The sequence below is a fragment of the Vibrio galatheae genome (assembly GCF_000967545.1).
Lineage (GTDB): Bacteria > Pseudomonadota > Gammaproteobacteria > Enterobacterales > Vibrionaceae > Vibrio > Vibrio galatheae.
In genome coordinates, this window is record NZ_JXXV01000007.1 from 229,555 (window position 1) to 272,832 (window position 43,278).

35 protein-coding genes and 5 tRNA genes are annotated in these 43,278 nt (G+C 44.5%); 21 read left to right on the top strand and 19 right to left on the bottom strand.

Annotated features, from left to right (window positions below):
• Window positions 1–172: 172 nt before the first annotated feature.
• Window positions 173–424, top strand: a complete 252-nt coding sequence (locus tag TW81_RS03780) for a hypothetical protein (RefSeq protein WP_045954395.1) — start codon at window positions 173–175, stop codon at window positions 422–424.
• 91 nt (window positions 425–515) lie between these two features.
• On the opposite strand, the gene TW81_RS03785 is transcribed toward TW81_RS03780, so the two are convergent.
• The 6 genes from TW81_RS03785 to TW81_RS03810 are packed head-to-tail and all read right to left on the bottom strand — an operon-like array spanning window position 516 to window position 9,371.
• On the bottom strand, window positions 516–2,144 hold the full coding sequence (locus tag TW81_RS03785; RefSeq protein WP_045954396.1) for a response regulator: 1,629 nt from the start codon (window positions 2,142–2,144) through the stop codon (window positions 516–518).
• Window positions 2,141–2,524 carry an Hpt domain-containing protein gene (locus tag TW81_RS03790; RefSeq protein ID WP_045954397.1) on the bottom strand — a complete coding sequence of 128 codons (384 nt, stop codon included), beginning with the start codon at window positions 2,522–2,524 and terminating at the stop codon, window positions 2,141–2,143. Before TW81_RS03790 ends, TW81_RS03785 begins: the two co-directional genes overlap by 4 nt.
• A complete protein-coding gene (locus TW81_RS03795; RefSeq protein ID WP_045954398.1) occupies window positions 2,524–3,915 on the bottom strand; it encodes a GGDEF domain-containing protein in 1,392 nt (463 codons plus the stop codon). The genes TW81_RS03790 and TW81_RS03795 overlap by 1 nt, the downstream gene beginning before the upstream one ends.
• Complete coding sequence (locus tag TW81_RS03800; RefSeq protein WP_045954399.1) at window positions 3,912–4,508, bottom strand: response regulator transcription factor; 597 nt, start codon at window positions 4,506–4,508, stop codon at window positions 3,912–3,914. The genes TW81_RS03795 and TW81_RS03800 overlap by 4 nt, the downstream gene beginning before the upstream one ends.
• Window position 4,509: 1 nt before the next feature.
• Entirely contained in the window at window positions 4,510–5,667 is a 1,158-nt protein-coding gene (locus TW81_RS03805; RefSeq protein ID WP_045954400.1) for an EAL domain-containing response regulator, read from the bottom strand.
• Window positions 5,664–9,371 carry an ATP-binding protein gene (locus TW81_RS03810; protein ID WP_045954401.1) on the bottom strand — a complete coding sequence of 1,236 codons (3,708 nt, stop codon included), beginning with the start codon at window positions 9,369–9,371 and terminating at the stop codon, window positions 5,664–5,666. Before TW81_RS03810 ends, TW81_RS03805 begins: the two co-directional genes overlap by 4 nt.
• A gap of 298 nt (window positions 9,372–9,669) precedes the next feature.
• Here TW81_RS03810 and TW81_RS03815 point away from each other — a divergent pair, with 298 nt between their 5' ends.
• The gene (locus TW81_RS03815) at window positions 9,670–10,560 is read left to right on the top strand and encodes a LysR family transcriptional regulator (RefSeq protein ID WP_045954402.1); all 891 of its coding nucleotides are present in this window, start codon (window positions 9,670–9,672) and stop codon (window positions 10,558–10,560) included.
• A gap of 35 nt (window positions 10,561–10,595) precedes the next feature.
• Here TW81_RS03815 and TW81_RS03820 read toward each other — a convergent pair whose 3' ends face one another.
• Window positions 10,596–11,198, bottom strand: coding sequence for a response regulator transcription factor (locus TW81_RS03820; protein ID WP_045954403.1), 603 nt, complete (start codon window positions 11,196–11,198; stop codon window positions 10,596–10,598).
• Between the two features lie 559 nt (window positions 11,199–11,757).
• Between TW81_RS03820 and TW81_RS18815 the strand changes: the two genes are divergently transcribed.
• From TW81_RS18815 to TW81_RS03850, 6 genes are all read left to right on the top strand, one after another.
• Window positions 11,758–12,390 (top strand): outer membrane beta-barrel protein, encoded by a 633-nt coding sequence (locus TW81_RS18815; protein ID WP_052706140.1) that lies wholly within the window; start codon window positions 11,758–11,760, stop codon window positions 12,388–12,390.
• A gap of 75 nt (window positions 12,391–12,465) precedes the next feature.
• Window positions 12,466–14,466 (top strand): HAMP domain-containing methyl-accepting chemotaxis protein, encoded by a 2,001-nt coding sequence (locus tag TW81_RS03830; RefSeq protein ID WP_045954404.1) that lies wholly within the window; start codon window positions 12,466–12,468, stop codon window positions 14,464–14,466.
• Between the two features lie 108 nt (window positions 14,467–14,574).
• Window positions 14,575–15,939 carry a transporter substrate-binding domain-containing diguanylate cyclase gene (locus TW81_RS03835; RefSeq protein ID WP_052706142.1) on the top strand — a complete coding sequence of 455 codons (1,365 nt, stop codon included), beginning with the start codon at window positions 14,575–14,577 and terminating at the stop codon, window positions 15,937–15,939.
• 120 nt (window positions 15,940–16,059) lie between these two features.
• Window positions 16,060–16,134 (top strand) — tRNA-Gly (locus tag TW81_RS03840).
• 26 nt (window positions 16,135–16,160) lie between these two features.
• Window positions 16,161–16,235, top strand: a tRNA-Gly gene (locus TW81_RS03845).
• Window positions 16,236–16,779: 544 nt separating this feature from the next.
• Window positions 16,780–18,837, top strand: coding sequence for an FG-GAP repeat protein (locus tag TW81_RS03850; protein WP_045954405.1), 2,058 nt, complete (start codon window positions 16,780–16,782; stop codon window positions 18,835–18,837).
• Between the two features lie 279 nt (window positions 18,838–19,116).
• Here the strand turns inward: TW81_RS03850 and TW81_RS03855 are convergent, their stop codons facing one another.
• The 12 genes from TW81_RS03855 to TW81_RS03910 form a co-directional block, all read right to left on the bottom strand.
• Window positions 19,117–20,301: a hypothetical protein gene (locus tag TW81_RS03855; protein ID WP_045954406.1), complete on the bottom strand. Its 1,185-nt coding sequence runs from the start codon at window positions 20,299–20,301 to the stop codon at window positions 19,117–19,119.
• Window positions 20,301–21,047: an ABC transporter ATP-binding protein gene (locus tag TW81_RS03860; protein WP_084715798.1), complete on the bottom strand. Its 747-nt coding sequence runs from the start codon at window positions 21,045–21,047 to the stop codon at window positions 20,301–20,303. The genes TW81_RS03855 and TW81_RS03860 overlap by 1 nt, the downstream gene beginning before the upstream one ends.
• The gene (locus tag TW81_RS03865; protein WP_045954407.1) at window positions 21,047–22,282 is read right to left on the bottom strand and encodes an ABC transporter permease; all 1,236 of its coding nucleotides are present in this window, start codon (window positions 22,280–22,282) and stop codon (window positions 21,047–21,049) included. Before TW81_RS03865 ends, TW81_RS03860 begins: the two co-directional genes overlap by 1 nt.
• On the bottom strand, window positions 22,272–23,501 hold the full coding sequence (locus TW81_RS03870; RefSeq protein ID WP_045954408.1) for an ABC transporter permease: 1,230 nt from the start codon (window positions 23,499–23,501) through the stop codon (window positions 22,272–22,274). The genes TW81_RS03865 and TW81_RS03870 overlap by 11 nt, the downstream gene beginning before the upstream one ends.
• 2 nt (window positions 23,502–23,503) lie before the next feature.
• Window positions 23,504–24,271, bottom strand: a complete 768-nt coding sequence (locus TW81_RS03875) for an outer membrane lipoprotein-sorting protein (protein ID WP_045954409.1) — start codon at window positions 24,269–24,271, stop codon at window positions 23,504–23,506.
• A 181-nt stretch (window positions 24,272–24,452) separates the two neighbouring features.
• Window positions 24,453–25,421: a sensor domain-containing diguanylate cyclase gene (locus TW81_RS03880; RefSeq protein ID WP_045954410.1), complete on the bottom strand. Its 969-nt coding sequence runs from the start codon at window positions 25,419–25,421 to the stop codon at window positions 24,453–24,455.
• Window positions 25,418–26,401, bottom strand: a complete 984-nt coding sequence (locus tag TW81_RS03885; protein ID WP_045954411.1) for a response regulator — start codon at window positions 26,399–26,401, stop codon at window positions 25,418–25,420. Before TW81_RS03885 ends, TW81_RS03880 begins: the two co-directional genes overlap by 4 nt.
• Before the next feature lie 166 nt (window positions 26,402–26,567).
• On the bottom strand, window positions 26,568–27,488 hold the full coding sequence (locus TW81_RS03890) for a hydroxymethylglutaryl-CoA lyase (RefSeq protein WP_204243983.1): 921 nt from the start codon (window positions 27,486–27,488) through the stop codon (window positions 26,568–26,570).
• A 3-nt stretch (window positions 27,489–27,491) separates the two neighbouring features.
• A complete protein-coding gene (locus TW81_RS03895; RefSeq protein ID WP_045954413.1) occupies window positions 27,492–28,313 on the bottom strand; it encodes an enoyl-CoA hydratase-related protein in 822 nt (273 codons plus the stop codon).
• Between the two features lie 8 nt (window positions 28,314–28,321).
• A complete protein-coding gene (locus tag TW81_RS03900; protein ID WP_045954414.1) occupies window positions 28,322–29,935 on the bottom strand; it encodes a carboxyl transferase domain-containing protein in 1,614 nt (537 codons plus the stop codon).
• 10 nt (window positions 29,936–29,945) lie between these two features.
• Window positions 29,946–31,115: an isovaleryl-CoA dehydrogenase gene (locus tag TW81_RS03905; RefSeq protein ID WP_045954415.1), complete on the bottom strand. Its 1,170-nt coding sequence runs from the start codon at window positions 31,113–31,115 to the stop codon at window positions 29,946–29,948.
• A gap of 63 nt (window positions 31,116–31,178) precedes the next feature.
• The gene (locus TW81_RS03910; protein WP_045954416.1) at window positions 31,179–31,556 is read right to left on the bottom strand and encodes a MerR family transcriptional regulator; all 378 of its coding nucleotides are present in this window, start codon (window positions 31,554–31,556) and stop codon (window positions 31,179–31,181) included.
• Window positions 31,557–31,805: 249 nt separating this feature from the next.
• Between TW81_RS03910 and TW81_RS03915 the strand changes: the two genes are divergently transcribed.
• The 13 genes from TW81_RS03915 (at window position 31,806) to TW81_RS03975 (ending at window position 43,272) form a co-directional block, all read left to right on the top strand.
• Window positions 31,806–33,017, top strand: coding sequence for a thiolase family protein (locus TW81_RS03915; RefSeq protein WP_045954417.1), 1,212 nt, complete (start codon window positions 31,806–31,808; stop codon window positions 33,015–33,017).
• Window positions 33,018–33,039: 22 nt separating this feature from the next.
• Window positions 33,040–34,533, top strand: coding sequence for a CoA-acylating methylmalonate-semialdehyde dehydrogenase (locus TW81_RS03920; RefSeq protein WP_045954418.1), 1,494 nt, complete (start codon window positions 33,040–33,042; stop codon window positions 34,531–34,533).
• A 9-nt stretch (window positions 34,534–34,542) separates the two neighbouring features.
• Window positions 34,543–35,697, top strand: a complete 1,155-nt coding sequence (locus TW81_RS03925; RefSeq protein WP_045954419.1) for an acyl-CoA dehydrogenase family protein — start codon at window positions 34,543–34,545, stop codon at window positions 35,695–35,697.
• Window positions 35,698–35,710: 13 nt separating this feature from the next.
• Window positions 35,711–36,499, top strand: coding sequence for an enoyl-CoA hydratase (locus TW81_RS03930; RefSeq protein WP_045954420.1), 789 nt, complete (start codon window positions 35,711–35,713; stop codon window positions 36,497–36,499).
• 17 nt (window positions 36,500–36,516) lie between these two features.
• Window positions 36,517–37,647: an enoyl-CoA hydratase/isomerase family protein gene (locus TW81_RS03935; protein WP_045954421.1), complete on the top strand. Its 1,131-nt coding sequence runs from the start codon at window positions 36,517–36,519 to the stop codon at window positions 37,645–37,647.
• 12 nt (window positions 37,648–37,659) lie between these two features.
• Window positions 37,660–38,565 carry a 3-hydroxyisobutyrate dehydrogenase gene (gene mmsB / locus TW81_RS03940; RefSeq protein WP_045954422.1) on the top strand — a complete coding sequence of 302 codons (906 nt, stop codon included), beginning with the start codon at window positions 37,660–37,662 and terminating at the stop codon, window positions 38,563–38,565.
• A 13-nt stretch (window positions 38,566–38,578) separates the two neighbouring features.
• Window positions 38,579–39,337, top strand: a complete 759-nt coding sequence (locus tag TW81_RS03945; RefSeq protein ID WP_045954423.1) for an SDR family oxidoreductase — start codon at window positions 38,579–38,581, stop codon at window positions 39,335–39,337.
• A gap of 229 nt (window positions 39,338–39,566) precedes the next feature.
• Window positions 39,567–41,876, top strand: coding sequence for a methyl-accepting chemotaxis protein (locus tag TW81_RS03950; protein WP_045954424.1), 2,310 nt, complete (start codon window positions 39,567–39,569; stop codon window positions 41,874–41,876).
• Between the two features lie 172 nt (window positions 41,877–42,048).
• Window positions 42,049–42,393 (top strand): HopJ type III effector protein, encoded by a 345-nt coding sequence (locus TW81_RS03955; protein WP_045954425.1) that lies wholly within the window; start codon window positions 42,049–42,051, stop codon window positions 42,391–42,393.
• Window positions 42,394–42,437: 44 nt separating this feature from the next.
• Window positions 42,438–42,794, top strand: coding sequence for an MmcQ/YjbR family DNA-binding protein (locus tag TW81_RS03960; RefSeq protein WP_045954426.1), 357 nt, complete (start codon window positions 42,438–42,440; stop codon window positions 42,792–42,794).
• Between the two features lie 153 nt (window positions 42,795–42,947).
• Window positions 42,948–43,021: transfer RNA gene (locus TW81_RS03965), tRNA-Cys, on the top strand.
• Window positions 43,022–43,024: 3 nt separating this feature from the next.
• Window positions 43,025–43,100: transfer RNA gene (locus TW81_RS03970), tRNA-Gly, on the top strand.
• 85 nt (window positions 43,101–43,185) lie between these two features.
• Window positions 43,186–43,272 (top strand) — tRNA-Leu (locus TW81_RS03975).
• Window positions 43,273–43,278: the final 6 nt, after the last annotated feature.

Sequence of the window (43,278 nt, forward strand, 5' to 3'; positions counted from 1 at the left end):
TTATTTGTTCAACGCAAATATTTATACACACTAAAGAAGTCTGATTTTTGTTCATCTGCTGCTGATGTCACTTGTCTGTCATAATCGGCCATTAAGTTATGCGACCAGAAATGCCATTTGATTGATATAAGTCGAATGGTTGAGTTGCCTAGCAAAAGCAGAACAGACGAAAATGACAAGAAAAGCCCACAACTTAGATGAAGTGATCATTAGTGAGTTGCAAAGCAACGGCTATATAAAAAGCGAAGCGGAAGCCTTCTTAAAAAAGAATGTCTACAAACTCAACAAGCAGGAAATCGAAACCATTAAAAATTACGCCGAGCATTTTGGTTTGAATGCCAAAGAGAGAATCATTGAAGATATCTTAGAATTGCGCCGAGAAGCGCTGATGTTGAAGCTGGTGTCAGAGGCTCCAATAGCGTAGTGGGAGTGCTCTGATTTACTTCTAAAATTATAGCGACAGTTCATTCTCTGTTATCTCGGTTTGACATCATTGCAAGCGGAGCCTCCATACTCTAGATAAAGGCAGATACGTTCTCTTTTGCTTTGTTGTATAGAGTTTTGTAATTTTTAATGTTTTTTTCATGCTCTGACATTTGTGCATCCACTACATGGTGGCAATTTGTGAGTAAGTTAAACATTTCACGGTAGTTCTCAATATCAATTTTATTGGCAGCTAGAAATTTTATGATTGCTAAGCTAACTTTCGAAGAGTTTGGCATCAACTTTTTTAAATTTGTATACTGTTCTAAGTAAAGATTGTGCTTTTTAGCATTATCGGTATTATAATTTTTTATTATAGATTTTGCTTTATTTATTTTGTTTTTCTTTTCTATGATGTAATAATTGAAATTAGTTAACATTATTTCTTGAATTTTTCTTATATATAAATCACTTTCATTTTCTATGGCTGATTTTGCTTTGTTTATGATGGTCGGTATTTCTTTGAATATAGATAATTCATCTAGTAGAAACGCCCAGTGGAAGTAATCATAATAGTGTAATCCTTCAGTGTTATCTAAATTTGTTATTAAACCAGTAGCACCTGATATATCCTTGGTAAGTAACTTTATATGTGCCTGAATTAGTGTGTTTTGGATGTTCATGTTTTTGCAGTTTTCAAGTAGGTTCATTTGTTTATCAATTAGATGAAGCTTAGACTTAAAAACTTTTGGGTTGATATTGTAGTCAAACTGTAAAAGAAAATGTCGTATGTAATTTAAGTTATTGTATTCATTATTTCTAAATGTATATTCATTTTTATCAGAATATATTTTCATATATTCAAATGCTGACTCGTAATCATGTATAACTAAATACAACTTTGATATCAGTAACTCTCTATCAGTACCTATTTCAAGTAATCTTGTGGCTTGTTTTAGATGGTAAATAGAGTTTTCTATATCATTTTTATTTATATAATATGCTGCCATTCCGTCGTGAAAATAAGGATTGTTATTTTTGTTGGAAATTGTATTTAGTATTTCTTTAGCTTCTGTGCTTTTGTCTTGTTCAATTAGTACTTTATATAAAGATAGTTTTAAAACATCGTTATCATAATTTTCAATAAGATGTTTGTATTGATTTTCTGACGAATGAAATTCTTTCATTGCCGCTAAACATTGCGCCTTAAGGGTTCCAATTAAACGTGTGTATTGTGAGTGAAAAGGTAATAGTTCATCGCATTCCTGTATCGCCTTAGTATAGTCCTCCGAACGTATAGAAGAGTATATCGTAGACAATGATTTTTTACGTTTTAGTCCAGATGTTAGCCGTTTTGACAAGAATGGTTTGTTGAAAGGTTTTAACCAATAATCATCAGGATTGCTGTCTATAATAGTTCTAACTATTTGAGGCTGGTTCTCTCCAGTCAGAAACACAAAAAAAGCGTCACTCTTTAATAATTTTAAGTGTTTTAGTTCCTCAAGCAGCTGGTAGCCATTAATTTGGCTGTTGAAGTTAACATCGCAGATAACAATATCAAACGAAGTCTGTTTACACTGATTTATAACCTCTTTAGGCCGATATACGCATGTAATATCGTTGAAGCCAATTTCCCTCAATATCAGTACAATAGAGCTACAAACTAGCCTAGAGTCATCTGCGACTAGAACTTTAAGTTCTGAACATTTTAAAGTGTTCATGCATTGACCTCGTTATGATCTTTTAGCCAAGCTTTCATCACTCGAATACTCTCTTCGATTATCTTGGACAATTGAATGCACTCATGCCTATGCCTTGGCCAGTTGGTACGACAAAGCTCTGAATCAATAGCACCTATCATTTGATTGACTGCGTCGGCTAACGCCATGTGGCCGATCATAGCCAGTCCACCTTTTATTTTATGCAATTGATTGCGAGTTGAGTCTGGTGTTTGATGTGCAATGGCGGTGATTAAAGTATCGAGGTCTTCTTCCATTGAATCTACGTAACAGTTGGCTATCATTTTCTGAGATGCAGAGTCATAGTTTTCTAACCAGAATAAATGGTCGAGTGAGCTGATGTCATCTATGTAACTTGTCATTAGTCATACCTATTATTCTTATCTAAATAAAGATTCTCATCGGCTAAAATGAGGGCTTGTTCTAGGTCGTCAGACGGAGATTTAAATGCGACACCAACACTTACGTTGACTTCTATATTGGCGTATTTAAGCTTTTTGCTTGGTACATGGTTTTTAAGCTGCTCTTTTAACTCAAATGCACGTGACGAAGTGCAGTCGGGTAAAATTGCGACAAACTCATCCCCCCCCAAACGCACCAGAAAATCATTTTCTCGGAAAGTGACTTTCATCGAATTGGCAATATGTTTGATGGCTTCATCACCAATGTGATGCCCGTACTCATCATTTATTTTTTTTAGTTTGTTCCCATCAATTGCTATTATCGCTAATGTTTTATCATGAGTTCTTTTCAGGAATTTAGAAGAATTAAACACTTTGCGATTATATAATCCTGTAACATCGTCACGCTGAGAATCTTCATAGATTTTATGGAAGTTAACTTTGGTGTGGCGCAATCTTTGATAGTGATTCATAAGTAGGAAACATACAATCCATACAAAATAAAATACCCAGATTGTTTCCAATAAAGGTTTGCTAATTGGGTAGTTATATACCAAAATAGTTTTATTATCGATAACGTAATTAGATCGAAACCCTAATTCTGATAGAGGGTATTGTGGATAATTTATTGAGATATAGTTCATATCTCCTATATCACCCGATCTAAATGTAGCCTTGTTGTCAAAATAATTCCCCGATATATATAAATCTGAGCTTAGGTCTCCGATTATATTATAGCTATCAAAGATTGGACTTGAAAGAGTAACGGTTGGTAACTCAGATATCATATCTGTATATACTCTTGATACGACGACTCCATCAGAAATCTGGTCTTTTGTGGAGAATTTTGAGCATAATTTATATTTCAAACAGCGTTCGTCGTGGTGTGCTTCGTCAGCTAATGTTACATTTCCAACATCATTGAAAAAGATAAGTTTTCTATTATCTGAATACGACTGCAAATATATAGATGAGTCAGTATTAAACAAGTATCTATTTGACTGTCTAAATGAATACATAGTTGACAGGGTGATTAGTTTTTCAGTCGGATTTAGTTCTTTTTCTTTTCCCTTTATAGGGTATATATACGTGTTTAGTTTTGGTTTTTCTGTATCTGAAAACATGTGGTTTAAATTGCTTCTATCCACTTTTAAGATGGTATTTATAAACAAAGTGGTATAGGTTAAAAGTTGTTTCTGGCTCTCTACTTTGTCCGTTACCATTTTGAATTGTGATTTGTTTTTTTCTAATTCTAGGTAAGAGTATGAAAATAATATTGCCCAGTATGTAAAAAACGCAATCATCAATGATTTTATTATCAAGTTGGCACGATTTAATTTTATTTTTTTCATAATGTTGATGCTTTATTTAACTCTATTATATTATTGACGCCATATTTATCCAAAAGACGTCTTTTATAGGTGCTCACAGTTTTGTCGCTAATAGATAAAATATGAGCAATCTCTTTGTTTGTTTTTCCTTGCAATAAATAGTTCATCACCATTGCCTCTCGATTTGAAAGCTCGACTTTTTCTCGATCAAGGTTTGGGGATGGTTTAAATTTGAAAAAGGTATAGCCGTTTGAAATCCCTTCTACAGCATCGCGTAGTATTCGCGGATGTTCCGACTTGCACACATAACCGTCTGCACCCGCTTTAAAAGCCATATCACTATATAAAGGGCTTTCTTCCGCGGAGTAGAATAGAACCTTACCTGAATAATCATGAGATCTAATTCTTCGATAAAAATCATACCCATCGACATCATTAAGATTGATGTCCAAAATGAGCAAGTTAATCACTCCTGACCTAATAGCTTGTAGTGCCTGTTTGGTGTTGTGTGCTACCGATATGCTTTGGATACAATCTACTTTGGATAAAGTTTCACGGATTGCGATACCGACTAAGGGGTGGTCGTCAAAAACTAAACAATGTAAGTTACTCATTTTATTGGCCTAGAAACGTTTTCATTTCCGACACAGGAATGGGTTTGCTAATCAAATAACCTTGGAGTACGTTCACGTTAAGTTGATGTAATATGTCTTTACTCGCTTCTGTCTCTATCCCCTCTGCGACTACGTTAATGCTAAAATCTCGTGCTAAATTGCAGATTAAAGTGACGATACGCTGTTTCTTCTCATCATCTTCAATTCCATATACAAAACTTCGGTCAATTTTTATTTCGTTAAACGGAAATGCATAGAGGTTCTCTAACGACGAATAGCCAGTACCAAAATCATCAATTGATACATTGATATGGTTGACTCTAAGCTTCGCGAGATTTTTATAGAGCGAACGACTTTTCCTATATGAGTATTCTTCGGTAATCTCGATAGTGAGTCTATTTGGGTCAATACTATATTGACGGCACATTTTCATTACTTGGTCAGCAAAGTCAGGGTTTTCTAAGTTTGCTTGGTCTGCATTGACTGACACTTTGTACGGTAATAGTCCTTTTTGCATGTCTGATAACGCATTTTCCAAGACGGTTTCAAATAGCTCATTGGAGAGCTGACAGCTCTGGACTATAGGTAAAAACGAGTTCGGAAACAGGACGCCATGTGAAGGATGTAGCCAGCGAACCAAAGCTTCTACTCCGATCACTTCTCCGGTTTTAATGCAGATTTGAGGCTGATAATAGTTACAAATTTGCCCATCCGCTAAAGCGTATAAAAATGCTGCATCATTAACCTTAAATGCGGGAGCTGCGGTTTTATGGCTTTTTACCTGCTGAGGCGTAAACAGTGAATTGATCTCATCCACCACAAATGGTTTGTTAATTTGTGCTATCAAGTTGAAGCTAAAGCCACGACACATCTCCCTCACCGTCGACAAAACGGGTTGATCTAGTCCACTGATGATCGCGACATTCCCATTAAAATCTTTCTCATTTAACAATTCCAGCATATCAATGCCGTCGTGTTCTGGCATGCTTAGGTCACAAAGAATAAGATGATATTGGTTCTTATCAAGTGCTTGCGTAGCTTCATTCACAGAAGTAAAACTGTGTACTTCTGTCACGCCTAATTCACGTAGCGTGCACTCAAGCATTCTCAAATGTAGGGGATGATCGTCAATGAGCATCACGTTGATATTTTTATTCATTGATAAGCTCTCCAATGTTTTACGGCATCTATTTCTTTAGTGAGTTGTTCGATTAAAAATTGCACCTTTTCTGGAAAAGTTTTAGGTGTAGCCTTCTCGATGCTTTGGCAATCATTAACGAGTGATGTTAGCCCGACTGCTGCTAATCCTCCTTTTATGTAATGAATGGCTTGCCGCTGGTCGTTGTCGTCGCTACTCGCTCTGAGCTTGTTTAGATCTTGGCTCATCGTAGATATAAACAACTCCGAAAACTCTAGTCTCTGCTCATTTGTAAAAGGTTCTAGCCAGCCCGGTACTACGGGGGTGGCGGTGTTAAATTTAGCCGGCGTTAAGTAGTTACTAAGCACTGCATACAGATCAAGCATGCTATATGGTTTACACAACACTTTGTCTAAACCACTACGGCTCGCTAGATCATGAGCGACTCGCGAGTCTTCCGCCGTAAGGCCGATGACAGGCAAGCTAGATAGTGATTCGTCTTGGCGAATATGCCGTGTCAGCTCAAACCCATCCATGATTGGCATATGGAAGTCAGTGAGTAGAGCATTAAAGTCAGTGTTGCTACGTAAGTAGTTCAATGCCTGCTGGCCGTTATCGACAATTGTTGCCTCAACGCCCAGTTCGGAGAGTTGCATAGCAATTATGTTCTGGTTGATGAGGTTGTCTTCAGCGACCAGAACCTTTCCACGTAAGGGAAGTGTTTGGGGTGTTCCTGCATGATTTTTATCAACACTTATAACTGCGACCTCTTCGCTTGCTCTATTTGAAGAGCCAAGTTTTGACAAGGCACTATGAACCAAGTGAGGGTAGCGGTATTGCACTGCGCTCATCTCATATAAATTGTCTTTGGAAGTTCGGATCGCGAGCGTTTGCTCATCTAACATCAGCAGACTTGCGTTGTCGTTGCTCGGCGTCAACCCCCACACTCGACACCATTGAGCTAGCCATGTTGGAAGGTTCTCGCTATACGTCGCGTTTTCTATTGCCGCGCCATGAAAAGGACTGACTTCAATCGGTAGCTGTACGCGGAAAACACTCCCAACGTTAAGGATGCTGTCTAAGACGAGTGTGCCACCCATGCAAGTTACTAGTTTGTCCACAATGCTTAAACCAAGGCCAGTGCCACCAAATTGTCGTGTCACACCGTTATCTGCTTGTGTGAAAGGGTTCAATACTTTGTCAATTTGCTCAGGTGTCATTCCGATGCCACTGTCCGAGATGGTCATGGACAAAGCCTGACCACTTACTGACATTTCAACTTTTATGAATCCACTTGACGTAAATTTGATGGCGTTCGACATTAGGTTATTAATGATTTGCACTAAGCGGACATCGTCAATGACAGCATGATGCTGAGAAAATGGGGCTATATCGACAATATAATCTAGCTCTTTGGCTCGAATCGCTCCTTCAAAGGAACGTATAGCTGTGCCTACTGTTTCCAATAGGTCAGTCTCCACCGGGTTAATACTCAACTGATCTGAATGTAATTTGGAAAAGTCGAGGACCTCATCCACGAGTTTATTCAAGTGTCTGGTTGATTGTTTTGCTTGATCAATAAGTTCAAGTACTTCGCTTTCTAGAGGTCTTAGGTGCATGAGCTCCAACAACCCCTGAACTGCCGCGATAGGTGTGCGTAACTCGTGACTCATAGTGGCAAGAAATCGCTCGCGTGAGACAACCGCTTCTTGAGCGCTCTCTTGTGCCTTTGTTAGTTCCGCTTCTCTAGTTTTGTGCTCCGTAATATCGTTAAGAATGGTTAAGACAAAACGATTTGATGAGCGAGGTGAAGAAATCGCTTTCCGTTGGCGAAAAATGTGTGAAACAGATAATCGGCAGTCTTGCACTTGATGAAAGTCTGCAATTGTTTGCCCACTGAGTACTCGAACGACTTCTTGTTTGTTGTCAACGAGAGGCGAACGAGCACTTCGGCTTGCCACACTACAACCACTGCAGTCCCCATTTTTAAAATGAGCGCAATTGCTCAGTACCATTTGGTTTTGACTGTCATGAATGAACACCCAACTGTCGAGCTCGGAGATAATGTTTTTGAGCCACTCTTTTTCGTTCTCTTCTTGATTAGCATTAGCTTCTGCGAGCCCGACTTTCAGCTTGAGGTTCGACACGATAAAATAAGACAATGCACAGCCAAGAAGCATTAATATTAATACTGCGGCAGCTATGGTTATGACTTGTTTGTCGTCATACCCATGGATGAAATTAATTTGGCGATAACTTCGCATTAGCTTATTCATCTCATTCACATCCAAAGTAGTAAAGATGCTATCGAGAAGGGTTTTCAACTTAGGTGAGTTTTTCACTGCCAAAGCCAGATTGATCTTAAGAGGCTCGTATCCATTCATGTCTAACCCTCCTAAGTCATTGCGTACCACTAGAGTGTGTGCAATATCTTCAGGTACATAGGCAAACTTAACGGCTCCACGTTTTAAATCGGTAAGCAGTTCTTTAATGGTTTCATACTGTTTAATTTTACTATCTCGCCAGCCAGTTAAATGAACAAAACCTTGATGCTCACTACTTGTAAACAGGCCAATAGTGTCGACTTTAGTATTTGCACTTGTGCTATCTTCGTCACGTGATAGCGCGACATAGTTAATAGTTAGAAAAGGACGAGTTAGCTGCCATTTCTCAATTTTTTCATACTCGGTATAAGCCACAGGGACTAAATCGGTGTTATAAGACGATAGCTGGTTGTTATTGGTATTTGGCTTTACGTGTTGAAATTCCAACCCGGTTCGAGATTTCAGCAATTGAAAGAAATCTTTGAGAAAACCTTCAATCTGACCATTTTGTCCAATGTAGGAAAATGGATAAGCGTCAACGGCGGCACTGTAGGTAACTGATTGGTGATATTCGTCTGCTGCCTGGTAATCATTAAGCTTCAGTTCTACCGTATGGTATAGGTTATCAGACGCGATCGAACGTATATTGCTTCCTTTTGATTCTAAGTCGAGAACTTGGTTTATTTTATCTACTAGTGGAGCGTATCGCTGCGTTGTAATGAGTCGAACCTCCTCATTTTTCACCCACTTTGGCGTAGATAGGGTACCTTTGACAATATCTTGGCTATCTAGAAATTTGTTAAGCACGACGAAATTGGAGATAACGGCATCGCTGTCTCCAGATAGGACGGACTCGGTCGCTTGTGATAAGTTTTTGGCGTAGAAAATATTGCTTATGCCAAAGCTAGTTAGTTGTTCGCAATAAGATGTCCCTTCCACACATGCCCAAGTTAGGTTTTTTGCCCCTTTTTCTTCCATATATTTGTCTGCATACCACACGGAAACGTTACTGGTAAAAAATGGGTTTGAGAAAATAAACTTGCTTTCCCTTGCAGACGTTTTACTAAAGCCTACGGCACCCACGACCTCACCCAATTCAACGCCTTTTAGTAGAGCGGACACCGTAGGGTAGGCTTTGAGGCTTACTTCGAAATCGAGGACATTGCCGATATTTACTAGGTAGTCATGATTGATACGAAAGAATGCATCACCCATATCCACTGATGTGTCACTATTAGTCGTATCCGTAACGGTGCCAAAGACTAGTGTCGAGTTCTTTTCATGTTCAGATACATTCAGACGGCTATTACTAGCATATGCATTGTCAACGTTATTGAGTGACAAAAACGTTAAGCATAGAGTGATAAAAACGATGTATCGTATTTGAAATTTTCGAGTCATGACACCTTCCTAATATATTGAATGTAGATCCTATGCATAATGTGATAGATGTCAATTTCTAGCTCTGGTTGTGGATTTTTTAAATATTTGATTTTAAAGATTATTTTTGTTTTTTGTAGGGAGTTTCTTACACAAAATAGAGAAGAGTTCGTCGTTATTTCTGTCAGATTTAAGATGGAACCTGAGGCTAAAATATTTATCTCACGAGGCTTTTATGTGACGCTTGTTAATACCTGGATGTAACCTCGGCGTTATAGTAGTGTTATTTTATAGTTTATGAATATAACGGTCGGTTATTGTGAGATCTGATCTCGATCTTAATTTACTTCAAGTAATACTGTTGCTTGCTCGACATAAACAACTCAAAGCGGTTGCTCAGGAGTTAGACAAAACTGAAAGTGCTATTAGTAAAAACTTGTCTAAGTTGAGAGAGCAGTTAGGCGATCCTCTTTTTGTAAGAGGTTCCCATGAATTGGAGCCTACGTCTTTTACTCTAAGAATCTTGCCTGGCATTGAACGCGGGCTGGAGGTGATAAAGCAGTCTATTGAGGGAACGGAATTTGATCCTGTCTGCTATGACAAGCCTATAAAATTGGCAATACCTAGTGTTGTTCAATATCTCATAGGGAAGTCGCTCCTGATTGACCTATTGTCCACGTTTCCAAATGCAACAATAGAATTTATGAACTGGAATGACAGTTCAGCCAAGCTAATTTCGGAAGGTACAGTGGAAATGGGCGTCCAGTATTTTAATGAGGATTTATCTAAGAGCCTTTTTCAGCAAACTTTAGGCCAGTGCAAGGCAAGTATTGTTTGCGCCAAACGTTACTCACATAGAACATTAGAACAGCTTTTTGCAATGCCGTTTGTGATGATGGAAGTGAAGGGGTGGAGGCATTCTCAGGCAGCAATTAGTGTTCAGTTGGAAAAGTACGGTATTCAGGTCGATAAAATAGTGACTGTTGATGAGATGAGCTGCTTATTTGAGATGCTGGAAGAACTAGAGTACGCCGCTTTTCTTCCTAACTTAGCGTCGTTGTCACAGCGAGAATACCTGTCTGTGAAGGATATCCCCAGTGAGATGATGGGTGAAGGGCTGCCCAATGTTGTATCCGTGTCTCGTCTTACACACCGAAACAGTCCCCTGCATAAACTGCTTTACGAAAAACTGAAGCAACACCTTTTTTAGCCATTATCTCTGCCTCTGGCAAGTAAACTACCGCACTAGGCTACGAGCTGACCGCTCAACTTTGTTAACTCAATGATCGATTTAACTTTGTATTTAGAAAGAATTCGAGTTTTGTACGTACTGATGGTTTTCGAGCTAAGCGATAACACTTCTGAGATACGTTTGTTCGAAAATCCTTGAATTAAGTAGTTGAGAACAATGGTTTCGCGGCTGGAAAGTGCAGGATGTGTACCTGATAGGCAGCCATCTTGCTTAAATACAGCATAGCCTTGTAAAACACTGCGTATTGAGTCGCCAATTGCTGTCACTGGTTCCGTTTTAAGGACAAATCCATTGGCACCTATTTTATGAGCTGTATCAGAATATAGTGGATGATTATGACTTGAAATAAAGATGATTTTTCCAGCAAACCCTCGCGCTCTAGCGCGACGCACAAACTCGAAACCATCAGAGTTTTCTAACTCTACGTCAAGTATGATTAACTGACAGTTAACGTGTCTTAAATATTGTAGGGCATCAAGTGAAGACGAAACTTTTTCTACCTGTGCATGAGGCAATATTTGATGAATAACGTTTTCCAATGCATCTTGAAATAATGGTTGGCGATCAATGATTAACGTTTTTAGTGCTGACTTCATTTTTATGCTCTCTGATTCATTCTAATAGTGAAGGGCATCCATGCGATAATTTATGAGATGAATGTAATACAATTCTTACGGAAAGTGTGGCAATTCACGATTGCCGATTAGGAAAGTGTGCCAGACAGATATCAGTGCATCGAAAGAATCGCTCGCTCTTCCCTTCTGAATCAGTTCGAACTCACCTAGGCGTCGATAACGTGCTAGTTCAATAAGGCAGATTAGTTCCTTTTTACATCCTTACGTTACGATTTTGGTCAGTTTGGTGTAGATAGCCTGAGCAGGCTAGGGAAATGTCTAGCTGCTAGTTAACGAGAGTATTGAACCGAATAGGATCTGGGAATTAACTAGTGACTAATGAATGTATTCACGACAGATATAAAACTTAGAATCTTGAAAGAGAAGGCAAGACCCCGTTAGGTGTCCATTTTAGTAATGTCAGAATTTTACTACAAGATGATCAGTCTATAGATGATATTAATTGCCAATGAAATTAATCACTATATATGGAATTTAGATTTCTGTTCCAAGTAATGATTAACTCTATAGGTTGTTGTAAATGTTTGGCTGTAAAAAGTGGTGGATTATTTTGGGTATATTATCGTCAAACATTTATGCTGACGAAGTAAAGAATAACGCATTTTCACAGGAACAGAAGAACCTAGATTATTCGTATCAGTGGCAGCTCAATAATGATGACCTTATTAAACCTGTTAGCGATATATTTGGTCTCTATAGCGGGTTACAATTTTCTGACTCTTGGAGTATAAACGCAGGATATCAAAGCCATAAGTCCTCTCAGGCTATAGCGGTTGATATGGATACCTCTCTAATCGAGAGTACTTTTCGCTACGATTGGTATGTTAGTAATAGCGTTAATATTTACGGTAGCGTAGGTGTAGGCTTTTGGGAGAGTGATAACGTATTTGTCGATCAGAACAGACAACAAAGCAGTGGCTTTTCACCTTTAGGAGGAGTTGGGATCGGCTATACCGCGAGTCCATTTTTTCATCTCTCAACAGGGTATCAGTACATACATAATCTTGGTGCAGGGCAATTCTCGGAAGATGGTAGCCATAATGTAGTGTTGTCTGTTTCCTACTCTTTTGGTCGGGACAGGTTCAGTCGCATTCAATATACGCCTACAGATATATTGCTAGAGAGCAATAAAGTAGCCGAACCAAGCTCATAAATTCTTTATACATATATTTAACAATAATGTTCAAAACGCTATAGTAAGGAATAGCTAACTAATTGGAGTTGAAGGATGAAACTCACGATATCAGGGAAGTTACAGCTCAGTTTTCTGTCACTTGCAGTACTTTTTATCGTTTCTGCGTTTTTTATCTATCGCAGCCTAAATACCGTTGAAACTCACACCGCCTCATTGCTCAATCGCGATTTGCCAACCGTCGATGCAGGGCGATCCATTCAACAATCGATTCATGCGACAGTATCGGCGCTCAGAGCCTACATGTTGCTCGGCGGCGATGAAGTCAAAGGGGAAGCAGAAAAAGCGAAGTTGGATCAAACTCTCCTTAACGTAGAAGAGTCATTACCGACGCTAGAGCCGTTGTTGTCACCTGAAGCTTATCAACAAACGTTAACGCAGTGGGCAGTGGTCGCAGAGTCATTGAATGAAATTTCCGAGCTCAGTCATAGTGATGAGAACCTTCCAGCGCACTCGTTGTTTATCAATGAAGCCGCACCCATTGCTGAGGTGGCTCTCGATCAACTCCAAGGTTTAATTAATGACGAATCTGGCAATAAAGAGGGTGAAGAGCGTAAACGTTTATTAAGACTCTACGCCGACAGTTATAACTCTCTCGCCAATGCACTCTCTTCAATGCGTGATTTTCTGCTCTATGGCAAACAAGACCACTTAGATAAGTACCAAGACTTCTTAAAATCTCACGCTAAGTCGGTGCAGGAAATTGACTCGAAACTTGCGCTACTTTCAAGTAGTGATAAAGGTTTATGGGAACTGTTCAAAGAGATGCAACAGCTCTATTTCCCTTTGGCCGAACAAGTCGTCCAGTTAAGGCGTTCAAGTGACTGGAACATTGCCAACCAAAAAATGGCCAATGAACTGGTGCCAGCGGTGAGCGCGTTAAATACGAATCTCGATCAGGTCATTAATCGTCAGCAAGCCATAGCAGATAAAAGTGGCCAAGGAATTTTCCACTCTGTAACAAGTGTGATTACGCTTCTGATCGTCTCTATTGCGATGGTTGTGGTAGTCGCAGTGACTACTGCTCATTTTATGGGTAAGAGTATCGGTCGTCGGGTACAGATCATCTCGCGACGTGCAGAGTCGATTGCTAATGGTGATGTTTCTCAGCAGTCTCTCTCTATTGATGGTTCTGATGAACTTGCCAGCTTAACGCGCTCAATCAACAAAATGAACGATGAGCTGGCGAATATTGTCAAAGGCGTAAGTAGCAAAGCCTCGACAGTCAGTAACAGCATGCATTCGTTACTTGAAGCCAACGCGAAAACGGTCAGTCAGGTTGATGAACAAAAATCAACCATGGAACTGGTTGGGCAGCAGGTCGCTGAGGTCAGTCACTCTGCAACTGATACTGCGAGACAAGCAGAGCAGTCTGCGAGTGCGCTTTCTGAATCACGTGCGCAAATTGAATTAGGTTCACGCGCGCTGGATCAAAATAAGAATACGGTTGGCCTACTGCACGCCACAATTGAAAAAGCGAGTGAACAAGTCGACGAGTTAAGCCGAGAGAGTGAAGCAATTGGTCGTGTCACGGAAGTTATCGAAGGATTGGCTGAGCAAACCAATTTATTAGCGCTTAACGCGGCCATTGAAGCGGCGCGAGCAGGAGAGTATGGCAGAGGGTTTGCGGTTGTGGCTGATGAAGTCCGCTTATTAGCCACACGAACGACGGAGTCGACAACGGAGATCAACAATATTGTCAACGCAATACAATCTTCGACGGCTGCGGTGGTCGGAGAAATTGACAAGAGCAAGTTGTTGGCAGAAGAAGGAGCCAACCATACAGAGCAGGCCTACGGCACGTTGAGCTCTACAACGCAGAAAATTGAAGAGCTCAATCGTCAGATGCAAGATTTATTGAGTTCGGCGCAGCAACAGTCTGATGCGACAGACGAAATTCAATCCCTGATGAACAAGGTGATTGCTTCGGTCGACGGTGTGGTGGCAATCTCTCACTCCTCGTCTGACATTTCAAATCAGGTGCGAGGTCAAGTCGATGAGCTCAATGGAGAAATGAGCCGCTTTCAGACCACGTAAACGTGAATGAAAAATGAGATGCTATTGGGTGTCTCATTTTTTTTATCGATAATCATTATTTACCGCTCAATGATGGCATTGTAGCGCTCGCTTTTGGCAGGGATAGGTGTGGTTCGACTTTTTATTGGTTTACTCGCAGTGTTAATCACTTTTGGTGCGCATGCTGATCATCAAGAGAAACTGGTTGTCGCCAACTCTAAAGCTTGGAAGCCATTTTCCTTTATTAATCAAAAAGGTGAGCCTGATGGTATTTTGATTGATTATTGGCGAGAGTACGGACGCAAAAATGCGGTCGCGATAGAGTTTCTGCTGCTCGACTGGCAAGGCTCATTAGACGCTGTCAAAGATGGTCGAGCCGATATTCATGCTGGGTTATTGTGGTCTGAACAACGCGACAGCTATTTAGATTACGCCCCCGAAATTATTACCATTGATACCCAGATGTATATTAACCAAGACTTGATTGGGACAGATCTGGATGAATTTATGCTGGGTAAGCATCAATATCAAGTGGGTGTGGTGACTGGCGGCTATGAAGAAGAGTTCACTCAGCGCCATTTCCCCAACCTAAATTTGAACAGTTATGCCAACAATCAACTTATGATTGACGCTGCGTTTAACGGCGAGCTTGATGCGTTCGTTGCCGAGCTGCAAGTGGCCAATTTTTATCTGTTTAGCAGTCGTGACCCACAGCGTTTTGTGGGTGTACGACATCTCTATTCGGGCGAACTACGTGCCGCTGTTGCCGAAGGTAATAAAGAATTGCAACAGCAAATAACACGCGGGATGAACACTTTTGGTGTTGATGATAAGCAAAAAGTTCTTAACCGTTGGATGTATGTCAGCACGGTTTACCCCGAATACTTATTTCCGATTGCCGCACTGATTATCGGAGTGGCAACACTAGCCTATATTGTGGCACTAAATTTAACGGTTAAAGTCAGGACACGTGCGCTTAAACAGGCCAATATGGAACTCAAAAAACTGGCAGAAACCGATCAACTGACCGAGTTGAGTAATCGCCGCCACTTCTTCGAAGAATTTCAAAATTGGTTATACGCTGGTGGTTCGATTGCGGTGATGGTTTTCGACATAGACGATTTCAAGAAGGTGAACGATAACTTTGGTCATCAAACGGGCGATGAAGTGATAAAAAGTGTCGCTCACGCCGCGAGTGGTGTTCTTGGAGAAAACGATCTCATGGGCCGAGTCGGCGGGGAAGAATTTGCAGTTGCGCTAAGTGGTATTCGCTTTGAAGAAGCGTTAGCGGTGGCTGAAAAAATCTGCAACGTAATTCGTAAAGTCAGGTTGCAACAATACCCTGATTTGAAGGTGACGGTCAGCTTAGGCTGTGCCTACTATTCTAAAGCGCAACTAAGCAGTTCTTTATCTGATGCCGACAAACTGATGTATCAATCGAAAACGGAAGGCAAAGATCGCGTCACCGCAAAACGCATGGATCACCGCGCCTGAGTGCAAAACCAGCAATCGATAGGTAAATTGCTGCTAACTTCACCACTTAACTCATATATTGGTAGAAAACGCTTTTCTTTTCAGTTATCTGTGGCATATTGAAATCGACTTTACGATTATGCGTGCATCGTATAATGGCTATTACCTCAGCCTTCCAAGCTGATGATGCGGGTTCGATTCCCGCTGCACGCTCCAAGTCGCTTAAGTCTTACCACATCAATGCGTACTTCGTATAATGGCTATTACCTCAGCCTTCCAAGCTGATGATGCGGGTTCGATTCCCGCAGTACGCTCCAGATTCAATGTCTTCCACTAAAAATGCACGATATATCAGTTTGCAAGTGACACGATGATGCGGTCACGATGCAGCTATGAGAAATCGCCTTATATTATCTCAGTATTTACTTCTTTAATCGTTTGTTGAGCTAATTGCCGTCAAGTGAATGGATTTACAATTCCGCTAAAATAATTGAAACGCTGTAAGCTGACTACGGTGTTATGTCGCTCATTTGATGAGGTTAAGAATCGATTGAATGGGTAGACCGAAGTGTAAGTTCTTTGCCATTGAAAATCATTTTCTGCGTACATTGGTCTGCTAAAGGATTCTTCAACATACACATTACTAACTTGATTTTTAGATCGAAGAGTTGTCTTAAACTACCTAAAACGCCTTCCCTATTATTGTTCGTCAGTATGGAATTTATGACCTTTATTTTCACAGAAAGTGTGGTGATTTCTACGATATTTCTGATTATACTCTGCCCGCGATTATAACCAGCAATAAATAAAATAATAATATTTCCGATTATGAATGATGTACATGATATTAGAGGTTGTTTGATGAATAAAGTTCTACCAACAAGGAAAAGCTACTTGCTGTCGTCCACGCTGCTTTTGTCCGTTTTATTTGGCTGCCGAGGGGGGACAACTTATGAAACAGAAACAGGTGTTTTGGCTGATTCTGCTATCGGTAATGCTGAATATCGTTGCGGTTCAATTTCAGGAACCACAAATGAAGATGGGGAGTTTACTTGCCCAGTGGGCAGCCCAATACAATTTTATACTGGCAGTTTAAAAATTGGTGAAGTATCTGTGATGGAGAGCGATAATGTTGTGCTGGTTCAGGATCTATTAGGTGTAGATCGGAATGAAACGGACAACGAAAGTGTATTGCTAATGGCTCAGTTGCTGCAGTCTTTGGACGACGATGATGATAGCTCCAACGGTATATACCTTAGCGCCAATAGCTTGTCTATTATTACTGAACATGTAGGTAGCACGGAGGTAGACTTTTCTAAACTAACAGAAGACGATATTGTAGATATTGTAGGAAAAGCAAGTAAGTCTCTTGTTTCTCAAGAGGACGCCAAAAATCACTTGGATGCCACTACGGCTCGAGTTAAAGCCTCTGGGAAATCTGGAGTGCCGCTAGAGTCAAGTGACAATACAAATACAGGTACTGGTGATAGTGCTGCAGTCTTGCAAACTTTATATCTAAATACCACTGAAATCACCACTAGCTCAGCATTGAATGTTGGTACCGAATATCGTCTAACACTCAATTTCGATAAAGATATAAATAGCTCAGGGGTAAGTATTTCCTCTTACATAGGTGCGACTACCAGCAATATTAGTGTTAGTGGCAGGAGTATCAGTTTTACCTACTTGATGCCACAACGCAATTATACTTCTACAGCATCCCAATTGACGGAAGTGTTAGCTGTCACCGCTAGTGCTGGGAGTATATCAAGTAGTTCTAGCTTAAGCTTTCTTATCAATGATTTAGCGAATTCAAAAATTCAGTTAACGCTACCTGCTACTAAAAGTACTGGCGTGGATGCCAAAGATATTTATTTAAATAGTCACTATATGATTGTTGGCTCCCGTAGTGATAATAAGGTTTGGATTTATGATCTAGAAGCAGGCGATATTAGTTCTTCTGCTGTGGAAATTTCCAGCTCTATTACAGACTCGGGATTTTATGGCCATGCCGTCTCTATGGACAATAATTATGTAGTTGTTGGAACCCCTCTAAAAGGTGGAGGCACTATAACACTGTTTAAATTTGACCCCAATATCATATCAAATACCAACAACGATCAAACTGAAATTGTGTCAACCGATTTAGGTTTATCAGATCAATATGGAATCGATGTAATAGTCAAGAATGGATACCTTATTGTCGGGGCTAATAATAAATCAGGTGGGGGTCAAACGTATCTGTACAAAATTGATAGTAGCGATATCGCCAATACAGTTAATAGCGAAGTGATTCTAAATCCTATAGATAACCATTCTGCTAGTGCATTTGGACAGTCAGTAGATACGAATGGGGATCTGATTGTCGTCGGTGCCTCTAGTATGAATAGTAATGGTGCAGTCTATGTTTATAAGATTGGAAGCACGGATCTCACTAATGTCACCCAAGTGCTGAAACTGACTCCACCAGAAATTACAGGGGGGCTTGAAGAGTTTGGCTATCGCGTCGCGATTTCCGATGACTATATCCTAGTTGGTCAACCCAATTATGACGCGAACGGCTTTGATGCTAGAGGCACAGCTTGGCTCTATACAATTGATCACGACAACATCGCCAATACAGCGAACAACCCTATCCAGCTCATTCCTGCTGAAGGAGAGATAAGCAGCCTAGAGTTTGGTAATACGTTATCACTGGGGGGAGATTATGCTATTGTCGGAACTAACCAAAATGGTGCTGAGGTCAATGCTTATCTGTTTGATTTATCAGCGACCGATGTTAATGCATCTCAGGTTAGTTTACCTGCGATGGATTACAATTCACCTAGTGACGGAACGTCAGCAACTGTTGCGACTAATGGGAGTGTATCGGCAATCCGTGCACAGAAAAATGGTCACGTATACCTTTATAAACATTGAAATCTGTGTACCCATCTAGTAGCGGTTTGATTGATACTCAAAGCTTCTAGTGATTAGTTGTTTCCTCTACTAGCTACAGATTCGGGATAAACGAAGTGGTGCATAGCCGCTTCGTTTATTTTTTTCTTCTTAGGAGTAGCAAGGGTAACGTTGAAATTGGGTTGTGTTGCTATAGAGTCTTCAAGGTCTTTAATATGAGAAATGAATTGTTCATAATTGTAGTGCTCTATTCTCGCAGTACGCTCCAGAGTCTCTCTTGTATTAAATTCATCATCGAGCCTAAAAACTCCATTTAATATTCACAAACAAAAGTGTTGCTGGTGTCTCGCTAAATAAACTGTTGTCACTGCCATCAAATCGTTGTAGCACTGCAAGTAGCTGCCAATCGTTGGCTAGTGAATAGCTGTTAGATAGGCCGACGAAATACGAGTTGTCTTGGTAGTAACTTGCTGACAACGTTATGCGATTGAGTGGCGTTAAATCAAAGCTAACATCGGCATAGCCTGTGTTTTTTGTAAAGCTTAAGGTCTTCGCACTGAGCGGTAGGTTAAGATAGGCTTGAGCGCTAGAGACATCCAGTGGATGACTAATATAAAGCCAAGCGGCGCGTGCCATCCAGTTGCGTGTTCCACCAAAGCTATAGTCCGCATCCAAACTCATTACTACTGTCTGCTGCTGCTCAACACCTTGATAATTCATCTCGCGCGGCTTAAACCCAGTTATCTCGCCACGGATTCCCGCACCGCTAACGTCGGTTGCGAAACCTGCGCCGAGCACGTAGTCGTTTAGAGACTTGCCAGTAATGACTTGGTAATCCCAACCTTGTTTATTGTTGTAATAACGTCCGGCATAGCTATTTAAGTGGCTGTTAGTGTTAGGATTAAAGATGACATCCGCACCTCCTGCATAACCAAGCTTACGCCCCATCATGAGAGCATCTGTGCCGGGACGCTCTTCATAGTCAAAATCATAGATGGAGTAGGCATTAAATAGATCATTAGGGTTCCATACATTGTTGATTCCCCAATTGACGCGAAATCGTCCAGCTCTAGCGCGCCAATCTTGGCCCTGCCAATCAAGGTACAACCGGTCAAGTTGACTATTGATAATCAGATCGCTGCTGTCGGTTAGATTCTTACTCAGATCAAAATAACCATTATCGAAGGCGACATAATCACCATAGTAAGGGATGTTTAAACTGTCTCCAGCTAACGCTCTGTTACGTAGTGCGGCATTGAAACTCAGCCCGTTGTCAAAGCGGTACTCATAATTGAAGCGTTGATGAACAAGATGATCGAGTGAATCACTGTCATCATCCGCGTGTGAGTAAGTTGCCATATACTTGATGTAGCCAGATAAATCCCACTTTTTTTCAGGTTCCAGCCCCGGAATTTGCGCGGCAGTCACAGCGGAAAAACTTGTAGCCAGTAGGCAAAGACAACCTAGGTAAGAGTCGCGCCTCATTACGCGTTTTCCTCATTGGCAAGGCTTGCCGACTCCGCTTGTGATCGAGAATGACTTGTCTGGTCAACGGTTCTATCTTCAAACACCTTTCCATCTTCAAACACAATCACCCGTTTCGCTCTGGTTATGACGCGCGGATCGTGAGTGGAAAAAATAAACGTCGTCCCTTCAGTTTCGTTAAGCTGCTGCATGATATCAAGCAGCTCTGTTGTGCTTTTCGCATCTAGGTTTGCAGTCGGTTCATCGGCCATAACAAACCTTGGGCTTGGTGCTAGCGCTCTGGCAACCGCAACACGTTGTTGTTGCCCACCAGACATTTTACGTGGCACTTTGTCTTGTTGATCTTTTAGTCCTACTTGCTCTAACAAACCAAGGGCACGCTCTCGACATTGCGATTCTTTGTGGCCTTGGAGCTGCATGACAAACTCAACGTTTTCTAGCGCTGTGAGTACGGGCAGCAAACTGTAATCTTGGAAAATGAATCCAATATGGTCGCGGCGAAAGGCGATCAGTTGTTTTTCTGGCAAAGTGCTAATGTCGACATCATCAATCCAAACTTCACCCGACGTTGGAGAGTCAATGCCTCCAACTAAATTGAGCAAGGTTGTTTTGCCGGATCCTGACGGACCCATTATGGCAACGAACTCGCCTTGCTCTATGGTTAAGTTAACATCTTGCACGGCGTGAACAGGGTAGTCGGTGTTTTGATTGTATGTCTTATAAAGCTGCTTAAGTCTTATCGTCATCAATTCTTCTCCGCCATGGCATCTACTGGGCGTTGTTTGAGTATTTGTCTTGCAGGGTAAATGGCGGCGATCACGCTAGCCATTAATACGGTAACAAAGATCATCTGATATTCGACCACGGTCACTCTCGGGTAGAGTAAGGTATCAATCCCATAAGCGCCGAGACCATCTGACATGCTCGCTAAAGAGATACCCACTTGACCGAGCACAGTGGTCAGAATAGCGCTGACAACAATGCCGAGTATCGCGCCTGTGATACCCAAGTAGAGAGTCTCTAACATGATCAGCGCAAAAATTTTGTGCTTTTGCATGCCAACCGCCATTAGCACACCGAATTCTTGGGTGCGTTCGAATACTGACATCAACATAATATTGATAATGCCAAACATCATTGCGACGACAAAAATGATGATGATCACCCGATTACTGACATCCATAGTATCCATCATGGTCGACAGCATAGGCTGAATCTGTTGCCAGTTACGCACAGTGGCTGCCTGAGGTGACTGCTCCATGTTTGTGACGACAGCTTGGATTGTTTGTTGGGTACTTTTCAGTGTATCAAGGTTATGAAGGACAAGCGCAATCTCATGGATGCCTTCCATGCCGGCGGTGGCCTGTAGATCGGCTCGGCGCACGAATACGTTGCTGTCATCAAAGGTGCTCGATGGCGTTTTAAAAATGCCACGCACGCGGTAGGCAGCCCCCACTACTTGACCATTGTTATCGGTAAACGTGAGTACGACCTTGGAACCGACTTTGAGCTTGAGTCGCTCGGCAATCTTTTCTGATACCAGAATAGGGTTTCGGCCTGGCAAATCGAGCCAATCCCCCGAGGTTATATGCTGTTTTAATGGTGTGATGAGCGCTTCTTTTTCTGCATTTACTCCCACAATGCGCACACCGCGATTGCTGCGCGCTGAGGCCACCATACCATCGGCAATAAATCTGGCAGAAATCGCCGAGATGTTCTTAATTTTACTCAGTTTAGTAACCAACTCTTCGCCGTGTGTTATCTGCTCGCTAATGTCTGGATTGACGATATATTGGCTGTTGTGTATTTGAAGGTGGCTGGTTTGCCAACGGATAGCATTGTTGATCATGCTATCTACAAACCCCGTCATAAAGCCCATCATGGTAACCACGCCAACCAAGCCAAACACCATAGCGCCGATAATCACTGAAGTGCGCAGCTTGTTGCGCCACAGGTTTCGCCATGCGAGTTTAATGAGCATGCGCACCTCCTTTTAATGCCGAGGCGACATTCAGCTTAGCAATTCGGATTAACGGATAAACAAGGCACAGCGCCATAATCAACAACACATTCAGTACCTGAGCCAAAATGAGTTTGGAGTCAATGGCGACAGGAACGATCGGCTCAAAGCCAGAATCGAGCATTAGCTGCGCCGCTTCGCCGGTGATTTCAATCGGATTAAAGTAGAAGTAGCCCAGAACGGGCGCACTGAGTGTTAGCCCTAAAGCAACACCAATGGCGGCAATAAATAGCGATTCAACTAAGATCAGTGTTGCTAATCTAGATCTAACCAATCCGGTTGCGAGCATGACACCAAACTCCCGTTGCCGTTCAAGCGTCATCATTAATACCGTGGCAAACAATCCAAAACCGACAATGCCATAAAGGACGTAGACGAGGAATACGCCACCAGTGCGATCCATTAAGATCTGTTGCGCCATTTCCGGGGAGAGGGTTTGCCAATCTTTCACTACCGCCTGCGGTTGATACTCTTGGCGCAGTTCGAAAGCGGTGTTGTCTAACTGGCTGAGGTCTTTGACATCAATCACCCAATTAGAGACCAACTCTTGGGTGGAATAGAGCGCTTGAGCTGCTTTGATGGGCATGTAGACCAACTGATTATCAAGCTGTTGCAGCGGGAAGTGGAGGACACCGACAACCTGATATAATCCGGCGGCGGTTTGCCCGCGATAGCCTTGCCCATACAGCACCAGTTCATCACCGACAGCTAAGGATAAGTATTGGGCTAAACTTTCGCCGACAAGGACCGCATTGTCGTCGGCCGCGAGGAAACGTCCCTCTGTTAATTTGGCGCTTATCCGTGAGTACTCATCCTCTTTAAGTGGATCAACACCTAGCACCATCACGCCTTTCGAACGTTCTCCCGCTCCGGCCAAAGCGACAGACTCAATTCGCGGGAGTATCCTTTCGACATTGGGGTTATTACGCGCTGCCTGAATGTAGGCGTCGGTTTGTGGTAAGACATCATCGATGCTGTTGGAGGTAGCAAATTCCGGGTGTTGTAACTGAATAAGACCAGTATAAAAGCGAGCGGAATTCTCAATGTTAGCGTTGTAACTGCCTTCTTGAAAACTACGTGTCAGTAACGATAAAAACAGCGCCAGTGCCAAGGCAAACGCAGTCAAAATGGTGCGTCTTTTTTGCCGCCAAAGGTTACGCCAAGCCAAACGAATCAGCATGTTCATTCCCTAAGCGATTTCATCTGACTGAGTGAAAAGAAATCGTCGCCGATATCAAAATCAAACTGCGCCTGATGGGTAGTCATAACGGTTTTGTGTCCTTGTTTGTCTACCGGAATCATTTCCATTTTTGTCGCAAGTAAACGTCCACCCATTTCTTTGATATCAAAGGTTTGCATAACGTTGACTAAGTCTTCGAATTCATCGAAGAATTCAACTTTTCGCTGCAGATGATTTTCTTTGCTAATCCAAAGTCGCACTTTACTCCACACGACAGGTGCATTTGGCTTGGCTACGGCGTCAATAACCCAAACGTCATCGTTATCGAAGTTATCTTGGCGAACAACGGCGTGACTATAATCGACGACAATTGAGGATTGGTTGATCAAATCGTCGTTGGTAAAGTCTGATCCCATCCATGACTGGCTCAACATTGAGGGCGCGATTTTGATCACTCGTTCTATGGTTGGCACCCAGTTCCACATCTCTCGTTCACGCTTCAAAGAGGCACTGCCTTTATCTTTAGCGGGCGCGGTAACCAGCACCATCGACAGCTCTTTGCCCTTGGTCCAGCTTTTCATACTCATAGAGCGAGTCCATTCAGGGCGGACTATTTCCATGGTCGAAACGGTATAGCTAGACTCACCCCGCATTGCCTGATCGGATTGTTCGACGATCTGAGTCGCTTGCTCGGGCGAGGGGAGCGCGGCGAATGAAGTAAGAGGAAATAGTAGCCAAAGTAAGGTAAAACAGGCCGATAAGTAGCGCATGGTGACTCCAATATAGTAAAAGGAAGTCTAGTCAATATAGCAACGAAATAGGTGATACCACAAACCCTGTATGGGTAAAGTATCTTGCCATAAATGGTTTTATATCAATAAGATCGCGTCCAACATGCTGGCGAACAGCGGATCAACACCCGATGCTCGCTCAAGTCGTCTCATTCTCGCGCTATCTAATCAATGCGGGATCAAACACTGTGGAACGATTGCGGCCAGTCTGCTTGGAAAAATAGAGCGACTTGTCGGCATGTTCTAACCACGTTAGGTGACTGGTTTGATACGGTGACAGCTCACAAACACCAAGACTTATCGTATATTTGACCGAGTATTGTTCGTAGTCGACAACCGATTTCTCAATGCGTTTACGTAGCCGTTCAGTGAAGTAGAGCGCTTGAGTCGCGCACGTCCCGGGAAGTAGCACTGTGAATTCTTCGCCGCCGAAGCGGCCGCATATATCGGATCCTCTCGATGCTTTCCTCAGCTCTTGAGCGGTGTGACGTATGACATGATCACCTACCGTGTGACCATAGGTGTCGTTGACTCTTTTAAAATGGTCAATATCAAAAATCACCAACGACGAGGTCGCTCCTGTTACTTGGCAGTTCTCAAACTCTCTTTGTAAGCAGTTTTCCCAGTGAGCGCGGTTGAAGAGTTTAGTCAGGCCATCAGTTCTGCTGAGATCGGACAGTTTCTGGTTTGAATCGGTGAGATGAATTTTGTTTTTCGCAATATCGGTAACATCATTGATGATGATGCTCACGTGTGAGACTTCGCCATTGACTGACGTCAGGGGTGAGAATGTGATGTTTTGCCGCATCTCTTTGAGGCCGTTTGAAATCGGACTAAAGTTTTTAAACTTAAACAGATAGGGTCTATCTTCCCAACATGAGAACCCTCGGCTGTTGAGAGTACATGCCGTGCTGACTTTACTGCGTAGCCATAGTTCAGGTAGATCTTGCACGGCTTCGAACAGGAACTTTCCGACGATTTCTTCCGCGCGGATACCACTGTATGACTGCATAAAGGTGTTCCACACACAGACTTTATATTCTTTATCAATAACGATAAGTCCGGCATCTAAATCACCAAGGATTTGCATCACCCAATGTAGATCGCCGATGTCCGTAGTGGGCGTCATAGTACACTCTCCAGAATATCTTCTATCGCATTTACAGATTCGTAATCCATCAAGAAGATAATGTCACAGGCGATATCAAGGTTTTCTGCCTTATACACAAACTCGATGGTGAAAATATCTTGTTCGTAGCCCTTGAGGAACTGATCGCAGCTAAGAGAAACTTGCAGAAAATCTTTCTCTAATACGATCGGTTGGCGCAGGGATATGGCGATATCAAGCTGTTTACTAAATGAGTTAAGAAACGAAGAAACCAGTAGGTTAGACAAATCTAAGATGACTTCATTGACAGAGCTCGCCCCTTCATCGTCATCGGAACTGGCTAAAAGCTCAAACCCTGAACCATGCAAACACACCAAGGCTTCACCATTGATGCCATTACCAACAAAGCGCTGAGACACTGCACGTGACTGAGAGCTGTTGACAATATCTTGCACCGTCATGGTCAACTCAGATTGATGAAGAGATGCGACGTTGGGCAATGGCATCTCGATAAAGCGACCCATTTGCTGGGATATCAAGGCGGCGCTGGCACCCAAAGCAATATTACTCAGCTCTCGGATAGCGGCCATGAGATCAATTGGTTTACGACCTTGGTGAGTTGGTCGCACGTCAGTCTGTCTCAGCGGTATCGCGAACTTATCAAACAGAGTAGTGATATCGGAAGTGACAAATGGCTTTTCGATAAAATCATCAGCACCTAAGTCGGCACAACGCGATTTGGCTTCAGCTTGTATGTCACCTGAGACAACCACAATGTGAGTCGGGTGTGGCCTCACTGGCATTGACGCAAGCACCTCGAAGCCATCCATGACTGGCATGGTGAGATCGAGAAACAACAGATCAATATTATGCTCTTGCATTACATCGAGCGCTTGTTTGCCATGTTCAGCTTGATGAATGGTAATGTTCGCTGATGGAGCAATTCTGCCAATAATCGATTTTCGTGCAATTATTGAGTCATCACACACTAATATGTTCATTATTGTACGTCGTGAGCCTGTAACAGAGTGCCACATAGATTGGGAATGGAAACTGCGTCTATGTTGTGACTTTGGTTCAAGTAATACTAATACTTAACACATTTAATCTTGTGAATTCACGCGCTTTATAGATGGAAAAGTGAAAAATTGGAGGTTAGACACATATTTAGCTGAACAATTTATGTTCAGCAGCAAGGGAGACCTTTGATGTGGGTCGCTTATTCAAATGTTGACATATAAACCAAGCGGTATTGATCATCTGGTTGAGATTGATGCCCGTGGAAATGCCAAGTCCTTGGCAGAGATAGAGAACATCTTCTGTGGCAACATTACCCACAGCGCCATACGCGTAGGGACATCCACCTAATCCGGCGACGCTGGAATCTATGCTGGTTATTCCCATTTGCAGTGCTTGATATAGGTTGGCGAGTGCTTGTCCGTATGTATCATGGAAATGAGCAGCAATTTGCTCAGGTTTTGCCTGGCTCAACACGGCTTCGATAACCTTGGCTATCTTAAGTGGCGTACCTGTACCCACTGTATCTCCAAGAGATATTTCACAGCACCCTATGTCTAACATCTCTCTGGCGATACTCATTACTTGGCTGGGGTGAGTCGCGCCATCGTAAGGGCAATCAACAATACACGAGAGGTAGCCTCGCACGGGAATTGCGTGCTTGGATGCCAACGCTATAACGTCCTTAAATCGCTCAAGGCTTTGCGAAATAGAGCAATTGATATTGCGTTGGCAAAAGCCTTCAGATGCTGAGGTAAACACCGCGACTTGGTTTACTCCACTGGCAATCGCCGATTCAAGCCCGCGAACATTGGGAGTTAACGTGCAATAGTTGACTCCCGGTTGGCGCGAGATGCGAGCGAACACCTCACTTGAGTTGGCCATTTGTGGTACTTTGGCCGCTGACACGAATGCACCGGACTCGATGTGTTTGAGTCCTGTGCGGGACAAGCGATTGACTAGCTCAATCTTAACCTCGAGAGGAAGTGCAGCCTCGTTCTGAAGACCATCGCGAGGGCCCACTTCTACGATTTTTACCGACTCTGGCAACGAGATGTTTGTATGGCTCATCATCTATTTCTCTCCATCCAGCTTGTACCAGTTCGGTACGCGCTTTTCGAGAAATGCGGCTAGGCCTTCTTGTCCCTGAGGTGAGACCCGCATATTAGCGATTAGGTCACTGGTGTAGCGTTTCATTGCTTCGTCAATCGGGGCATTGTGACAAGTGTGACAGAGCTTCTTTGCTTCGATTAGTGCTTGAGGGCTATGGGTTAATACCGGCTGGAGCCAATTCAAGGCGTCATTTTCTAGGCTGTCCGACTGGCATATCTGATGAACTATATTGAGCGACAAAGCGGTAGCTGCGTCTATTTTTTCAGCCGAAAGCATGTAACGCCGTGCGTGTCTGACGCCTACAGCACGAATAACATAAGGCGCGATGGTAGCGGGAACAAGGCCGAGTTTGACTTCACTCAGACAAAACATGGCATTTTTTTTGGCAATCACCATATCACAGCAACAAATGAGACCAAGTGCGCCGCCAAAAGCACAGCCTTGTACTAACGCGACACTAGGATGAGGAAAGCCATCAAGTTTTTCGAGCAAAGTGGCGAGTTGAAAGGCGTCAAGCTGGTTTTGTTGTTGGGTTTTCGCTGCCATCGAGCGCATCCACTCGACATCGGCTCCTGCTGAAAAATGCATGCCATGACCTGCGAGAACAAGTGCTCGTACCTTGTTATTAGCGGAAAGGGTATCGAGTGCGGCATTAAATTGCGTGATCACCTGAGCATTAAACGCATTGGCATAGTCTGGGCGATTAAGCGAAATAGTGGCGATGCCGAGCTCATCGATATTGACAAATAGCGGGTTGTCGGCCGTTTGAGCGTTTTGTTTCATCACAGACCTCACATTCTAAAAATGCCAAACTGAGTGTCACGGCTTGGAAGGTGACGCACTATGTTTAACGCGTGGGCTAATACGGTACGTGTCTGTTTTGGATCGATAATACCATCGTCCCAAAGCCGAGCACTGGCATAGTATGGATGACCTTGGGTTTCGTACAAATCGAGTATTTCGCTACGAAATTGTGCTTCTTCTTCCTGCGGCCAAGCGACGCCTTGTCGTTTCATTGTTTGCTGTTTCACTTGGGTTAACACACCAGCCGCTTGTTCTCCGCCCATCACCGAGATACGTGCATTAGGCCACATCCACATCATAGTCGGATCATAAGCTCGGCCACACATGCCGTAATTTCCAGCGCCGTAAGAGCCACCAATGATGACGGTGAATTTAGGTACATCGGCGCAGGCAACGGCCATGACCAGTTTCGCGCCGTTTTTCGCAATGCCTCCCTCTTCGGCTTTTTTGCCCACCATAAAGCCTGTGATGTTTTGCAGAAACAGCAGCGGAACATTGCGTTTACTACACAACTCAATAAAGTGTGCGCCTTTTTGTGCAGATTCTGAAAACAACACGCCATTATTGGCGATAACACCAATCAGTTGTCCCTCGATCCGGGCAAATCCACACACTAAGGTGGCGCCAAACAGCGCTTTAAACTCATCAAACTCCGAACCATCGACAATGCGTGCAATGATCTCACGCACATCAAATGAGAGACGCAGATTGGCACTGACCACACCGTAAATCTCGTCCGCAGAGTAGATTGGCGGTGACGCGTTTATTGTCTGTTGTGGCTTAGATTCAGGAGGGTTTAACTGAGTGTTGGCAATCGCCTCTCTGGCAAGTTGCATGGCGTGCTGCTCGTTGTCAGCATAGTAATCCGCGACGCCAGATTTTCGGCAGTGGATGTCGGCACCACCTAGCTCTTCTTCAGTCACGACTTCACCCGTTGCAGCTTTGACTAGTGGCGGCCCGGCTAAAAAGATGGTGCCTTGCTGTTTGACTATGATTGCGACGTCAGACATCGCCGGAATGTAGGCACCTCCTGCGGTACACAGACCTAATACCACGGCAATCTGTGGAATGCCTTGCGCTGACATGCGCGCCTGATTATAAAAAATGCGCCCAAAGTGTTCTTTGTCGGCAAACACTTCCGCTTGATGGGGGAGATTTGCGCCGCCTGAGTCGACCAGATAAATGCAGGGTAAATGGCAACGCTGGGCAATCTCTTGGGCTCTGAGGTGTTTCTTGACCGTCAGTGGGTAATAGGTGCCGCCCTTGACGGAAGGGTCGTTGGCAATAACCATGCATTGTAGGCCGCTGATTTGACCGATACCAGCAACAACTCCCGCGCAGGGCACCTTGTCTTGGTATACTTGCCAAGCGGCGAATTGACCTATTTCGAGAAAGTTACTCCCTTCATCAAGCAACAAGTCAATCCGTTCACGAACGGGAAGTTTTCCTTTGCTGCGCTGGTGTTCGAGCGCTTTTTCACCGCCGCCGAGTTTCAGTTGAGCGATGTCATTGTGTAGCTTATCGACCAGAGCAACCATTGCCGAATAGTTGTCGGCGTAGAGTGGGGCATCTGTTTTGATCTTTGATTTTATAACGGGCATATCGACCTCACTAGCGCGTTTCTTCAAACAGCTCTCTACCGATGAGCATCCGACGTATCTCAGATGTACCAGCGCCAATTTCGTATAGCTTGGCGTCTCTTAGCAAACGGCCGGCGGGAAACTCGTTGATGTAGCCATTTCCCCCCAGTAGCTGTATCGCGTCTAGGGCGATTTGTGTTGCCAGTTCGGCGCAGTAGAGTATTGCACCCGCTGCGTCTTTGCGGGTTGGCTGGCCTCTATCACAGGCATTGGCAACGGCATACAGGTAAGCGCGCGCGGCGTTAGTTCGGGTATACATATCAGCGATTTTGCCTTGCACTAGTTGGAACTCGCCAATCGACTGTCCAAACTGTTTACGCTCGTGGATGTAAGGGATAACTAAGTCGAGGCAGGCTTGCATGATTCCAAGCGGCCCGGCGGCGAGAACAACTCGTTCATAGTCGAGCCCGCTCATGAGTACTTTCACACCATGATTGACTTCACCTAGCACGTTCTCTCGCGGGACTTCGCAGTTTTCAAACACCAACTCGCAAGTGTTCGAGCCACGCATACCGAGCTTATCGAGTTTCTGTGCATGGCTAAAACCGCGAAAACTCTTCTCTACGATAAACGCCGTGATCCCATGCGCACCTTGGCTGGGCAGGGTTTTTGCGTAGACCACAATCACATCGGCATCTGGGCCATTGGTTATCCACATTTTTGAGCCATTAAGTAAGTAGTGGTCGCCATTTAACTCTGCCTTAAGCTGCATGGCGATCACATCTGAGCCTGCATTGGGTTCACTCATTGCCAAAGCGCCAATATGTTCACCGCTGACCAGTTTAGGTAAGTAGCGCTGACGTTGGCTATCGGAACCATTTTTATCGATTTGGTTGATACACAGGTTGGAGTGAGCGCCGTAACTTAACGCAACAGAGGCAGAGGCGCGGCTAATTTCTTCCATCGCAATCACGTGTGCGAGGTAACCCATGTTGGCGCCGCCGTACTCTTCACTCACCGTAACACCAAGCAGCCCCATCTCGCCGAGCAATGGCCACAGATGGTTGGGAAAAGCGTTGGCTTGGTCAATCTCTGCCGCAAGTGGGGCGATATGTTGTTGCGCGAACCCCGAAACATGTTCGCGCAGTAGGTTGAGTGATTCACTCAAACCAAAATTGAGAGGGGAGTATTGAGATAACATAACGCCTCCGAGCGATGGGTTGCGCGGCAACCCTTTGCAAATTGTGACTCGAAGACGGAGAGGCTAGTTAATTTGGCTAGCGCCTAATGCTTGCTCACACCGCTCTCGCGCTGTGTTAAGATCGTCAAGCATGTTCTTAATGTCATCGAGTTGGCGCATCAGCACCGCTTCTTTTTCGTCTATAATCTTCAGCATTTCAGTCAATTGAGTCTCACCTTGATGAGAATCATACAGCTCAAACAGCTCACGAATTTCAGCCAGAGAAAAACCGAGCCTTTTGCCGCGCAAAATCAGTTTTAAGCGTGTGCGATCCCGCCGGTTGTAGATACGCATACTGCCTTTGCGATCTGGTTGTATTAGCCCTTCGTCTTCATAAAAACGGATGCTTCTTGTTGTTATATCGAATTCTTTTGCTAGATCGCTGATCTTATATTTTTCCACTGAGCTTAAATTCCTACTATTTCTTGGCTGTTTTAATGCGGCGCAATAGGTCTGACTTGTGCCTAAGTTGATCGTTTTATTTTGTTTCTTTACGTTTACGTAAATGTTAGTGCTATGCTTACGTAAACGTCAAGAAATTAAGCTTTAGATTGAGCTTCATCCTGTCGGTTAAATTAGCGACGTGCAGGACAGGCACTACAGGATACAGATGGCGATTAACTTACCTAGTTAAGTTAAAGGAGTGATGGAATGGAACCCACAGAGATTTGGATTGTGTCAGCCAAACGAACCCCCATCGGCAAGTTTCAAGGATTGTTGGCGGAGTATTCGGCGCCGCAACTGGGCGCTGCTGCAATCCGCGCGGCTTTGGAACAAGCGCAAATCTCAGCCAGTGAGGTCAACGAAGTGTATATGGGCTGTGTATTACCGGCTGGATGTGGTCAAGCGCCAGCACGTCAAGCGGCGCTTAATGGTGGTTTGACGCAAAGCACGCCGTGTACCACGGTGAACAAAGTGTGTGGCTCGGGTATGAAGTCGGTGATGCTGGCCTATGATGCAATCCGGGCAGGCACACTCCAATGCGCGGTGGCTGGTGGCATGGAAAGCATGACCAATGCGCCTTATTTGCTGACTGATGCTCGACGCGGAATGAGGATGGGGCACAAAACCACCTATGACCACATGTTTTTAGATGGCCTTCAGGATGCCTATGAAGGGCAGTTGATGGGAATCTACGCTCAGCAAATAGCCGATAAACTTGAATTTAGCCGAGTTGAAATGGATGAGTGGGCGCAGCAATCCGTGCAAAGATCGCTGGCTGCCGATAAGCAGAACATGTTTAGCACTGAAATCGTACCAATGAAACTAGCAAATGGCGCGGTAGTAGATTACGACGAGCTGCCGCGCACCATTGACCCAAACAAGATCGCCAAGCTCAAACCGGCTTTTTCCGACAATGGTTCAATCACAGCGGCTAACTCGAGCGCAATTTCTGATGGCGCAAGTGCATTACTCCTGATGGAAGCTGAACAAGCCAAAAGACACAGCTTACAACCTTTGGCGGTAATCAAAGCACATACAACCCATGCTCGTAAACCAAGCGAATTTACCATCGCCCCCGTCTTTGCGATTGAGCAGCTACTCTCTGAACTCGACTGGGAAGTAGGTGACGTCAACCTATGGGAAATCAACGAAGCATTCGCGGTGGTGACTCAGATTGTGCTCAAGGAGCTTGGGCTCGATAGCAGTAAAGTCAACATTAAAGGCGGTGCGTGCGCCTTAGGTCATCCCATTGGTGCGAGCGGGGCAAGAATTCTCACTACGTTAATTTACAGCTTACGCCAGCTACAGGCATATGGGGTCGATGGCGATCCTGCGTCGCGTAAATCAATGAAAGGCATCGCGGCTATCTGTATTGGTGGCGGTGAAGCCACTGCCATCGCAGTCGAAGTCCCAGTTTAATGATTAAGTGAAGGAAATCACCATGACACAGCTAGTTCCATTATTTGTTGCAGGCGAGTTTTGCCATTCTGAAACCAGTCAATGGATTGAGGTCACTGACCCCGCGACCAACGCCGTGATTGCTGAAGTGCCCTGTGCGACAGACCAAGAAATGGAGCATGCCATCTGCGATGCGCAACGTGTCTTTGGCCAGTGGAAAAATGTGCCTGTGTCGGAGCGAGCACGGGTGATGCTCAAATATCAGCACTTACTCAAAGAGCATCATGATGAGATTGCGATGCTGCTCTCGAAGGAAACCGGTAAAACGACCGTTGATGCTAAAGGGGATGTTTGGCGAGGTATCGAAGTGGTCGAACAGGCGGCGAACATTGCCAGCAATATGATGGGCGAAACCGTCGAGAATGTCGCGACCGATATCGACACCTATTCACTGATCCAACCGCTTGGCGTCTGTTGCGGTATTACCCCGTTTAACTTTCCTGCCATGATTCCGTTATGGATGTTCCCACTTGCCATTGCAGCGGGAAACACATTTGTTCTCAAGCCTTCAGAGCAGGTGCCACTGACCGCGATGCGCTTGGCAGAGCTATTTGAGCAGGCGGGGGCGACTAAAGGTGTGTTACAGATTGTACATGGGGGTAAAGAGCAGGTGGACTATCTACTTGAGCACCCGCAGATTAAAGCGGTCTCTTTTGTCGGTTCGGTACCCGTTGCCCAGTATATCTACCACACAGGAACCGCCAATAATAAACGGGTTCAAGCCTTTGCAGGGGCGAAAAATCATATGGTGGTCATGCCTGATGCTAACAAGGCGCAAGTGATTAACAATTTAGTCGGATCATCGGTGGGCGCGGCTGGGCAACGCTGTATGGCGATTTCTGTGGCCGTATTTGTCGGCAGTGCGAAAGAGTGGATAGGCGATTTAGCGACCGAATTAGCCAAAGTTAAGCCCGGTGCCTGGAACGATGAGCAGGCTGGATACGGGCCGCTTATCAGCGAGCAAGCAAAACAGCGGGTGATCCGCTTAATTGAACAAGGGATAGCTCAGGGGGCGAAATGTGAGCTAAATGGTAGCCAATGTAGCGTAGCAGGGTTTCCTAATGGAAATTGGTTGGGGCCGACTTTGTTTAGTGGCGTCACCACCGACATGTCTATCTATCAACAAGAGATCTTTGGCCCAGTACTGGTGTGTTTAGAAGTCGACACATTGGAAGAGGCGATCGAGCTTATCAATAACAATCCTTATGGTAATGGTACCTCGATTTTTACTGCCAGTGGTGCTGCTGCGCGCAAGTATCAACATGAAATTTTGGTTGGTCAGGTCGGGATTAATGTCCCAATTCCAGTGCCGTTACCATTTTTCTCATTTACTGGCTGGCGCGGCAGTTTTTACGGTGACCTCCATGCCTACGGCAAGCAAGCAGTACGTTTCTACACCGAAACAAAAACCGTGACTGCGCGTTGGTTTGATGACGATATTCCAACCGGACCTAATATGAGCATCCAATTGCGATAGGAGGGGAAGATGGACTTTGAATTGAATGATGATCAAAGAGCTTTTGCTGATCTTGCCGCGCAGTTTTCTAGAGATCAACTGGCACCCAATGCGGCCAAGTGGGATGAAGAACAGATATTCCCTAAGCCAGTGCTAAAACAAGCGGGTGAGCTCGGTTTCTTAAGTCTTTACACCCCACAAGCGCAAGGTGGACTGGGATTAAGCCGCTTAGATTCATCAATCATCTTTGAACAGTTGGCGATGGGGTGCACCTCTACCACGGCGTTTATGACCATCCACAACATGGTGACCTGGATGGTGAGCAGTTTTGCCAGCGAGACTGTCAAGCAAACCGTCTGTCCCAAACTGATTAGCGGCGAGTGGCTTGGATCTTATTGTCTCACCGAGCCCAATGCCGGCTCTGACGCCGCTGCGCTTGGTACGAGCGCTACTTTGACTGATCAAGGCTACGTGATTAACGGCGCTAAGGTATTTATCTCGGGTGCGGGAGAAACCGAGGTTCTGGTTGTCATGGTGAGGACGGGCGGTGAAGGTGCAAAGGGCATTTCTGCCTTTGTGGTTCCTGCCAATAGTGATGGAGTGAGCTTTGGTCGCAAGGAACCCAAAATGGGTTGGAACTCGCAACCGACGCGCAGTATTACTTTTGACAATGTGCTGATTCCTAAACACAACTTACTCGGTGAAGAGGGGCAGGGATTCGCTTTTGCGATGAAAGGATTGGATGGTGGGCGGATTAACATTGCAACGTGCTCGGTGGGTACCGCGCAGCAAGCGTTGAATCAAGCAATTCAATACGTCAGTGAACGTAAGCAGTTTGGACAGGCGATATCAGATTTCCAAGCAGTGCAGTTTAAGCTGGCAGATATGGCAACAGAACTCGTAGCGGCAAGGCAGATGGTGCGTTTAGCTGCGAGCAAACTTGACCATGGTAATAGCGAGGCAACGGCGTACTGCGCGATGGCGAAACGTTTTGCCACTGACATTGGGTTCAAGGTGTGCGATCAAGCACTGCAACTTTATGGCGGCTACGGCTACATCAAAGAATACCCAATGGAACGCTACTTTCGTGATGTGCGCGTCCATCAAATCTTAGAAGGCTCGAATGAGATCATGCGCGTGATTATCGCAAGGCGCCTTTTAAGTGAAGGGTCGGCAATACTCTAGGGGGAAGCGAATTATGTCACAGCAAACACACAGTCAGATCGAATGCGAAATCATTGAGCATGTTGCGCTCATTACCATGAACAACCCGCCGGCAAACACGTGGACAAAACAGAGCCTGAATCAACTGCAAGATCTGGTCACCGCTTTAAATCAAAACCCAGAGATCTATGCGCTTGTTATTACCGGGCAGGGAGAGAAATTCTTTTGCGCAGGAGCCGATCTGAATCTGTTTGCATCAGGTGATACTCGCGTTGCTGCCGAAATGGCCCGTGCTTTTGGTGAAGCGTTTGAAACGTTAAGTGCGTTTCGCGGGGTTTCCATCGCAGCGATCAATGGCTATGCAATGGGTGGTGGGCTTGAGGTTGCACTGGCGTGCGATATCCGCATTGCTGAGCAACAAGCTAAGTTAGCCTTACCCGAGGCAAAAGTCGGTTTGTTGCCATGTGCGGGAGGTACCCAAAATTTAACCGCATTAGTTGGTGAAGGGTGGGCGAAACGGATCATTCTTTGTGGTGAGCAAGTTACGGCTGAAAAGGCGCTCACCATTGGCCTTGTTGAAGAAGTGGTTGAGCTAGGAAAATCACTTGAGGCGGCAATGGCATTAGCCGCAATGGTCGCCAATCAGGCGCCGCCAGCGGTTTCTGCCTGTAAAACCTTAATTCAAAACACTCGCTCTAATCCTATATCACATGGATTAGTCAAAGAGCGAGAGCTATTCATTCACCTATTTGATACCCAAGATCAGACCGAAGGTGTGAATGCCTTTTTAGAAAAACGTCGACCTGAATGGCAGAACAAATAGGTTGAGGAGGACGTGATATGAGCGGTTCAGTTCAGTTCAGCGAATTACCTTGCAGCGACAGTGAACACAAGATCGCAGTCGCCACATTAGACAATGCAGACTCACTCAATGCTTTGTCACTCAATATGCTTAAAGCGTTAAAGCAGCAACTGACACTCTGGCACGAAGATGATGCGATTGTCTGTGTGTTAATTGAAGGAACAGGCAACAAGGCGTTTTGTGCAGGTGGGGATGTGCGCACCATGTACCACGTCATGCGTGACGCCAGCGATGATGAAATTACCGACTTTTGCTGTGAGTACTTTACGCTTGAATATCAGTGTGATTACCTGATTCACACCTACTGCAAGCCGATTGTCGCTTGGGGAGAAGGTATTGTGATGGGCGGGGGTATGGGCCTGTATATGGGGTCGAGCCACAAAGTCGTCACGCCCAGCTCTCGCTTGGCGATGCCAGAAATTAGTATTGGCCTGTATCCGGATGTTGGCGCAACTTGGTTTCTTAATCGTCTCGATCAAGGGGTTGGCTTGTTTCTCGGTTTAACCGGAATGATGGTAAACGCGACCGACGCGCTTTCACTTCATCTTGCGGATCATCTCGTGCTACCCGAACACAAAGCTATGTTGCTCCAACAGCTTCAAGTGGCGGATTGGGAATGTGTTGATGATGAATATGAAGTGGTTACTGAGATGCTAGAAGCGTTTCAGGCCGAAGCCCATGGACATCAACCTGATCCACAGATTTCACCCTATCTCAGTCAGATCCAGACTGCCTGTCAGGCGGATAGCGTGATTCAAGTGGTCGATAGTATTAATGCGATTGTTGGCAATGAAGCTTGGCTAGCGACGGCGAAAAGCAACTTGACGTCGGGAAGCCCCATCACCGCACATATTTGCTATCGACAGATGACGCAATATCACCACTTATCGTTGGCAGATTGTTTTCGCTTAGAGCTGGACCTTTCGCTTCGCTGTGCCCTGTTAGGTGAATTTCGAGAGGGAGTTCGCTCACGCTTAATCGACAAAGATAATCAGCCCAACTGGCGGTTTAAACATGTCGCTCAGGTGGATGAAAAAGTCATTGATAGTCTGTTTACTTCATTGTGGCAGCAAGATTCTCACCCTCTATCCCAACTTGGACACTACTAAGGAGCATTCGGCATGGAAACCATCGCATTTATCGGCTTAGGTAATATGGGCGGACCAATGGCACTTAATCTGCTTAACGCCAAACTCAGCGTCAAAGTTTATGACCTAGTCGACAGTCTCGCTAAGCCTCTGGCAGACGCTGGCGCAACGGTGTGCCAAGATCTGCAAAGTGTGGTCGAAGATGCCGACGTAGTGATTACCATGTTACCTGCGGGTGAGCACGTCAGAGCGGTTTATCTCGGTAGCTCTGATCGGCAAGGCTTGCTCACTCATATCAAGCAGGGAACCTTGATTATTGATTCTTCCACTATCGATCCTGAATCCGCACGTTTGGTGGGTGACGCCGCTCAAGAACGTGGGATTTATTTCGCCGATGCGCCCGTTTCTGGTGGTGTCGCGGGCGCAAAGGCGGGCACCTTAACTTTTATTGTTGGTGGCAGTGATGAATCATTCCACAAAGCGCAGCAAGTGTTGCAACACATGGGTAAGAACATCTTTCACGCTGGCCCAACTGGCAGTGGGCAAATGGGTAAAATCTGTAACAACCTGATGCTGGGAATCTTAATGACGGGCACGTGTGAGGCTCTCAATTTAGGTATCGACAACGGGTTAGATCCCAAAGTGCTGTCTAATATCATGCTGCAAAGTTCAGGACGAAACTGGGCGCTGGAACTCTATAATCCATGTCCGGGCGTGATGGAAAATGCGCCCGCATCGAATCGTTATCAGCCCGGGTTTATGAGTAAGCTAATGCTCAAAGATCTTGGTCTAGGATTAGAAGCCGCGACCAAGAGTCAATCGTCGGTGCCAATGGGAGCACTCGCTCGAAATTTGTATGCTTTGCACAATATGCAAGGTAACGAGGAGCTCGATTTTTCCAGCTTGTTTGAGTTCTATCAGAGCAAAGCCAACAAGTAGAGGGAGTTTGGCTATGGACTTAAAGGAAAGTGTTGTTGCGATTACAGGTGCTGGTCAGGGATTAGGTCAAATGATGGCGGTGACATTAGCCCATGCAGGTGCAGAATTAGCTCTAATTGATGTGAATGACGATGCGTTAAAACAGACCCAAGATCAGTGTCATATGTTAGGGGCAAAGGCGTTGAATTACCTCGCCGATGTCACTAACGAGGCGCAAGTCGAGCAAACGTTTAGTGACATTGTCACTGACTTTGGTCACTTGGATGGGCTGGTGAATAATGCGGGTATTCTCCGAGATGGTATGCTGGTAAAGGTGAAAAATGGCCAGACGAGCAAGATGTCGCTCGAACAATTTAATTCGGTCATCAATGTCAATTTAACCGGCACGTTCTTATGTGGTCGTGAAGCTGCACTGCGCATGATTCAAACTGAGCGCAAAGGACTGATCATTAATATCTCTAGTGTCGCTCGGGCTGGGAACATTGGGCAGACCAACTATGCAGCGTCGAAAGCCGCCGTCGCCGCGTTGGCGACAACCTGGGCTAAGGAACTGGCAAAGTATGGTATTCGCGCCGCAGCTATTGCACCTGGGGTCATTAAAACGCCGATGGCCGCACAAATGAAGCCTGAAGCTATCACCCGATTAGAGTCGATGATCCCCGTAGGCCGAATGGGCGAAACTGCTGAGATCGCCAATACAGTCCGGTTTATGTTTGAAAACGACTATATCAATGGGCGGGTTATCGAGGTGGATGGCGGGATCAGAATGTAACGTCGAATAAAATTAGAAAATGACTTTTCTATCAATTAATTTTTCTACTTCGTCGAAAAGTTTAGATTTTGTGTATACACTTACAGGACAGTGTACCTATCGCTATTGCGAGCACCGAATCTTTGTGCTTCAGGAACACTAGTAAGATGGAAGAGTTAGAACTCGGTTGTTCATTGTTACATGTTCTAACTAAATAAAAAATATAAGGAAATTCTGTGAGGTTGGTTCTATGAGAATTGCTACTAAGATAGTGTTGGCATCGACACTATTATGTTCTTTGGCGGTAGTTGCAACGGGTGTGATTGTTGGGTGGCGTTCATCTGATCTTTCTGAAACTGCGTTGTATCAAAGAGCAAACAGTCAATTGATTTCAGTGCGAGAAATCAAAAAAGCTGAAATAGAACGCTACTTTAACCAGATAAGTGGTCAAATCGTGACTACGGCCAATTCAGTTGGTGTACAAGAAGCTATTGTTGCGTTCAGTGAAGCCTTCCAGAAATACCCGATTGAGAAAGTGTCTAAAAGTGATTTAGACCAGCTAAGCTCATACTATCAATCAAGTTTTGCGCCTTCTTATCAAAAAGCCAACGGTACATCGGCCAATGAGCTGCAAAAACTCAACATGTTGTCTAGGCAAGGAAAGGCACTTCAAGCTCGCTACATTGCCCATAATACCCATCCATCGGGTGAAAAGCATAAGCTAGTCAGTGACTCTTTAGGGGCTGAGTATGATTCTGTTCATGCAAGGTTTCACCCCAGCATCAAAGGCTTTTTGGAACAATTTGGCTATTACGATATCTTTATGGTCGATAAAGAGGGTAATGTTGTTTACTCGGTGTTTAAAGAGCTCGATTATGCGTCGAATTTAAACAACGGCCCCTATGCTAATAGTGGCCTTGCTAAGGCATATAAGCAGGCGTTGAACTTACCAGCGAATCAATTTTATCTCGAAGATTTTTCGCCTTATTACCCATCTTACGAAGCTGCCGCGTCGTTTATCGCTACCCCGATTAAACAATCAGGTCAAACCCTTGGTGTGTTGATTTTCCAAATGCCGGTTGATGAGATCAATCACATCATGACATTTGGAGGTGATTGGAACTATGCTGGCCTCGGTAGCAGCGGTGAAACCTACCTTGTTGGTCAAGATGGTTTGCTTCGCAGTGAGTCGCGTTTTCTGATGGAAGAGCCAGAAAGTTATTTCTCTGCAATGGCACAATCTGGTGTATCTCAGTCTGTGTTAGCACAGATTCGCGCAAAGTCGTCGGCAATAGATCGCCAGCCTGTGGTTACCCCAACGTCTAAGCTTGCTCTAAAAGGGCAAAGCGGATCGGATTTAATTAAAGATTACCGTAACGTAGAGGTACTTTCTGCCTATGCGCCCGTGAGTGTGGCGGGCCTGACTTGGGGACTTGTTACTGAGATAGATAAGCAAGAAGCGTTAAGTGACCTTGATGTGTTAACACACTCGCTTTTGATCACTGTCATCAGCAGCATTGTCGTGGTGGTGGCTGTTGCCATTGCTATCTCTTATGTGTTGGGTTACAGCATTGCCAAGCCGATTAAACTCGCCAGTGAAAAAGTTCAGCAGATTGCTGAGCATAATGATCTTACTCAGCGACTTGAAGAGTCGGGTAAGGATGAAATGTCCGATCTGGCGGTATCGCTCAATGCGCTATTTGCTCACTTACAAGATATCATCGGCCAATTCGCGCAAACGACCAATAACCTCAATAGCAATACGCGAAGTATGGCGGGGAACATGAATCGAGCGCGTGATTCCGTTGCCGATCAAAACCATAGGACCGAATCTGTCGCCACCGCGGTTAACGAAATGAGCGCTTCAATTGCAGAGGTCGCACAGTTTGCTTCACGTGCTGCGGAATTCGTTAGAAATGCCAATGACACGGGTAGCGAAGGTGTCCAAGTTGGGCAAAGCTTGGGGAACGAAATTTCTCGCTTAGATGACGAAATGAAAACCGCCGTAGAAGCGATTCAAAGATTGCACCATGAAACCAACTCCATTGCTGAAGTATTGGACGTGATTCAGGGTATTGCTGAGCAAACCAATTTGCTTGCACTGAACGCTGCCATTGAAGCCGCAAGGGCAGGAGAGCAAGGACGAGGGTTTGCGGTTGTGGCCGACGAAGTGCGCTCTCTCGCCGGACGAACACAAACCTCTACTGAGGAAATCCGAGCCAAGATAGAATCACTGCAGCGCGAGACCGATAGTGTTTCTCATAGTATTGAAAATGCGAACAGCACAGTTGCAGACGGCGTTGAAACCTGTGACAAGAATACTCAAATGCTTGAACAAATTGTTTCCATGCTCAATGAACTTAATGAAATGAACATTCAAATTGCAGCTGCAACCGAAGAGCAAAAGGCGGTGACAGATGAGATAAGTGGCAGCATTACTTCAATTGCTGACGCTTCCTCGGCTGTGTCCGTTCAAGTACAGGATGTTGATGACGTTATACAGGGCATTTCAAATGAATCGGATCGCCTCAATACCGAGGTCTCCCAATTTAAATATTGAAGGCGAGTGGTGTAACTTTCCGCTTAAAGCTCTTTCATAACGAAAGAGCTTTTTGTTTTACACAAATAATTTTGAACCGTGTTAGCAATGCAGCTATGTTGTTATATCCAATCTTGAAGTTGTTCAGTTAATTGACATAGACTCAAACCAAATCAAATGGAGTAGACAACATATGGATCTGAAATTATTTCTTGGTAACCTGACCCAATCACCAAGCAGCATTGAGTTTGAAGATACAATGGCAGTGATTGATGCCAACTATGACTTCACCCCGACGGCGTTTGTTAATGGTGAGACACTCAATGACGCGAATCAAAACAATGGCTCGTGTAAAATCTTTGCCTTTGCCCTTCTAAACCAACTTGCGCCTTCAGAAACCTTGGCTTGCTTTGGTAAATTTTATCGTGAAGACGTATTGGGCCATCCAGAAGGTCAAGATCACGCCAATATTCGTAATTTTATTCAGTTTGGCTGGCAGGGCATTAGATTCCAAGGTGAAGCTCTGGCCGCGAAATAACCGAGAAAGGAGCGTTGGGCTCCTTTCTCATTTGAGGGCTTAAAATGAATAATACTGAACTGGCCAACTATCTCGATGGCTTTAACTGTGCTGAATCAGACTACCCGTTTGGGCCAGATGCCTTAGTGTATAAAGTGAAAGGTAAGATGTTCGCCATTTTGTCCAAGCGCGAAGGAAGAGAATACGTGACGGTCAAAATCATTCCAGAAGATGGCGAGGTGCTGACGTCGCAGTTTGTTGATATTACTCCTGGTTACCATACCAATAAGCGGCATTGGGTGACAATCTATTACCCTGGTGATGTGGAAGATGGTTTGGTGCAAGACTTGTGTGAACGGTCTTATCAACTCGTTGCTAAGAAACTTTCTAAAGCAGCACGTTTAGAACTGGGCATTGGTTAGACGTAAAAATAACCAAACGCGATCAAACAAGCGTCATATTGCTTTAAAACTCAGCAAACAAAATAAAAAACCGGATTTTTATTTGACTCTCTTTGCTCAATCCGTAGAGTATGCAGCCAACGCAACGGTAGATGACTTAAAGCGTTGATATAAGGCGCGTTGGCAGAGTGGCTATGCAGCGGATTGCAAATCCGTGGACCTCGGTTCGACTCCGGGACGCGCCTCCATTTGCGACACTAGCTCAGTTGGTAGAGCGCAACCTTGCCAAGGTTGAGGTCACGAGTTCGAACCTCGTGTGTCGCTCCAAATTTTTGTTAATATTGATTGTATGTCGATATTTTAGATGGTGTTTTACGTTTTCAGTAAAGGCATCACAAATTAAGATTTGTGTGCCCTGGTGGTGGAATTGGTAGACACAAGGGATTTAAAATCCCTCGGCGTTCGCGCTGTGCCGGTTCAAGTCCGGCCCGGGGCACCATCTTAC

Excerpts from the sequence above, each read along its gene's own strand:
- TW81_RS03955 (WP_045954425.1), top strand. The coding sequence starts at position 42,049 with ATGGATCTGAAATTATTTCTTGGTAACCTGACCCAATCACCAAGCAGC.
- TW81_RS03805 (WP_045954400.1), bottom strand. The coding sequence starts at position 5,667 with ATGAATAAAAATATCAACGTGATGCTCATTGACGATCATCCCCTACAT.
- TW81_RS03930 (WP_045954420.1), top strand. The coding sequence starts at position 35,711 with ATGTCACAGCAAACACACAGTCAGATCGAATGCGAAATCATTGAGCAT.
- TW81_RS03820 (WP_045954403.1), bottom strand. The coding sequence starts at position 11,198 with ATGAAGTCAGCACTAAAAACGTTAATCATTGATCGCCAACCATTATTT.
- TW81_RS03875 (WP_045954409.1), bottom strand. The coding sequence starts at position 24,271 with ATGCGCTACTTATCGGCCTGTTTTACCTTACTTTGGCTACTATTTCCT.
- TW81_RS03920 (WP_045954418.1), top strand. The coding sequence starts at position 33,040 with ATGACACAGCTAGTTCCATTATTTGTTGCAGGCGAGTTTTGCCATTCT.
- mmsB (WP_045954422.1), top strand. The coding sequence starts at position 37,660 with ATGGAAACCATCGCATTTATCGGCTTAGGTAATATGGGCGGACCAATG.
- TW81_RS03790 (WP_045954397.1), bottom strand. The coding sequence starts at position 2,524 with ATGACAAGTTACATAGATGACATCAGCTCACTCGACCATTTATTCTGG.
- TW81_RS03890 (WP_204243983.1), bottom strand. The coding sequence starts at position 27,488 with ATGAGCCATACAAACATCTCGTTGCCAGAGTCGGTAAAAATCGTAGAA.
- TW81_RS18815 (WP_052706140.1), top strand. The coding sequence starts at position 11,758 with ATGTTTGGCTGTAAAAAGTGGTGGATTATTTTGGGTATATTATCGTCA.
- TW81_RS03880 (WP_045954410.1), bottom strand. The coding sequence starts at position 25,421 with ATGACGCCCACTACGGACATCGGCGATCTACATTGGGTGATGCAAATC.
- TW81_RS03850 (WP_045954405.1), top strand. The coding sequence starts at position 16,780 with ATGAATAAAGTTCTACCAACAAGGAAAAGCTACTTGCTGTCGTCCACG.
- TW81_RS03800 (WP_045954399.1), bottom strand. The coding sequence starts at position 4,508 with ATGAGTAACTTACATTGTTTAGTTTTTGACGACCACCCCTTAGTCGGT.
- TW81_RS03905 (WP_045954415.1), bottom strand. The coding sequence starts at position 31,115 with ATGTTATCTCAATACTCCCCTCTCAATTTTGGTTTGAGTGAATCACTC.
- TW81_RS03810 (WP_045954401.1), bottom strand. The coding sequence starts at position 9,371 with ATGACTCGAAAATTTCAAATACGATACATCGTTTTTATCACTCTATGC.
- TW81_RS03865 (WP_045954407.1), bottom strand. The coding sequence starts at position 22,282 with ATGCTCATTAAACTCGCATGGCGAAACCTGTGGCGCAACAAGCTGCGC.
- TW81_RS03855 (WP_045954406.1), bottom strand. The coding sequence starts at position 20,301 with ATGAGGCGCGACTCTTACCTAGGTTGTCTTTGCCTACTGGCTACAAGT.
- TW81_RS03945 (WP_045954423.1), top strand. The coding sequence starts at position 38,579 with ATGGACTTAAAGGAAAGTGTTGTTGCGATTACAGGTGCTGGTCAGGGA.
- TW81_RS03795 (WP_045954398.1), bottom strand. The coding sequence starts at position 3,915 with ATGAAAAAAATAAAATTAAATCGTGCCAACTTGATAATAAAATCATTG.
- TW81_RS03870 (WP_045954408.1), bottom strand. The coding sequence starts at position 23,501 with ATGCTGATTCGTTTGGCTTGGCGTAACCTTTGGCGGCAAAAAAGACGC.
- TW81_RS03915 (WP_045954417.1), top strand. The coding sequence starts at position 31,806 with ATGGAACCCACAGAGATTTGGATTGTGTCAGCCAAACGAACCCCCATC.
- TW81_RS03925 (WP_045954419.1), top strand. The coding sequence starts at position 34,543 with ATGGACTTTGAATTGAATGATGATCAAAGAGCTTTTGCTGATCTTGCC.
- TW81_RS03885 (WP_045954411.1), bottom strand. The coding sequence starts at position 26,401 with ATGAACATATTAGTGTGTGATGACTCAATAATTGCACGAAAATCGATT.
- TW81_RS03900 (WP_045954414.1), bottom strand. The coding sequence starts at position 29,935 with ATGCCCGTTATAAAATCAAAGATCAAAACAGATGCCCCACTCTACGCC.
- TW81_RS03780 (WP_045954395.1), top strand. The coding sequence starts at position 173 with ATGACAAGAAAAGCCCACAACTTAGATGAAGTGATCATTAGTGAGTTG.
- TW81_RS03830 (WP_045954404.1), top strand. The coding sequence starts at position 12,466 with ATGAAACTCACGATATCAGGGAAGTTACAGCTCAGTTTTCTGTCACTT.
- TW81_RS03895 (WP_045954413.1), bottom strand. The coding sequence starts at position 28,313 with ATGAAACAAAACGCTCAAACGGCCGACAACCCGCTATTTGTCAATATC.
- TW81_RS03860 (WP_084715798.1), bottom strand. The coding sequence starts at position 21,047 with ATGACGATAAGACTTAAGCAGCTTTATAAGACATACAATCAAAACACC.
- TW81_RS03960 (WP_045954426.1), top strand. The coding sequence starts at position 42,438 with ATGAATAATACTGAACTGGCCAACTATCTCGATGGCTTTAACTGTGCT.
- TW81_RS03950 (WP_045954424.1), top strand. The coding sequence starts at position 39,567 with ATGAGAATTGCTACTAAGATAGTGTTGGCATCGACACTATTATGTTCT.
- TW81_RS03785 (WP_045954396.1), bottom strand. The coding sequence starts at position 2,144 with ATGAACACTTTAAAATGTTCAGAACTTAAAGTTCTAGTCGCAGATGAC.
- TW81_RS03935 (WP_045954421.1), top strand. The coding sequence starts at position 36,517 with ATGAGCGGTTCAGTTCAGTTCAGCGAATTACCTTGCAGCGACAGTGAA.